This is a genomic window from Nostoc sp. UHCC 0251 (assembly GCF_034932245.1).
Taxonomy (GTDB): Bacteria; Cyanobacteriota; Cyanobacteriia; order Cyanobacteriales; family Nostocaceae; genus Nostoc.
Window position 1 is genome coordinate 1 of record NZ_JAYGHD010000005.1, and the last position, 57,671, is coordinate 57,671.

49 protein-coding genes, 1 other RNA gene and 1 pseudogene (1 of these 51 running past the window's edge) are annotated in these 57,671 nt (G+C 42.8%); 19 read left to right on the plus strand and 32 right to left on the minus strand.

Annotated elements, in window-relative coordinates:
• Positions 1-121: 121 nt before the first annotated feature.
• Positions 122-2,860 (minus strand): DUF3536 domain-containing protein, encoded by a 2,739-nt coding sequence (locus VB740_RS01345; protein WP_323198301.1) that lies wholly within the window; start codon positions 2,858-2,860, stop codon positions 122-124.
• Between the two features lie 526 nt (positions 2,861-3,386).
• Here VB740_RS01345 and cax point away from each other — a divergent pair.
• The 3 genes from cax to VB740_RS01360 all read left to right on the plus strand — a co-directional run bounded on the left by cax (position 3,387) and on the right by VB740_RS01360 (position 6,731).
• Positions 3,387-4,478, plus strand: coding sequence for a calcium/proton exchanger (cax, locus tag VB740_RS01350; protein ID WP_323198302.1), 1,092 nt, complete (start codon positions 3,387-3,389; stop codon positions 4,476-4,478).
• A gap of 215 nt (positions 4,479-4,693) precedes the next feature.
• Positions 4,694-5,833, plus strand: a complete 1,140-nt coding sequence (locus tag VB740_RS01355) for a serine/threonine-protein kinase (RefSeq protein ID WP_323198303.1) — start codon at positions 4,694-4,696, stop codon at positions 5,831-5,833.
• A gap of 67 nt (positions 5,834-5,900) precedes the next feature.
• A complete protein-coding gene (locus VB740_RS01360) occupies positions 5,901-6,731 on the plus strand; it encodes a hypothetical protein (RefSeq protein ID WP_323198304.1) in 831 nt (276 codons plus the stop codon).
• A 100-nt stretch (positions 6,732-6,831) separates the two neighbouring features.
• Here the strand turns inward: VB740_RS01360 and VB740_RS01365 are convergent, their stop codons facing one another.
• Positions 6,832-7,005, minus strand: coding sequence for a hypothetical protein (locus tag VB740_RS01365; protein WP_323198305.1), 174 nt, complete (start codon positions 7,003-7,005; stop codon positions 6,832-6,834).
• A gap of 130 nt (positions 7,006-7,135) precedes the next feature.
• Positions 7,136-8,566 carry an NADP-dependent phosphogluconate dehydrogenase gene (gene gndA / locus VB740_RS01370; RefSeq protein ID WP_323198306.1) on the minus strand — a complete coding sequence of 477 codons (1,431 nt, stop codon included), beginning with the start codon at positions 8,564-8,566 and terminating at the stop codon, positions 7,136-7,138.
• A 317-nt stretch (positions 8,567-8,883) separates the two neighbouring features.
• Between gndA and VB740_RS01375 the strand changes: the two genes are divergently transcribed.
• Complete coding sequence (locus tag VB740_RS01375) at positions 8,884-9,621, plus strand: Ycf66 family protein (protein ID WP_323198307.1); 738 nt, start codon at positions 8,884-8,886, stop codon at positions 9,619-9,621.
• A 318-nt stretch (positions 9,622-9,939) separates the two neighbouring features.
• Here the strand turns inward: VB740_RS01375 and surE are convergent, their stop codons facing one another.
• On the minus strand, positions 9,940-10,620 hold the full coding sequence (gene surE / locus VB740_RS01380; RefSeq protein ID WP_323198308.1) for a 5'/3'-nucleotidase SurE: 681 nt from the start codon (positions 10,618-10,620) through the stop codon (positions 9,940-9,942).
• A 400-nt stretch (positions 10,621-11,020) separates the two neighbouring features.
• Here surE and psb32 point away from each other — a divergent pair, with 400 nt between their 5' ends.
• Positions 11,021-11,758: a photosystem II repair protein Psb32 gene (gene psb32 / locus VB740_RS01385; protein ID WP_323198309.1), complete on the plus strand. Its 738-nt coding sequence runs from the start codon at positions 11,021-11,023 to the stop codon at positions 11,756-11,758.
• Between the two features lie 140 nt (positions 11,759-11,898).
• On the opposite strand, the gene VB740_RS01390 is transcribed toward psb32, so the two are convergent.
• From VB740_RS01390 to VB740_RS01400, 3 genes are all read right to left on the minus strand, one after another.
• Positions 11,899-12,282: a DUF4346 domain-containing protein gene (locus VB740_RS01390; protein ID WP_323198310.1), complete on the minus strand. Its 384-nt coding sequence runs from the start codon at positions 12,280-12,282 to the stop codon at positions 11,899-11,901.
• 90 nt (positions 12,283-12,372) lie between these two features.
• Positions 12,373-13,554, minus strand: a complete 1,182-nt coding sequence (locus VB740_RS01395) for a GNAT family N-acetyltransferase (protein WP_323198311.1) — start codon at positions 13,552-13,554, stop codon at positions 12,373-12,375.
• A gap of 184 nt (positions 13,555-13,738) precedes the next feature.
• Positions 13,739-14,476, minus strand: a complete 738-nt coding sequence (locus tag VB740_RS01400; RefSeq protein WP_323198312.1) for a RibD family protein — start codon at positions 14,474-14,476, stop codon at positions 13,739-13,741.
• Between the two features lie 297 nt (positions 14,477-14,773).
• Between VB740_RS01400 and VB740_RS01405 the strand changes: the two genes are divergently transcribed.
• Positions 14,774-16,909, plus strand: a complete 2,136-nt coding sequence (locus VB740_RS01405; RefSeq protein WP_323198313.1) for an ATP-binding protein — start codon at positions 14,774-14,776, stop codon at positions 16,907-16,909.
• Here the strand turns inward: VB740_RS01405 and VB740_RS01410 are convergent.
• The 7 genes from VB740_RS01410 to groL (VB740_RS01440) all read right to left on the minus strand — a co-directional run bounded on the left by VB740_RS01410 (position 16,898) and on the right by groL (VB740_RS01440) (position 23,616).
• Entirely contained in the window at positions 16,898-17,050 is a 153-nt protein-coding gene (locus tag VB740_RS01410) for a hypothetical protein (RefSeq protein WP_323198314.1), read from the minus strand. The two genes, VB740_RS01405 and VB740_RS01410, sit on opposite strands and share 12 nt — an antisense overlap.
• Positions 17,051-17,053: 3 nt before the next feature.
• The gene (locus VB740_RS01415) at positions 17,054-18,160 is read right to left on the minus strand and encodes a Gfo/Idh/MocA family oxidoreductase (protein WP_323198315.1); all 1,107 of its coding nucleotides are present in this window, start codon (positions 18,158-18,160) and stop codon (positions 17,054-17,056) included.
• A gap of 103 nt (positions 18,161-18,263) precedes the next feature.
• Complete coding sequence (gene rnc, locus VB740_RS01420; RefSeq protein WP_323198316.1) at positions 18,264-18,983, minus strand: ribonuclease III; 720 nt, start codon at positions 18,981-18,983, stop codon at positions 18,264-18,266.
• Positions 18,984-19,104: 121 nt separating this feature from the next.
• Positions 19,105-19,539, minus strand: an RNA gene (gene rnpB / locus VB740_RS01425) — RNase P RNA component class A.
• Positions 19,540-19,587: 48 nt separating this feature from the next.
• Entirely contained in the window at positions 19,588-20,283 is a 696-nt protein-coding gene (locus VB740_RS01430) for a hypothetical protein (RefSeq protein ID WP_323198317.1), read from the minus strand.
• 64 nt (positions 20,284-20,347) lie between these two features.
• Positions 20,348-21,490 carry a magnesium/cobalt transporter CorA gene (corA, locus tag VB740_RS01435; RefSeq protein ID WP_323198318.1) on the minus strand — a complete coding sequence of 381 codons (1,143 nt, stop codon included), beginning with the start codon at positions 21,488-21,490 and terminating at the stop codon, positions 20,348-20,350.
• 443 nt (positions 21,491-21,933) lie between these two features.
• Positions 21,934-23,616 carry a chaperonin GroEL gene (groL, locus tag VB740_RS01440; RefSeq protein ID WP_323198319.1) on the minus strand — a complete coding sequence of 561 codons (1,683 nt, stop codon included), beginning with the start codon at positions 23,614-23,616 and terminating at the stop codon, positions 21,934-21,936.
• A gap of 158 nt (positions 23,617-23,774) precedes the next feature.
• Between groL (VB740_RS01440) and VB740_RS01445 the strand changes: the two genes are divergently transcribed.
• The gene (locus VB740_RS01445) at positions 23,775-24,857 is read left to right on the plus strand and encodes an MraY family glycosyltransferase (protein WP_323198320.1); all 1,083 of its coding nucleotides are present in this window, start codon (positions 23,775-23,777) and stop codon (positions 24,855-24,857) included.
• Between the two features lie 204 nt (positions 24,858-25,061).
• Here VB740_RS01445 and VB740_RS01450 read toward each other — a convergent pair whose 3' ends face one another.
• Both VB740_RS01450 and VB740_RS01455 read right to left on the minus strand, forming a co-directional pair.
• Positions 25,062-27,212, minus strand: coding sequence for a peptidase domain-containing ABC transporter (locus VB740_RS01450; RefSeq protein ID WP_323198321.1), 2,151 nt, complete (start codon positions 27,210-27,212; stop codon positions 25,062-25,064).
• 12 nt (positions 27,213-27,224) lie between these two features.
• Positions 27,225-28,145 (minus strand): GNAT family N-acetyltransferase, encoded by a 921-nt coding sequence (locus VB740_RS01455; protein ID WP_323198322.1) that lies wholly within the window; start codon positions 28,143-28,145, stop codon positions 27,225-27,227.
• Between the two features lie 242 nt (positions 28,146-28,387).
• On the opposite strand from VB740_RS01455, the gene VB740_RS01460 reads away from it, so the two are divergent.
• The gene (locus tag VB740_RS01460; RefSeq protein ID WP_323198323.1) at positions 28,388-29,086 is read left to right on the plus strand and encodes a transposase; all 699 of its coding nucleotides are present in this window, start codon (positions 28,388-28,390) and stop codon (positions 29,084-29,086) included.
• Positions 29,087-29,211: 125 nt separating this feature from the next.
• Here the strand turns inward: VB740_RS01460 and VB740_RS01465 are convergent, their stop codons facing one another.
• The 3 genes from VB740_RS01465 to fabG all read right to left on the minus strand — a co-directional run bounded on the left by VB740_RS01465 (position 29,212) and on the right by fabG (position 30,774).
• Positions 29,212-29,364 (minus strand): hypothetical protein, encoded by a 153-nt coding sequence (locus tag VB740_RS01465; RefSeq protein WP_323198324.1) that lies wholly within the window; start codon positions 29,362-29,364, stop codon positions 29,212-29,214.
• 213 nt (positions 29,365-29,577) lie between these two features.
• Positions 29,578-29,739: a hypothetical protein gene (locus VB740_RS01470; RefSeq protein WP_323198325.1), complete on the minus strand. Its 162-nt coding sequence runs from the start codon at positions 29,737-29,739 to the stop codon at positions 29,578-29,580.
• 288 nt (positions 29,740-30,027) lie between these two features.
• On the minus strand, positions 30,028-30,774 hold the full coding sequence (fabG, locus tag VB740_RS01475) for a 3-oxoacyl-[acyl-carrier-protein] reductase (RefSeq protein WP_323198326.1): 747 nt from the start codon (positions 30,772-30,774) through the stop codon (positions 30,028-30,030).
• Positions 30,775-31,356: 582 nt separating this feature from the next.
• Between fabG and trxA the strand changes: the two genes are divergently transcribed.
• From trxA to VB740_RS01490, 3 genes are all read left to right on the plus strand, one after another.
• Complete coding sequence (trxA, locus tag VB740_RS01480) at positions 31,357-31,674, plus strand: thioredoxin (protein WP_109007859.1); 318 nt, start codon at positions 31,357-31,359, stop codon at positions 31,672-31,674.
• A gap of 216 nt (positions 31,675-31,890) precedes the next feature.
• Complete coding sequence (locus VB740_RS01485) at positions 31,891-32,055, plus strand: hypothetical protein (protein ID WP_323198327.1); 165 nt, start codon at positions 31,891-31,893, stop codon at positions 32,053-32,055.
• 377 nt (positions 32,056-32,432) lie between these two features.
• Positions 32,433-32,669 carry a GUN4 domain-containing protein gene (locus VB740_RS01490; protein ID WP_323198328.1) on the plus strand — a complete coding sequence of 79 codons (237 nt, stop codon included), beginning with the start codon at positions 32,433-32,435 and terminating at the stop codon, positions 32,667-32,669.
• 94 nt (positions 32,670-32,763) lie between these two features.
• Here VB740_RS01490 and VB740_RS01495 read toward each other — a convergent pair whose 3' ends face one another.
• From VB740_RS01495 to groES, 7 genes and pseudogenes are all read right to left on the minus strand, one after another.
• Positions 32,764-34,686, minus strand: coding sequence for an iron uptake porin (locus VB740_RS01495; protein WP_416288984.1), 1,923 nt, complete (start codon positions 34,684-34,686; stop codon positions 32,764-32,766).
• A 523-nt stretch (positions 34,687-35,209) separates the two neighbouring features.
• A complete protein-coding gene (locus VB740_RS01500; protein WP_323198329.1) occupies positions 35,210-35,716 on the minus strand; it encodes a hypothetical protein in 507 nt (168 codons plus the stop codon).
• Between the two features lie 376 nt (positions 35,717-36,092).
• Positions 36,093-36,242 carry a hypothetical protein gene (locus VB740_RS01505; RefSeq protein ID WP_323198330.1) on the minus strand — a complete coding sequence of 50 codons (150 nt, stop codon included), beginning with the start codon at positions 36,240-36,242 and terminating at the stop codon, positions 36,093-36,095.
• Positions 36,243-36,246: 4 nt separating this feature from the next.
• Positions 36,247-37,185, minus strand: a complete 939-nt coding sequence (locus VB740_RS01510) for a ferritin-like domain-containing protein (RefSeq protein ID WP_323198331.1) — start codon at positions 37,183-37,185, stop codon at positions 36,247-36,249.
• A gap of 527 nt (positions 37,186-37,712) precedes the next feature.
• Positions 37,713-38,047 (minus strand): annotated as a pseudogene (locus VB740_RS01515) (hypothetical protein); the annotation flags it as partial.
• Between the two features lie 72 nt (positions 38,048-38,119).
• Positions 38,120-39,754 carry a chaperonin GroEL gene (gene groL / locus VB740_RS01520; RefSeq protein WP_190892556.1) on the minus strand — a complete coding sequence of 545 codons (1,635 nt, stop codon included), beginning with the start codon at positions 39,752-39,754 and terminating at the stop codon, positions 38,120-38,122.
• Between the two features lie 109 nt (positions 39,755-39,863).
• Positions 39,864-40,175, minus strand: a complete 312-nt coding sequence (gene groES, locus VB740_RS01525; protein WP_100898362.1) for a co-chaperone GroES — start codon at positions 40,173-40,175, stop codon at positions 39,864-39,866.
• Between the two features lie 899 nt (positions 40,176-41,074).
• Here groES and VB740_RS01530 point away from each other — a divergent pair.
• The gene (locus VB740_RS01530) at positions 41,075-41,752 is read left to right on the plus strand and encodes a response regulator transcription factor (RefSeq protein ID WP_012407592.1); all 678 of its coding nucleotides are present in this window, start codon (positions 41,075-41,077) and stop codon (positions 41,750-41,752) included.
• A gap of 71 nt (positions 41,753-41,823) precedes the next feature.
• Here the strand turns inward: VB740_RS01530 and VB740_RS01535 are convergent, their stop codons facing one another.
• Positions 41,824-42,132, minus strand: a complete 309-nt coding sequence (locus tag VB740_RS01535) for an NIL domain-containing protein (protein WP_190912514.1) — start codon at positions 42,130-42,132, stop codon at positions 41,824-41,826.
• A 487-nt stretch (positions 42,133-42,619) separates the two neighbouring features.
• On the opposite strand from VB740_RS01535, the gene VB740_RS01540 reads away from it, so the two are divergent.
• Together VB740_RS01540 and VB740_RS01545 are read left to right on the plus strand one after the other, a co-directional pair.
• Positions 42,620-43,573: a pentapeptide repeat-containing protein gene (locus VB740_RS01540; protein WP_323198332.1), complete on the plus strand. Its 954-nt coding sequence runs from the start codon at positions 42,620-42,622 to the stop codon at positions 43,571-43,573.
• Positions 43,574-43,813: 240 nt separating this feature from the next.
• The gene (locus tag VB740_RS01545) at positions 43,814-44,611 is read left to right on the plus strand and encodes an Rpn family recombination-promoting nuclease/putative transposase (RefSeq protein ID WP_323198333.1); all 798 of its coding nucleotides are present in this window, start codon (positions 43,814-43,816) and stop codon (positions 44,609-44,611) included.
• Between the two features lie 141 nt (positions 44,612-44,752).
• Here the strand turns inward: VB740_RS01545 and asnS are convergent, their stop codons facing one another.
• Together asnS and VB740_RS01555 are read right to left on the minus strand one after the other, a co-directional pair.
• On the minus strand, positions 44,753-46,144 hold the full coding sequence (asnS, locus tag VB740_RS01550; RefSeq protein WP_323198334.1) for an asparagine--tRNA ligase: 1,392 nt from the start codon (positions 46,142-46,144) through the stop codon (positions 44,753-44,755).
• Positions 46,145-46,246: 102 nt separating this feature from the next.
• On the minus strand, positions 46,247-46,609 hold the full coding sequence (locus VB740_RS01555) for a hypothetical protein (RefSeq protein ID WP_100898358.1): 363 nt from the start codon (positions 46,607-46,609) through the stop codon (positions 46,247-46,249).
• Between the two features lie 44 nt (positions 46,610-46,653).
• On the opposite strand from VB740_RS01555, the gene VB740_RS01560 reads away from it, so the two are divergent.
• On the plus strand, positions 46,654-46,929 hold the full coding sequence (locus VB740_RS01560) for a DUF6439 family protein (protein WP_041565907.1): 276 nt from the start codon (positions 46,654-46,656) through the stop codon (positions 46,927-46,929).
• 55 nt (positions 46,930-46,984) lie between these two features.
• Here VB740_RS01560 and VB740_RS01565 read toward each other — a convergent pair whose 3' ends face one another.
• Together VB740_RS01565 and rlmD are read right to left on the minus strand one after the other, a co-directional pair.
• Positions 46,985-47,434, minus strand: coding sequence for an anti-sigma regulatory factor (locus VB740_RS01565; protein WP_323198335.1), 450 nt, complete (start codon positions 47,432-47,434; stop codon positions 46,985-46,987).
• 390 nt (positions 47,435-47,824) lie between these two features.
• Entirely contained in the window at positions 47,825-49,231 is a 1,407-nt protein-coding gene (rlmD, locus tag VB740_RS01570; RefSeq protein ID WP_323198336.1) for a 23S rRNA (uracil(1939)-C(5))-methyltransferase RlmD, read from the minus strand.
• A 223-nt stretch (positions 49,232-49,454) separates the two neighbouring features.
• Between rlmD and VB740_RS01575 the strand changes: the two genes are divergently transcribed.
• Positions 49,455-49,940, plus strand: coding sequence for an allophycocyanin subunit alpha-B (locus VB740_RS01575; RefSeq protein WP_323198337.1), 486 nt, complete (start codon positions 49,455-49,457; stop codon positions 49,938-49,940).
• Positions 49,941-50,474: 534 nt separating this feature from the next.
• Here VB740_RS01575 and VB740_RS01580 read toward each other — a convergent pair.
• Entirely contained in the window at positions 50,475-52,346 is a 1,872-nt protein-coding gene (locus VB740_RS01580) for a hypothetical protein (protein ID WP_323198338.1), read from the minus strand.
• Positions 52,347-53,117: 771 nt separating this feature from the next.
• On the opposite strand from VB740_RS01580, the gene purL reads away from it, so the two are divergent.
• The 3 genes from purL to VB740_RS01595 form a co-directional block, all read left to right on the plus strand.
• Positions 53,118-55,487: a phosphoribosylformylglycinamidine synthase subunit PurL gene (gene purL, locus VB740_RS01585; RefSeq protein WP_323198339.1), complete on the plus strand. Its 2,370-nt coding sequence runs from the start codon at positions 53,118-53,120 to the stop codon at positions 55,485-55,487.
• A 190-nt stretch (positions 55,488-55,677) separates the two neighbouring features.
• The gene (gene purF / locus VB740_RS01590) at positions 55,678-57,165 is read left to right on the plus strand and encodes an amidophosphoribosyltransferase (protein ID WP_323198340.1); all 1,488 of its coding nucleotides are present in this window, start codon (positions 55,678-55,680) and stop codon (positions 57,163-57,165) included.
• 142 nt (positions 57,166-57,307) lie between these two features.
• A protein-coding gene (locus VB740_RS01595) for a Uma2 family endonuclease (RefSeq protein ID WP_323198341.1) crosses the window boundary here: on the plus strand, positions 57,308-57,671 show its 5' portion. Its footprint extends 203 nt past the window's final position; the window shows 364 of its 567 coding nt (coding positions 1-364); its start codon is at positions 57,308-57,310; its stop codon lies beyond the right edge, outside the window.

A 57,671-nucleotide genomic window follows, 5' to 3' on the forward strand; every position in this document is an offset into this window, starting at 1 on the left:
CTTGTGCAGGGGAGCAGGGGAGAGTTCAATGTGCCTTGTTCTTTCTCCTCTGCCCTTCTGCCCCTCTGTCCCTCTGCTCCATCAAACGCCTGAAGCTTGTGAGAAATACGGGTATACGGTGCTACATCCCTAACTGATTTGAGATCACGCTAACATCAACGGCTAACTTTTTGCCCAACTTGAGCAACTGAAGACACTGATTATCTGCTTCATTCCCAAGGCTAGTAATACACACCGGCGCTATCTGACTTTGCAGACAACTAAAATAGAGTTCTTGCGATCGCTGTAGAGAAACATCAATATTTAGTTGATCCCCGACATCAATCAATCTCTCCAATAGTTGGATATCTGCATTAAAGCTACCATTAGCATCATGCAACAATTGCCAGAGCGATCGCGCAATTAACTGTTCTAACATCTGCTTACCATCGGGAATATTTAGCCGACAACGCAGATGTTTTGCTTCAGTAGCGATCGCTTCCAATTCTAATATGTGACTCCAACTCTTTTGGGGATCAGCGATATCTTGCTCAAGCGATCGCAATGTCATCAGACAGCGATGCCCTAAAGCAATATCGGCTGCTACCTGCAATTCTTGCGGTACTGCTATTTCATCTCGATGAAACGCCATCAGCACACCATAATTATCGCGGTACGCTTGAGTATACAACTGTCCTAAACGTGTCAGCGTTTCCTGACTAAGCAGCCCCATAATCCGGTGGCGTTCTTCAGCAAATAGATTTTGCAAGTTGAAAGCTTCTTCGCCAAATAGCTGTGTCATCGCCAAGATAGTATGAGCTGCACTAGCTTGTTTTAGTGCGCCGAACAGCTTTTCTTTTAATTGGCTGTAGTCACGCCGCCCAGTAAATTGTTGAATGCAGCAGTGGAAATCCCAGCCTCCCAAATGGAGAACCGCAAATACCAAATGTTCGCTTTCCCAAGTAATCTCTGATACCAGCTTTAAATTTCCCACAGCTAGAGTTAGCGATCCCATGCGTTGCAGTTGGTAATCTAGCTCATTAGCAGCGTAGCAATAAACCTTTTTCTGGTAACGCTGAGACTGTTTATCAGCAGCATCTTTTCTAGGCAAAGAATTGTGCGTCTGTGCTGGTTTCTGATTTGTAAACAGAGAAGTAATGGCGTAATGGGCTGCTACTTGCTTAAAGCCAAGCTGGGCAGTTAACACAAGTTGCCGATAAATTTCGCCACCGTGTTTGAAGTCATCGACATTGCTGGGGGCTAAACCAAGACGTTTGACGAAGCCTTTTTCCAACTGCACACCAGCCACTTCCCCTGCTAATTCCAAAGCACGGCCGGCGTAGCGGAGAATTTGTGTCCCCTCTGGACGGGAAATTTCTTCAAAGAACCAACCGCAACTAGTAAACATCAACAAAGCGTGACGCTGCATTTCCAATAGCCGGAGTGCGTCTACTTGTTCAGCTGCGGTTAGTTTGTGGGTTTGATGACGGGCTAGGAAACGGTTGACATTGGTAGCAGTGCGATCGCGCATCACTTGGATATATTCATCTCGTGCTTGCCAGGGATCGCGAAATAACTGCCTACCATGTTCTTCATACACCTCAGTTAGCTGATCCCGCAGCCAATTTAGGGAATCCCGCAAGGGACGACGCCATTTCTGATGCCAAATGCTGCCTTCCCCACCGCAACCACAGTCATCTTGCCATCTGTCTACACCGTGGGCGCAACTCCAGGCTGTGACTGACTTCAATTCCACTTCCCAACCGGGAGAATTGAGGCTGAGATAGTGAGCGAAGTTCGTCACCGTCCAACCTTGCTGGGGAAACTCTTTGGTAAAAGCGTAGGCTAAAGTTTTCTCAGTTCCCTTCTTGTGATGTCCGAAGGTTTCCCCATCCGTCGCCACAGAGATTAACTGTGTCGGCCGATGATCCCCACGCACAGCCGAGCCTATACGTCCAGCAAAGTGACTGGAATTATAAACGACATCACTAAAACCCATGTCCCGCGATATCGGCCCATCGTAGAAGAAGATATCAATGTAAGGGAGGGAGTCGGGAGTGGGGAGTGGGGAGTGGTTACTATCCCCATTCCCTTCCTTGATCGCACTTAGAGGTGAAGATGAAGTGTCTAGTGTGGGCTTCAAATAACAACGATAGGGACGGGTGGGATCAATCTGACTACCACCGACTTCGTGCCATTCAGGATTGGGATGATCTTCAGTAGGGACAGGACGGCAACGCAGTGCTTGAGACGGTGCAAGGATAATGAAGCGAATACCCTCAGCAACAAGAGCTTCTAGGGTGGCATAATCCACACCTGTTTCTGCTAACCACATTCCTTCGGGATCACGGCCAAAGCGGGAGCGAAAGTCTTCTTTACCCCAGCGAATTTGGGTATATTTGTCGCGTTCATTTGCCAGAGGCATGATGATGTGATTATATACTTGCGCGATCGCATTGCCGTGACCATGCAAGCGATCGCTACTCTTGGCATCCGCCTCTAAAATCCGCTGATAAACCTCCACATCGTAGCGTTCTAGCCACGACATCAGCGTTGGGCCAATATTAAAACTAAAATACTCATAATTGTTGACGATCTTCACCACTTCGCCTCGGTCATTTAAGACTCTGGCAAAGGCATTCGGACGATAGCATTCCCAATGAATCCGCTCATTCCAATCATGGAAAGGTGCAGCGCTCGGTTGGCGTTCAATTGCGTCCAGATAAGGGTTTTCCCTTGGTGGCTGGTAAAAATGACCATGCACCGTCACATAAACACCATTAGCCTTTCTCAGGGGATCGGTTTCATGAGTGCTTTTGGGATCTGAATGTAATGTTAACGTTGAGCCAGAGCTAGCTGGCATTTCAGCAGCAGAAGTCATGTATATTTATCCAAAACAAAAAACTTGTAGTTGCACCGAAAACATTGTGCATAAACCTTTCTCCAATGGTTTGAACACAAAATCCGGTATAAACAACAACTATGGAATCCAACAAAATTTTTGACAGAGAGTTTTTATTGTAGTGGGAAATCTGCGTTATCGCACAGCCCTTTCCCTGAAGGCTCAAAGTAATTAGCCATTGAACAAAGACTCAGTTAGGGGTTTTCTTGTTAGCAGCGCTAATCCAAATTTTAATTGTCTTTTAATATATTAAACCCCATTCTTGTTGTAATAATTTGGCTCCAATTCATACTTTTGCAACAAAAAATTACAGAAACTCATTAAATCGCAATCTTATTTTACATACACGGCAGTGAAGTGAAAACAGTAAAATTTCTGAATTGCTCTACAGGTGGTTGAGAGTATCCTATGGGAGTGATGAGTGAAAGTAATTTTTAATTCAACACTCCAAATTTAAAACTTAGGATTACTCGCTGTGAATGATACCCTCAACCCAGGACAACGAATGTCAACTAAAAACATTATTCTTCTGGTTTTATTACTATTTATCCCAGTTTCCCTAGCAGCCCACTTTCTGGAGTGGGGAGAATTGATAGTTTTCATTACAGCTGGATTGGCAATTCTGCCCTTAGCAGCTTGGATGGGTACAGCCACAGAAGAAATTGCTGTCGTAGTGGGGCCGTCAATGGGGGGCTTGTTAAACGCCACTTTTGGCAATGCTACGGAACTAATCATCGCCTTAGTAGCGCTGAATGCTGGATTAATAAATGTAGTCAAAGCCAGTATCACCGGATCGATTATTAGCAACTTACTACTGGTGATGGGTTTTTCCATGCTTTTGGGAGGACTGCGCTACAAAGAACAGACATTTCAGCCAATTGTGGCGCGGGTGAATGCTGATTCGATGAATTTGGCGGTGATTGCCATGTTGATGCCAACGGCAATGAATTATACCTCTCAAGGAATTAACGAACAAACACTGCAAAATCTTTCTATTGCTGTTGCTGTGGTGTTAATCCTGGTTTATGCCTTAACGCTGCTATTTTCGATGAAAACCCACTCTTATCTTTATGATGTTGGTGTAGCGGAGACAGAAGCAGAGGAAACCCCTCATGCTAAACCAAACATGATGTTGTGGGTTAGCGTGCTGCTAGTATGTACCTTAATGGTGGCAATTGAGTCAGAAATGTTAGTTGATTCTCTGGAAGTGGCCACATCTCAGCTAGGTTTGACGGCGCTGTTTACAGGGGTGATTTTGGTTCCCATCGTCGGTAACGCAGCTGAACACGCCACAGCAGTCACCGTGGCAATGAAAGATAAGATGGATCTTTCCCTTTCGGTAGCTGTGGGATCAAGTATGCAGATTGCCTTATTTGTCGCGCCTGTGTTGGTGATAGCAGGGCGGATATTGGGACAACCAATGGATTTAGATTTCCAACCCTTTGAATTAGTAGCTGTGGTTGCGTCAGTGTTGATTGCAAACAGTATTAGTTCTGATGGTAAATCCAATTGGCTGGAAGGGACTTTATTATTAGCTGCTTATACAGTATTGGGATTCGCCTTCTACTTCCATCCAGTTATAGAAGGTATCGGGTAGTACCGCAGGGCGGAAGTCAGCCCCTTTGGGGAAGTCAAAAGTCAAAAGTTTTGTATATCAAGGCTTTTGCAAGTTTTCAAATGGCAGCTTGATTTCCGCCGTGCTGTATTAGTTAGTAGTGCGTAGGCGTAGATATCGCTCATAGTTTAACGGATTTGCGGAAGTTCCCACCCTGAACGCCAGTAAAATAAAGAGATATAAGAGCGATCGCCTGTATGAGCTACTGCCTTAATCCCCATTGTCCCAAGCCTGAAAATCCTCATGATGTCAAGTTTTGCCGGGCTTGCGGTTCCAAGTTACTCCTCAAAGAACGTTACCGTGCTATCAAACCAATCGGGCAAGGTGGTTTCGGCAAAACCTTCTTAGCCGTGGATGAAGATAAACCCTCAAAACCACGCTGCGTAATTAAGCAATTTTATCCCCAATCTCAAGGTACTAATACGCTTGCCAAAGCCGTAGAGTTATTTAACCAAGAAGCGGTGCAGTTAGATGAATTGGGCAAACATCCCCAAATTCCCGAACTACTGGCATATTTTACCCAAGAAGATCGGCAATATCTTGTACAAGAATTTATCGACGGGCAAAACTTAGCCCAGAAATTAGCACATAGAGGTGCTTTCAATGAAATACAAATCCGGCAACTATTAAATGATTTATTATCAGTATTGCAATTTTGCCATGCTAGACACGTAATTCACCGCGATATTAAGCCAGAAAATATTATTTTACGTGAGAGCGATCGCAAATTAGTATTAGTAGATTTTGGTGCTGCTAAATCTGCCACTGGTGCTGCCTTAAATCAAACTGGTACTAGTATTGGTAGTCCAGAATATGTTGCCCCTGAACAAATGAGAGGTAGGGCTGTCTTTGCGAGCGATCTTTACAGTTTGGGTGCTACTTGTGTTAATTTATTGACCCAGCGATCGCCTTTCGATTCTTATGATACCAACAACGATAGTTGGGTATGGCAGCAATACTTGAAAACTCCTGTTAGTAATCAGTTGAGTCGCATTCTCAACAAGATGCTAGAAAGTATTCCAATTCGGCGTTATCAAACAGTAGATGAAGTTCTCAACGACTTTAATCAACAGTCACAAGTAGCAGCCACGCCAGCGATTTCACCAAAACCCATCGCTCAATCACCACCAAAATCTCCACCTGCTTTTGTATCGCCATCTCCTAGTCAAATTGATCTAGAATTAGAACAAATGAAAACCCAGTTTTTGGGTAGTAACAAACCTCAACCAAATAAAATACAACCACCAAACCCTACATCTCAGCCTTCTAGTAAAAATGAGATAGATAAAGAATTAGAAGAATTAAAAGCCAAATATCTTGGTAATAACAATCCTTGAAATTCATCTACTCAAATAAACGCTATATTTTGCGTTGATAATAATTTTAACTATTAGGAAGTTGGCAGTGTTTATCGAGTTCCGAAATTACACTACTTGTATTCAGTCAAATAATTTAGATTCAATCGAACTGGCCATAACCCGCATTTTTGAGCTTGAAGGTTGCCGTCGCATTTCCCAACCGCCTCAAACCTTATCAAATGATGAATTGCGCCAAACTCCCTGGCTGCTATTACCTGACCTATGGATTGTCGGACTGTTCGTTAGCACTCCGGGATGGACTATAGTGAAAACTGAACCGAATGAACTATTATGCCGTCGGGCTAGGGATGTTTCTCGCCCTCGGCTATCAGAACTAGCTATGCAAATTGGTTGCAATGCTTTTCACTTTGGCGCATACGGTCACGATGGTATTCTTTTGGAAACAGATGCTATGGGTCAGACGTTTATTTCTGGTAGCGTTGACCGTATAGAAGAAGAAGAAAACCAGTTTTATGACGAACAGATTAATGCAAATGGGTACTCACAATTCTTCTTACTAGATGTGCCAGAGGAAATACAGGCAGTTGTCAAAGCACCTTCTCCTGAACAGCAACAGGAGAAAGAAAGAAGGTTGTCAGAATTAGATATGTTGATAGGAACCGAGGAGGAGCCATTTGATGCACAGTCAGAAATCGGAGAATTACTCAAGGGTCATTCTTGGCGAATAGATAAAGCTTTAGAGCCTCTGCTGGGGGGTTCCCCCTCTTATTGGCATATCTGGAAGAATAATTTGTTTTATCTAGCTTACACCCAGCAACAGCAACTTGCTAAGAATGGGGCACGGTTGCTGTATTTCCAACCTGCCGAACATTATCGGCAGCTTGACCCTCTGTACGAAATTGAAGCATGTTATTAAGATTTCTGTGCTTGTTAGTTTGCAAATAGCCAGAAATACTTAGCCACGCCTATAACCTCGATTTAAGGCAAGTACACGCCTCCAAATTTTTTATTTAATGCTAATCTTCAAGAACTTTCTCAACGTGTCTGTTATTAATTAATTGTCCATCAGGTAAACTCAAGCAGCAAAAGCTTTGTTGTCTTTCAGGTAAGTAATTAATAGCGCCATATAAGCTTGGGAGCAAAACCGTTGTGAACAAGTCAGGGATAAAAGCTGATGACTGAAGTTGCATTTGCGGCTATCCGTTAAGTAGCGATTCTTACCTTAAAAAGAAAGTGACTCTGAAACTCAGAGCCACCGTTAAAACTGTATTCTGAAACTTTTTAACTTTTCACAGTATCCTGATGTAGATATGTGAAAATTTACTTCTTAGCTTCAGCAATGGGTACCCATTCAGTGTGGAAACTTCCGGGCTTATCAAGACGCAGGTAAGTATGTGCGCCGAAGTAGTCGCGTTGTGCTTGAGTTAGATTTTGGGGCAGGCGATCGCGGCGATAGCTGTCAAAATAATCCAAGGATGCGCTAAATGCGGGTACTGGAATTCCTACTGTTGCGGCTGTCGCAATCACTTCCCGCCAAGCAGTCTGTCTGTCGAGAATTGTCTGCTTAAATTCGGGAGCTAACAGCAGGTTAGGCAAAGCTGGATTTTCGCTAAAAGCCTTCTTAATCTTATTCAAAAAGCGAGCGCGAATAATACAACCACCTTTCCAAATCCGCGCCATTTCGCCCAGATCCAAATTCCAGTTATATGTTTTTGAAGCTGTGGATAGCAACGCCATCCCTTGAGCATAAGAACAGATTTTTGAGCAATAGAGAGCATCGCGTACTTTGTTGATAAAGTCCTTGGTTTGCCCGTCATACTTGCCACTGGGGCCTGTGAGGGCTTTAGATGCTGCAACCCGTTCTTCTTTAATAGAAGAGATAATCCGGGCATTAACTGCTGCTGTAATTGTGGGAATAGCAACTCCCAATTCCAATGCAGTTTGCACAGTCCAACGTCCAGTTCCCTTTTGACCGGCTGCATCAACAATCAAATCCACCAGGGGTTTATTTGTTTCTGGGTCAATATATGGGAAGATATTCTTCGTAATCTCAATCAAAAATGAATCGAGTTCATCGGTGGTGTTCCATTCAGCAAACACATCATGTAACTGACTGGGGTTTAATCCAGCGACATTTTTCAGCAAGTCGTAGGCTTCAGCAATTAGCTGCATATCGCCGTACTCGATGCCGTTGTGCACCATTTTGACATAGTGACCAGAACCACCAGGGCCAATATAGGTTACACAAGGGCCATCATCGACTTGGGCAGCAATTTTGTTGAAAATTGGCGATAGAAACTCGTAAGAGCTTGTTGTACCTCCAGGCATCAGAGATGGGCCATTTAGCGCCCCTTCTTCACCGCCACTGACACCCATACCAAGATACCGAAGCCCTGCGGGTTCTAATTCCTGAGTGCGTCGTTCCGTATCTTCAAACCAAGAGTTGCCACCGTCGATAATGATATCGCCTTCCTCTAACAAGGGTTTGAGTTGAGCAATCACCGCATCCACTGGCTTACCAGCTTGCACCATTACTAGAATTTTGCGGGGACGTTCCAATAAGGCAACGAATTCTTCTAGAGTAAAGGCGGCTTTGACGTTCCGTCCTGTAGCACGCTGCGCCATAAACGCATCCGTTTTTTCTCGGGAGCGGTTGTAAACTGCAATTGGGAAGCCATTGCGCTCCACGTTTAGAGCGATGTTCTCACCCATAACGGCTAATCCAATCACACCAAAGCTTTGTAGTGTCATAAAAAATTTCTGGCTAACTCTCTTGCAGATCCTTTTACTTTAAGGGTAGTCCGATATTTTCCCTTCTCTCCTAAAGAAGACCTTAAGAGTTGAATAAATGACAAAAATCCACAACTAACACGGATAATTAATTTTAATTTGTATCTAAATCAACAATTGACTGGCAAAATTTGCAAAATTGTTAGTTGAGGGACTGGAGACTGGGGACTAGGGACTAGGAAGGAATTTAATTCACTAAATTACTTTTTCTTCTTAATACCTAATATCCAGTCACCAATCCCCAGTCACCAATCCCTAGTCAAAGGAGTAACCAAATAATGCTGGCGTATGTCCTAGCTTTAGTGGTCGGTCTTGGTAGTTTAGCCATTTACATAGCAGCTTTCTTTTTTCCAGAAATCCACCGCAAGAATGACTTTATCTGGAGTGGTGTAGGATTATTCTACGCCTTAGTCTTATGGGTGTTTGCACCACGTATTACTGGGGGTTTGTTGCTGGGTCATGTGGCTAGTGTGGCTCTTTTGGTCTGGTTTGGCTGGCAAACTCTATCATTACGTCGCCAACTAACCCCGCAGGCACAACAAACTCAAGTACCCAGTCCAGAAACGGTGAAAACTGGCATTCAGGAACAGGTGAATAAGTTGTCCCTTCAGGAACGGCTGGGCCAGTTGCAACAAGGTCTTGGTAGTACCTTCAATGGCATGAAAGGCAAGGTGCAACAGACTGTGAGTAAAAAGACACCCACAATCCCCAAACCTGAAGACATTACCTCTGTACTGGCAGAGAAACCTACTGTTGAGATTATCGACAAAACTACTGCTATACCAGAAAAACCAGCAGAGGAGACAGTTACTGCTGACACCGAAGCAAAAATCGATAATGTACCGGAAGCTATTCCACCACATCCTCCATCTCCTGAATTGGTGGAAGCAGCGCAACCAGATTTTGAAATTGAGGACAAGCAACCGATTCCCGTAGAAGAAATTGCGCCAGATGCGGTACTCGCTCCCTCAGCAGAAGCACCACCTGAAGAAATACCGCCTAATCAAGCTAGTTGAATGCAGTGAAACCCAACGTTAACTTAATATAATGTTGGGTTTCACTCAACTTAGACAACTTTGGATTTGTGACTAAGCCTAGAGGCCCTGAATCTAACAGAATAACTTGACTCACCAAGTTATACCTTTTAACTCAACAGGGAATAATTTACGATCAGATAAACGATCCTCATCTAAGGCGTGAATTAAATACTCTCCTGTTTCTTGCTGCTCATCAGCATCACTTTCATCAATCCAAGACTGAAGCGTATTGACTATCCTATTGCTTTAGTTCAAATTTCAGTTTCTTAGCGTTCAGGGCTACTGTTGTAGAAATCGTCAAACCCTTAACTGAGTGACCGCAATATTGCCGGAAAAACATACATCCACATCACTACCAGGAGTGCGATCGCGTTTGCCATATTCGCCTACATAATAAAAATTATCGCCTTCAATTCGATAATTGACAGGTAAAGGTCTGGTACAGGCTTGACAAAACACCATTTCAGGATCTGGTTCTCCTGGTTGCAGATGGGGCAAGTTCACATTCCAAAAGCTTCCTGGTTCTAAGGGACGCTTGAGTAAGTCCGCTAAAACTTCAGATGTGAATTTGGCGGCCAGATCCCAATCAAAATTCTGCTTGGCTTTGCGGTAGTGGGAAATGGCAATTCCGGGAATACCGTGCATTGCAGCTTCCCGCACAGCAGCCACTGTGCCAGAAATGTAGGCATCGACTCCCAAGTTGCCCCCAGCGTTGATGCCTGAAAGGACAAATTTGACATTTGCGCTAATTTGTGTTATTGCAATTCTCACACAATCAGCGGGAGTACCTGCGATCGCATACTCAGTCTCGGAACGTTGTTTGAGGTTGATGGCACGAGTGGTAGTAACTTGATGTCCACAGCCAGACTGATGATCGGCAGGAGCAGCGATAATAGTATTTTTGCCGTTTACAGCTTTAAGCAGCGCTTGGATACCGGGGGCATCAATGCCGTCGTCGTTAGTTAAAATTATGGTCATGTATATATTATATTGATATAGATTTAGCTAAAATATCCGAAAAATGCAGATATCAACCCATCAACGGGTACAGCAAGAAAAGCTACTTGCAGAGATGAAAAGATATGCTTGATTCTGCCAAAAATTACGATATGATTTCTAGATGGTTTGCAAATTCCGCCCTAAGCATTTGGGTTAATTCCCAAAATGGGCGGTATTTTTTGTCACTAGCAAGGCTGTTAGTGTCAGGTTAATACTTGCAGCCGCCCTCAGAACAAGTTTGTGCAATCAAAAAATCTCGTAAAAAATATATATTTGCTAGCAGTAGCAGAAACTTGATACTGAAGAAAACTGGGAACAAGGTGATTTTGACAGTGGTTCTGTAGTATTTTTGGTGCAAGTCTGTCTTAAGGTTTATACAATGAAACAGCTCCTCAAACAAGTTTTTAACAGTCAAAAGCACCTCATTCGGCTCATATTCCCTTTAATGACGGTTATTTTAGCAGCTTCGCTGTTTGCCGCACCTGCTTTTGCCACAGGTGTGAATCAAATACCCAACCTCACAGGAGGGAATAATACCTGGGTTTTGGATCAAGGTGAAGTTATCAGCCGTCTAAATGAAGGTAAGATTAGCAGCGCTTTCGAGGATTTGGCAAAGCAAACAGATAAGGAAGTTAGAATTGTGACTGTTCGCCGCCTCGACTACGGTGAAACACCAGAGAGCTTTAGCAAAGAACTGTTTGAAAAATGGTTTCCCACAAAAGAAGCCCAAGCTAATCAAGCTTTATTGGTTATTGATACAGTTACTAATGGTACTGCCATTATTACTGGTGATCAAGTCAAGCCTTTACTTACTGACTCCATTGCCGAAAGTGTAGCTACTGAAACAGTCAGTGTGCCGTTACGCAATGGTAACAAATACAATCAGGCATTTCTAGATGCAAGCGATCGCCTTGTTGCTGTCCTCTCCGGCAAACCCGATCCAGGGCCACCCCAAATCACTGAGAATGTACAGGTAAAAGGCACGTTCAAGAAAGCAGAAGAAACCAACCAAGGTAACGCTACTGCTTGGGTAGTAGGATTGTTAATTGCCGCCACCGTTATCCCAATGGCGACTTACTACATCTATCAGATAAATCAGCCATCATCTGATGGGTAATGAAAGAGTTGTTCAATTTTAGATTTTAGATTTTTCCTTCAATCCAAATCGTTCGACTGAGCGTACCCCTGCGGGGAAGCAAGCTACGTGCAGCGTCTCGTAGAGAAGTCGAAGTCCAAAATTAAAAATCTAAAATTGGCTTAATCCTGAACATACTCTTGCTCTGTTACTAAAGCCACCTCAGCCCGACCAAATTCTCGACCTAAATAAGCTGCATGATTTAATTGAGTTACTACACAGGGCTGAGTTTCCTCAAAGATTTTTACACAAAGTTCTTTAGCCGTCCTCCCACTAAAAACCGTCGTGTGAGTTCGTTCTACCTTTCCTCGTGCCGGAATTACCTTTCCCGTTTCTGGATCGACAGCTAAACCGCGATCGTCAATTACATTTGTAAAATGCTTGGCATAAATTAACCCTGCATCTCGATCTAAGTAAATAATGAAATATCCACCGGGATCAAGGTCAATATGACGCTGGGAAAGTTTATCATCAATTGCGGCTAAATTTTCAACTATTAAATCCATAAGCATTATAAAAAGAAATTTTCTTTCTTGAGGGTTTTTACACTCTATATCAAGTGTAATTCGTCGTTCACCCTCTGCCTTGGTATTCTTTTAAGAATCTCGGTTACTAAATGGCAAGTCTGCATTAATTGCCTCAATCTGCTGTTGTTCGAGTTGATTCACTTCCTTAATATAGGGACGGATAATTTGTCCTAAACGATTGTTGTAAAAGCGGTGCAAACTATGATTGGGCATAGCAGGGAAACCGCGTCGTTTTTTGTGACGCCCGCCCGCGCCAGGATCAAAAATTTGGATATTGTTTGCGATCGCCCACTCAATCGGTGCATAATAGCAAGCTTCAAAATGTAAGCAATCTATTTCTTGAAAACTCCCCCAATAGCGTCCATAGAGTTTGTCATCTTTAAATAAACAAAAAGACATTCCTAAAGGATGAGAGTTATCTTCCTCGCTATATGCGGCAACAAACAAGACTCGATGGCGATAATCGGTGTGTAGCTGCTCAAAAAATCTTCGTGTGAGATACTTGCTACCCCACCAGCCAAACTTATCACAGGTGTCGGCATAGAATTGGTGCATCAAGGGAAACAAAGACTGAGGAATTTGATCGCCACTTAGTGGTTGCAATCGTAAACCGGCTTTTTCCACAGCTTTGCGTTCCCGCTTAATATTGCGCCGTTGATTGGCGTTGAAAACTTTCAAGTAGTCATCAAAAGTTTTAAAGCCAGCATTTTCCCAGACATAGCTGTGGTGCAGCCAAGTTGTAAAGCCATGCCGTTCTAGCATCGGACGCCATTGGGGATCAACGTAGAGAAAATGACACCCAGAAATTCGATTTTTGGAGCAAAAAATGTCAATTTCATGCACCATCATCGCGGTGATTTCGTCTTCATCTTCTCCTGGAGCAATTAAGAACCGATAACCTTCAGCTGGGGTAAATGGTGTCATTCCCAGCAATTTTGGATAATATTGGACTCCGATGCGATCGGCTAACTCTGCCCATTGGTGATCGAAAACAAATTCACCAGAACTATGTCCTTTAAGATACAGTGGCGCAGCCGCAATCAGTGTTCTGTCTCGCCACAATGTCAAGTGATTTGGCAACCAACCAGCTTTAGCCGTAGCACTATGGGAGGTTTCGAGATTGTTTAACCACTCCCATTCTAAAAATGGCGTTTTGAGTGGCATTGCCAAAGCATTCCAGGCATTTTGGGGTACTTCAGCAATTTTGTTCGTCCAAACGACAGAATAGCGAGGCTTAAGTTGTTCCACCATCTTAGGGAGTAGGGAGTAGGGAGTGGGGAGCAGGGAGTGGGGGAGCAGGGGGAGCAGGGGGAGATGAGGGGGACAAGGGGACAAGAGGTGAGAACTTGAAATAAGTCTTTCTCCTTGTACCCAAGTCCTCTTGCCCATGCCCAATGCCCCATGCCCAATGCCCAATAACTTTACTTAGCGTAATCTAATCTGCTGGTCGTTGCAGGCGATAGTGCAAAAACACCTCTTGCTCAACTGTATGAACTTCTATGAGTTGTAACTTAGGAGCCAAATCGGGTAAAAATCCTTTCCCTTCAACGGGTGTGGGTGCGGTATTACCACCTAAAATCAGCGGACAGACAGTTAGCCATAATTCATCGATTAAATCTAATTCTATTAAGGAAGCGGCTAATTCACCTCCACCTAAGATCGCCAAGCGTGTTATATGTAGAGTGGCTAGATGCTTTAAAGCTGCGGAAATGTCTATTTCTCGCCTTGGTGTTTCAAAAACCAGAATTTGCTCAAATTCTGGAGGGCATTCCTTTGCTCTGGTTGCCATTGAGGGAAGCGTCCTTAAACGTTCTTTCCACGAAAGCGCTCCCGCTGTTGTCGTGAGTAGCCAGCGTCTAACTGGTTGCTTAAAAAAGTTAATTTCCGGATTGAGGTTCCCAGAGTGTGTAGTCACTATATGAACTGGCTGTGGAGACTTCCCTCCTTGCGCCCGAATTTGCACTAGAGTTGGATCTGATATAGTAAGTGTTGTTCCGTAGGCGCGGAGAGTACCAGCACCGAATAAAACCGCATCACAGGCAGCGATTTGTTTTTCTAAGTGTGCTTTATCAACCCTTGAACCAAACCGAGCAGGCGATCGCCTAAAATCTGCTATTTTTCCATCTGCACTCATTGCTAAAACAACTGTAGTATGAGGACGATGTTGCAACATTAAATTGATTGATTTGATAGGTTAAATACTTTCTTTGCTAGTGTGTAGATTCTCAAAAAATCCATGCCTGCAAGTTACTATTTTACAATTTCACCCCTGTATTTATATGCAACATAAATTGCGTCTATATCAAGCATATATGAAGTTTGGTATCCCACGTTTCTTTTTGAATTATAGCAATTTGTTATTTTTAAACATTGAAAATAAAATTTTGGTAATTTAATAAAATGTCTCATCTAGCTCGTCTAATTACATATCTTTGCTGTTGTGGTTTGCAGATGCAAAGTGAGACACTCGATGACTAATTCCCGCCAATCTTCTTTTCGTCGAATTTTAGTAACGAGAATACTGCTTCTGTTCGTCCCAGTTCTACTTATAGGCGAGATTGTTGCCTTGAATAAGGCACGTTCTAGCATATTGGGAACTGCACGTCAAAATTTAACAGAAAGCGCTATCAGTAAGGGGCAAAGAATTGGTGATGCGATCGCTATCTTAAAAGCCAATTTACTAAGTGTAAGTAAAACAACGGTTATTCCGTTGGATTCGCCTATACAAGAGCAAGAAATTCTCGCGCAGTTAAGGCAACAACTTCCAGCCAGTATTAGTATTGAATGCATCCAATTAACGAATTTGTTAACCCAGAAGATAATTGCTAATAGTTGTGGGGATCAAGCAATTGGAGAATTGACGTTACCTTTGCGTAGCGACGGGATTGATGTCAAAGCAATCTTCCCGCCCAAGACAGGAATGACTGGAAAAAGAAACGCACAAAATCAATTGCAAGTAGTGTTATCTGCACCAGTCTTTGATAGCCAAAGAAATTTAGTTTACAGCTTAAGTATTCAGTCTGCATTGTACCAACAAACCAGAAATCCGCCGGGATCGCTTACAGGCGCTATGGTAGTAATTGCTGAAGATGGCACAATTTTGGCGCACCCATTCACAGACTGGGTAGGAACTAATATTAATCAGCACCCAAATTATTCTCAACTTAAGAGCATAATTAAAAATGCAATTGCAGGACAAAATAATTCGATCAACTTGTCTTTTACACAGGGTAAAGAATTAGTAGCTGGCTATACGGCTATTACAAACCCACTTACCCAACAGCAGCAGCAAAAATGGATCGTCTTAGCTGTTACTAGTGTCGATAATGCGCTTTTTGGTTTAGAGGAAATCAAACTAATCCTCATTGTTTTAACAGTTGGTTTGATTGGTGCAAGTTTGCTAGCATCCTTATATCTAGCTCCTTACTTGGCACGTCCTGTAGAAGAATTGCGTGACTACGCTCTCAATATTCACTCTCACCACGCTGCACAACCAGTTCCGCACAATTTTCAAATCCGGGAATTTAATCAACTGGCCCAAGCACTAGACCAAATGGTAGAAAGGCTTAAAGCTGGGGCAGAAGAACTAGAAATAGCTTGGAAAGAAGCAAAAACCGCTAATCAAGTTAAAAGCCAGTTTTTGGCTACGACTTCCCATGAATTGAGAAACCCATTACATACTATTATTAACTGCATTCGCGTGGTTGAGGATGGCTTATGTGATAGCCGGGAAGAAGAAATGGACTTCCTTAAACGTGCTAATGAAACAACAATTCATTTGCTAAATATTATTAATGATTTACTCGACATTTCTAAAATTGAAGCAGGCAAGCTTTCTGTAGTCACTACACCTCTTGACCTCCGACAAATATTGTTAGAGGTGATTAATTTACAATCAGTAAATGTTCAACAAAAGGGCTTGCAATTGAAATGTGAGTTAGATCCTCAAGCAATACCAATTAAGGCAGACGCAGCAAAACTGAAGCAGGTGTTGATTAATGTTATTGGCAACGCCACTAAGTTCACCGATGCAGGAAGCATCACCATTGCTACAGAAATTCAATCTAGTAATGGTAAATCTCAGGTGGTGGTTACTGTCCAAGATACAGGTATAGGAATTGATCCCACTCAACACCACAAACTCTTTCGCCCCTTTGTAATGGTGAATGGCACAACCACACGCCAGTTTGAAGGTACTGGACTGGGACTAGCAATTTCACGAAACTTAATCGAACTTATGGGAGGCAGCATTATTCTTGAGAGTAGGGGACTTCATCAAGGTACGACGCTGAAAATTACCTTACCTTTGATTGATATCTCGTTATTACCTGTTCCCAAGAAAGAAGAAAATGTAGAGGATCTTAGATTTTCCTCTGGGAATGAGGGGGCAAAAACAAGCCACTACCCTAGCCTACAGAAGTCTGAGAGAAGTCCCTGTTTGGGGATCAACAAATCTGTAAAAGCAGGTGTAGACAAAGAGAAGTACTCGAAGTTCCATGTGTTACTGGAGAACGAGACTTATGAGATTAGTCTTTCGCCGCAGCAAACTCTCTTGGTAAGTCTTCCAAAAGGGGGAGTTTGTGCGGACGTTCTTTTAAAGAGGTAATTTGTCAACTACTTTAAGTAATTTAATCACTTGAGAAGTTACAGTAGCGATCGCTTGATCATATTTTTGGGCTACGAGAGAGAATTTGTCACGCTCAAACTGTTTGAATGCATCGTGAACAATGGTCGGATCATCTGTCATTTGTTACTTTTGCTCCTTATCATTCAGAAAAACAGGTTGGCCGCCTTGCTTAAGAGATGCTGTTAAAGCAGCAAGAATTTCTACTAACTGTGTACCTACCCAACCAGACGAAACCTCTGAGAGAGTATTGTTGATAACAGAGACAACAAAGCAGGAGCAAACTCGCCCCAATGGTTCCCCTGACTCTAATTCCAGCACCACCTGCTTTTGATTAACTGGAATAAATTGATTGCCCTGCTGTTCAAACTCCCCATGTAGTAGGGTGAGAGGCGATGATTGCGACATTTCATCAAAAATTAAACTACCAAGGCTACCCACAATCCCCAGCCGTCTCTGCTTATCAGGATTCAGCCAGCATAAGTGAATATAAACTTGAAAGTTATCTGGGTATGTCAGTGTTAGCCATACTAAATCAGCCAAACCTTGAGATGAGGAGTGGGAAGAGACGCGATTAATCGCGTCTGTACTGAGGAGTGGTGAGTGAGTCAGTTCCCTACTCCCCTCTCCCTGTAGCCATACTGTACCTGTTGCTTGAACTTTTACAGGGATTTGACCCAGCCAAGCGTTAAAGATAGCTATATCGTGAATAGCTAAGTCCCACAGTGCATCAACATCTTGCCGGACAGGCCCTAAATGGGTGCGCGTTGCGTAGCCATACCGTAAATCTCCTAATTTACCCGCCTGTACTACAGCTTTTCCTCGCTCAACTGCTGGGTGAAATAAATAAGTATGGTCAACCATCAGTATCAGATTATGCTGCTCTGCTAAATAGCAAAGTTCCCTACATTCTCCTGGGCTGAGAGTTAGGGGTTTTTCTGCCAAAACATGGTATCCCTTTTGGAGAGAATCTTTAATTAAAGGATAGTGGGTGGTAGCTGGAGTTGCGATCGCCACCCCTGTCAACCCGGACACCTTCTTTAAGTCTTCCCACTGTGTTGTTAATATTACATTTTTATCTAAGTTAAACTGCTGCTTTACCGCCGCTAATCGTTCTGGATGCGGATCTACTACAGCAACTACATCTACTTGGGGATGTGCTAAGAAATTCCGCAACAGATGCACTCCCCAACGCCCAACTCCGATGACAGCAATTTTAATTTGGTTTGTCATTAGTCATTAGTCATTAGTCATTAGTCATTAGTATGCAAGGGACTAGGGATAAATGACCATTGACAACCAACTGAGTTATCAGTTTATCAGCACTATTTTTGGTTTAGGGTATTTCCGGTGGAGGAATTGCTAAAAAGGCTACTTTAGCTGCGGCTTGTTCAGCAGTTTTGATCGAGCGCCCCTTACCTTCTCCTAGCTTGTTTCCGTGCAGCCACACTTCAGCTACGAAACGTTCTTGATTCCGGTGCGGTTGAGTGACTTCCACAACTCGATACTCTGGTAAAACTTTAAATTGTGCCTGAGTCCATTCTTGGAGAGCAGCTTTGTAATTAAGTCTGGCAGGATCGAGGCGAATTTCTGTCGTTAGTTGTTGGAAGTGGGGATCTAGCCAAGAGCGGATCAGTTCTAGATTTTGAGTGCTTAAGTAAAGCGCACCCAGAACTGCTTCAAAGGCATCTGCCAGCCGCGACTCTTGACCAACTTTATCGGCGGTAGCACTACCAGCGACTAGTAAGTATAACTCCAAACCATAAACTCTGGCCAATTGGGCGAGGATGCGATCGCTTACCAATACCGAACGAATTGCCGCAAAATCCCCTACTGGACAATCGGGATAATTTTCCCATAACACAACAGCCGACACCAGGCGCACCACTGCATCGCCAACAAACTCCAGTTGTTCATAATTTGCCGAATCAGAAACAGTGGGATGAGTTAGCGCTAAATCCAGCAGTTCCCACTTTATAGGTGCTTCTAGGGGCAAACCTAATTTTTGGACTAAACTTTCAAGTTGCCGCTGACGGCGTGGATAAGCAAGGGGCATTACATGACAAGGGGAGGGGGCAGGGGGCAGGGAGCAGGGGGGGCAGGGGAAAAATACAAACTTCTAACTCTTGTACAGACGCGATTCATCGCGTCTCTTCTAACTCAGCAATAAAAAAGGGGGGAGAGAGCAGTACATAAGCCGGGTTCTGTTCTCTTGCGAGGGCAGTTATCTATCTGGGACGCTTGTTACCAAACGCCTCTAGCGGCTCTCATTGAGCGGAACTGGTAAAAGACCAACCGTAGTTCCTATCGCCTTGCTCCCAACCGGGGTTTACCGAGCCAGCACCTCTCGATACTGCTGGTGCGCTCTTACCGCACCTTTGCACCCTTACCAAACATTGGGCAGTGGGGAGTGGTGAGTGGGGAGTGGGGTTTTTCTTTCCCTATTCCCTATTCCCTATTCCCTATTCCCTATTTTTGGCGGTATCTTTCTGTGGCACTATCCTCACGATCGCTCGCACTGGACGTTATCCAGCAAGTTTGGTCTTTCGGGAGTCCGGACTTTCCTCAAACCAGTGTCTATGACTGATCTGCAACCGCCTGCGTCTACTCTCTCCTTAGATCCAGTGTAATCTTGGTTGACGTAGTATGTTGACATGGCGTTACTTTTTTTTATTCCAAGGTAGAGCGTAAGTCCAAGGTAATTTCCTGACTGTGAAAGGACAATTGATAATACTAATAGGAGGAAAATCACGACCTGGGGCTAAACCTAAACGCACCTCAGATATCCGTAGCACCAGTTGCAGGGAAAAGTCCAACTCTTTTCTTCTGTTAATAAAGTCGTTGTACAATTTTTTTTGCCCTTTTTTCAGCCCGTTGATATCAATTAGTGGTTTTTTTGCTGAATAGGTTCCAGCTACTTGATCGCGCTCGAATACATCTTCTGCTGTCACCGTTTCAGAAAGGGTTTTCTTGGGGGCAATCAGGCTAGGACTTTGGGGCACAGCTAAGTCGCGGGTTAAGTCTGGTGATTTCCGAATCACGCGGCGCGATTGCTTGCTATGTTCGACTACTAAAGAACTGTTGTCCCAGTCAACGTATACAGCAACATTATCAGATTTATTTTCAATACTAATTCCTAAATCTTTCAAATCGTCAATTGGGTATGAAGATTTGAGTTTAAAGGAAATCCCAATTTTATCGTCGAGATTTTGTTCTTTGAGTTGCTCGTCAACGATTCCTTTTTTAAACTCAAACTTAATTTGATCATCGATGGATTCAACCATGCGGTTAAAAACGTAGAAAACACCGATAATATAAATCGTTAAAACTACTAAATTCTGGTCGCTACTCCTCATAACTTAAAATATTAACTCCCGGTGCTAATGAATGTAGATTTTACTCATCGTCAATCTAAAATTTTTAATTACGCTTGATGGTTACAGAATTTTGCAGCCAGCCTCGTCGCCAAAAAAAGAATAGTAAACCAAGTGCGATCGCTAACATCACTGCCAAGCAAAATGGGTAGCCCCAATACCAATCCAACTCAGGCATATTATATGGCGATTTTTCAGTCTTGAAATTCATACCATATATTCCTGCCACAAAGGTCAGTGGAATAAAAATTGATGAAACCACCGTTAGTACTTTCATGATTTCATTCATTTTGTTGCTCACTGCCGAAAGGTAAACATCCATTAATCCAGATGCTAGCTCTCGATAAGTTTCCACCATATCCATCACTTGCACAGTATGGTCATAACAATCTCGCAGGTAGATTCGTACCTCCTCACCAATCAGTTCACTACCATCTCGAATCAAAGAATTAATGGCATCCCGCTGGGGCCAGATAGCACGACGTAGTTGCAGTAATTCTCGCCTAATTTGATAAATACTTTGTAGTGTTTGTGGGGTAGGTCTGACTATGACCTCCTCTTCTAACTCTTCGATCCTCTCTCCATAAAGCTCCAGCACTGGGAAAAAGCCATCAATAATTGCATCTAAAACAGCGTAAGCTAAATAATCGGCTCCCTGTTTGCGTATGATCCCTTTGTTTTTTTCAATTCGCGATCGCACTGCTTCAAAGCAATCATGCTCTGGTTCTTCTTGCACTGTCAGCAAATAATTTTTCCCTAATATCAAACTCACTTGCTCGCTGTGAAAACCACATATTCTTTCCTTTGGTACTACCATGCGGGCAATGAATAGCAATTGGTCTTCATAATCTTCTGTTTTGGGACGCTCCGGGACATTGACTACATCTTCTAAAACTAAAGGATGTAACTCAAAAACGTTACCCAATCGTTGTAATATATCTTGACTGCCTAAACCTTGTACGTCTACCCAAGAAATCGATTCCATCTCTAGATATGGGATGCATTCTTCTGGAGTTGCTATTTGTTTGCGGATGAAATTGGTTTGATTATAGTCAATCAATAAAATTATCGGTGGTGGAGCATCTGCATCAATAAAAATGGTTCCAGGTATAGCCCCTGGTTGGTGATAGAACTCATCTTCATGTCGCTTTTTTACTATTTTGGAAAGGAGACGCAGTTTTCGTACCATGCAATATTACCTAATAGTTATTAGTTATTATTCATTTGCCATTAGTAAAAATAAGCGACTAGTGACTAATAACCTGTTACACATAATTTTATAAAAATTAATATAAAGACGGTTATTTATAGATTAAGCAATTATTTAGGTTACTATTTTGCTTATTAACATTTTGTTAGTAGTGCTTTGTATTTACAACTAAGTACTGAAAAGTTTCATAATTACAGCTATTTTCAAATAAATAGGTTTGTGTTGTAAGGGCACAGCATTGCTGTGCCCCTACGATACGTATGGTTTAAATAGATGAAAACTGCTGTAAGTTTATTGATGTTCAGTGAGTTACCAGCAATACAGATAACATATTGTTTCTGAATCAGCAATGGCAAGTATAAAAAAACAGTTTGCCTTGGTAAGACAAACTGCTGAAAAATATTTATCTTGGTGAGCAGAAGTTAGAACATGCCCATGCCGCCCATGCCGCCCATGCCGCCCATACCACCCATGCCACCCATACCGCCCATGCCGCCCATATCAGGGGCAGCAGCTGCGGATTTCTTCTCCGGCTTTTCAACAACGATCGCTTCGGTGGTTAAGACCAAACCAGCAATGGAACCAGCGTTTTGCAAAGCTGAACGCACGACTTTGGCAGGGTCGATAATGCCAGCAGCAATCAAGTCTTCAAATTCGCCAGTAGCAGCGTTGTAGCCAATGTTGAAGTCGGTATCTCGAACTCTAGCGACGATCACAGAACCTTCAGCACCAGCGTTTTCTGCTATTTGGCGCAAGGGAGCTTCTAGCGCTCGTCCGACAATATCAGCCCCAATTTTTTCTTCTTCGTTTTCTAAGCTGTTTTTAAGTGCTTCTGCCACCTTGGCTAAGTGAATTAGGGTTGTTCCACCACCAGGAACAATACCTTCTTCCACGGCGGCTTTAGTAGCGTTCAGCGCGTCTTCAATCCTCAGTTTACGGTCTTTGAGTTCGGTTTCGGTTGCCGCACCCACTTTAATCACTGCCACACCGCCAGCGAGCTTGGCGATGCGTTCTTGCAGTTTTTCTTGATCGTATTCAGAATCGGTTTCTTCCAACTGTCTGCGAATTTGACCAATCCGTTTTTGTACCTCTGGCTTAGTGACACTGCCAGCTACAATTGTGGTGCTTTCTTTGTCAATGGTGATTTTGCGAGCAGTTCCCAGCGCTTCTAGAGAAGCGGTATCTAGACTTAAGCCAATTTCTTCAGAAATCAACTGTCCATCGGTGAGAATAGCAATATCTTCTAACAAAGCTTTGCGGCGATCGCCAAATCCAGGGGCTTTAATTGCAGCCACAGCCAGTACACCCCGTGCTTTGTTCACTACCAAAGTTGCCAAAGCATCACCTTCGACATCTTCAGCGATGATCAGCAAGGGCTGACCAGAACGGGCGACTTTTTCCAACACCGGGACTAAATCTTGAATGCTACTGATTTTTTTGTCAGTAACCAGAATCCGGGCGTTTTCAAATTCGACTATTTGCCGCTCGTTGTTGGTGACGAAGTAGGGTGAAATGTAACCCCTGTCAATCTGCATCCCCTCGACTACTTCTAGTTCAGTGGTGAGGGATTTGGATTCTTCAACGGTAATGACACCATCTTTGGTGACTTTTTCCATTGCTTGGGCTAACATTTGGCCAACTTCTTCATCATTACCAGCAGAGACTGTGGCAACTTGAGCGATCGCACTTCCTTCTACTGGCTTGGCTATCTTGGCAATTTCTAGTACCAATGCCTCAATAGTTTTGTCGATCCCGCGCTTCAAACTAACCGGGTTACTACCCGCCGCGACGTTCTTCAAACCTTCCCGAATCAAGGCTTGTGCTAAAACTGTTGCGGTGGTAGTGCCATCCCCAGCGACATCTTTAGTTTTTGAGGCTACTTCCTGGATGAGTCTTGCACCAGTATTTTCCAAAGGATCTTCTAATTCAATTTCCTTGGCAACAGTGATACCATCGTTGACAATTTGAGGTGCGCCAAATTTTTTCTCTAAAAGGACATTGCGACCTTTGGGCCCCAAGGTGATTTTTACGGCATCGGCAAGGGCGTTAACACCCCTTTCTAGAGCTCGCCGCGATTCCTCGTCAAATGCAATAATTTTCGCCATGTTTTATTTCTCTAGCGCTTCCATTAGACAATTTAGCACTCACAGCGCCAGAGTGCTAATCTCCCAAGCGACTCAAGTTACAAATGGAAATAAAAAAAATTGATTAATATACAGGTGATGCTCATATTACATACAGGCAGTAATGCTTGAATTGGGAGATGAATCTAGACAACTCCCTTAAGTCCCTCGGTATTGCCGACCCTAGCGGCACCGGCTGGTTGGCAGTAGTATTTACGTTCCTCTTGGCTTGGCTTGTAACGTGGCGTTTAATTCCGACAGTACGCAAATTCGCCTTGCGGGTAGGTTGGGCTGACCAACCCAACGCCCGGCGGCTTAACCGAGAACCTTTACCCAATGCAGGGGGGCTAGCTATCTACGCGGGTGTGATTGCCGCACTCGTATTGGCTAGCCTTTTACGACCTATCGAACTCCAAAACGTATTGGCTCAGGTGCTCACTATTCTGTTGGGTGGTTCGATATTAGTCCTTGTGGGCTTTATCGATGATCAGTTCGGCTTACCGCCCTCTGTTCGTTTGTGGGCACAGATTGTGACGGCACTGTTGCTGGTAGCTAATGGCATCAGTGTGCAAGTGATGTTTGGCACTCCCATTGACTCTCTCTTGTCCATGTCACTGACAGTAGTATGGGTAGTAGGGATTACCAACGCTATCAACTTAATGGATGGTATGGATGGCTTGGCGGGAGGAATCAGCTTTATTACCGCCATGAGTTTGTTGGGCGTTGCAGCTCAATTTAACAACCGTGCAGCGGCAATCTTGGTACTCGCAGCCTTGGGAGGTGCTGCACTGGGCTTTTTGCGCCATAATTTCCATCCGTCACGAATTATTATGGGTGATGCCGGAGCATACTTTTTTGGCTATGTGCTGGCAGCAACTAGTATTTTAGGTAAGCTACAACAAAACACGGTTTATGCGCTAATTCCCACGGTTTTATTTCTATTATTGCCAGTGCTAGACACCACTCAAGTATTTGTGCGGCGGCTACTAGCAGGAAATAACCCTCTCAGTACTCCTGGAAAAGACCATTTGCACCACCGCTTACTCGCTTGGGGACTTTCCCAGCGCAATGCTGCGTTCACCCTTTGGTCAATTACCTTAGTTTTCAACTTGCTGGCGATGAGAATACAAGGTATGAGTTTGGCTGTGATACTGACTACCGCCAGTAGCATTATTCTTCTTTTGGGCTTTACTATCTGGCAAAGGATACGCCAACAGCCTTAGTTGCTTGTAGGGTGGGCATTGAAATGCTAGCCCTACTATGGTTTATTCTCTGGATAAAAGGGATGTCTACCACGGGCTGTTGGGTGATGTAAACAGATAAGGCAGAATCAGTCGCCTGGTCATAACCACAAAATCACCAACTGGGAAAAATTTTGAGCCTTTGTGAAAGTGCACAGTGGCATAATTTTCCATTTGGTTTGGGCTTTAAGGATTAATAAATTCCAAATGTTTTCCATCTAACGAGCGAAACTCTTCTATAGAACCAGTAAACTGTAATTTACCTGTTTCCAATAGCACTATCCAATCGGCTCGATTGATAACTTTTGGGCGGTGGCTAATTAAAATGGTTGTTTTACCCCGACGATTAGCTAAAAGACCATCTAAAACTTCGGCTTCAGTTAAAGGATCTAGATTAGCTGTAGATTCATCTAAAATTAAAATTGGTGGATTATTGATGATTGCCCTGGCGATCGCTAATCGCTGCTTCTGTCCTCCAGAAACATTTGCCGCCACTGCGCCCAGTATAGTATCATACTTTTGCGGAAATTGGCTAACAAATTCATCTGCTCCTGTTATTTTACAAGCAGTAACAATCTCATCAAAAGTCGCGTTGGGCGCACTTAACCGGAAGTTAGCAATAATTGATCGCCTAAAGAAAAATGCATCTTGAGGTACTAATGCTATCTGTTGGCGCAGACAATCCAGAGGTAAGTCTTGAAGCCTTGTCTCACCAATGCAGATATTTCCCGATTGTAGTGGGTAGAATCCAGGCAGTAATTTAGCTAACGTACTCTTACCGCAGCCCGATCTACCAATTAAAGCCACAACCATTCCACCGGGAATAGTAACAAATAAGTTTTCTAATAACCTCACCCTACCAGGATATTGAAAATTTAGATCGTTACAACTAATATTAGCCTTTTCGGAGATTCTCAAAATCGGTTTTTGCTCGTCACCGAGATTTTCTGGGGTGTAACCGAATAGTTCTGCTAATAATTGGGTAATTGCTTTGACTTGGGTAAAGTCAGCTACAAATCTAACTAATGTGCTAACCAACTGTAAAAAACTTTCTTTTAAACCATAGATAGCAATTAGCTGCCCGATTGTTAACTCGCTCTGAAAGACGAGAGTGCTACCATACCACAATAAAGCTACAGTCCCCAAAGCAGACATTGTATCTGAAAACAGATTATTAGCTATCCGAATTTTAGCTGCACGAAAATTTGAGTTAGCTTCATGCTCTAAACGTTCTTTGATTTCTTGCCACAGTTGAGGGGCTGCGGCTGTACTTTTCAGGGTTAGCGCACCCGTGAAAGCTTCCGATAAAACCCCTGAGTTTTCTCCAGCTACGGAAAATGAATAGTAGGTGGTTTGTTCGATAGCAGGTTGAAAGGCAATTGTAGATAAAGTCATTACCGCACCAATAGCAATGATAATTAATGCCAGCTTCCAGCTATAAACAAAGATAAAGCCAACAGCAACTATACCAGTAAATCCTTTAATTGGTAGTTCTATAATTAGCTGCGATACTAAAAAATTTATTCTTTGAATATCTGATAATCTGCGGATAGCAGTTCCACTTCTGCGGGCTTCGTGATAAGAAAGGGGTAGGTGGAGAATTTGTTGAACAAAATCTATTTTTAAACCAGTTTGCAAACGTTCGGCAAAATAGGCAACTAAATTGGACTGAAACCAGCTTAAAGTGCTGCTAAATAGTGATAAAAGAACCACACCAATAGCTACAAGTGTTAGTTTTTGACTGTCGGATTTAGCTAAAATTTGGTCGGTGAGAAATTGCAACAGCAACGGTGTAGCCAAGGCTAATAAGCCGACTACAAAGTTAATCGGCAACAGTTTAGCGATAACCCCCCGATACAACCAAATTCGCTGCACAAAACTATCAATTGGGCTGGCTGCATTGTTATCGTCTGCCTGAGAAAAAAATAGATCGGGGTTTGGTTCTAGTAACATCATTATCCAACCCTCCCAACCTTTAGTTATTTCTTGGCGGCTGAGATAGCGAATACCTAATGCTGGATCTGAAACTACGTACTTATTGCCTTTTTGTCCGTACAGAACTATGAAGTGGTAGCCCTTCCAATAAATGATGGCTGGCAGGGTAAATTCATTCAATTCGTCAAGAATTTCTGGTGCAGCTTGAATTGTTTTAGTTTTGAAGCCCAACTCCTGAGCGCCCCGCTTTAAACCTAGCATTGTCGTACCGCCTTCTCCTGTGCCGACTAGTTCCCGGATGCGGTTAATGCTGAGATTACGCCCGTAATGTTTGGTAACTATCGCCAAACTAGCAGCAGCACAATCTTCTCCGCTTTGCTGCCTCACCCACTGATATTTCATAGCTCTTACTTGTTATGCTTTCAAAGATTTGGTAGTGAGAAAAGATTTGCGGATTTCATCTAAATAAGGAGCGAGTCGGCGATATATGAAATTTACCATTGGCAGGTTATTAATTTCAGTTCGCCAGGTGGCTTTGGTTGCCTCTGGAGCTTTTTCCACATGAATAAGAATAGATTTTACTAACATCAGAATACTACGGCTCAATGGCTGAAAATCTGGTTCAACAAAAAGTTGAGTGTAGCGAATTGTGTCGGGTGCTGTGCGATGGGTAATCATCCAACCGATTATTCTGTCTTGATATCGCAGCCCTAAACTATTAAGCGGTTCAATCTTACTTTCTTCTGTAAACGGGTTAAATCGTCTAACTAGAGTATCTATTTGCTTTTGGCTTTCTATAGCCTCGCGCTCTTGGGCAGTTAAATCGCGCCAAAAAAAGATAGTATAGCTAGGCGGTAACTTCTTTTCCAGTTTCTCTAAATATTCAATCAAGTGAGGCTGACTCGCCTGTTTTAGCTTGACTCTGGTTGCATAGCAAATCAAAGCAGTAGCGTTTGGTGCAGTCCAGTTAGACTGGTTGAGAATTTTTTCTAGAGTCGGTGAATTGGGGCTTTCTAGATAACTTAAGGAAACTTCGGAACAACCACGGCTTTGAAGTTCTGTTTCCATTCGTCCAAGTAAGGCTTTGCCTAACCCTTGACAACGATAAGATGGTACGACGAACAGTGAGAGAATTTTAGCGTAGATTGTTGAATCATCTGAGGAATTCCAATAGGTTGCTAAAATTAATCCAATTGGTTCTGATTCTAATTCTACTCCTATCGCAACGACAGATTTTTCTGGTGTTAATTCTTGCAGCAATCGGCGGTAGTAGGGATAAGTTAATTCTTCATAGTTAACAGCCGTGTCTTGCTCTAAAATTGTAAGATTATGCATAGCTATATTTAAAGTAAAAATTTTTTTATCTAGTTTTTATTAGAGAATATTTTAAAAGTTTTTTGTGATGTATCAAAGACTTGTAGATCCTCCTAAATCCCCCGATAAATTGGGGGACTTTGATTTCAGTTTCCTCTTTTTTAAGGGGGGTTAGGGGGGATCAATCACTGCCTAAAATCACAGCGTGCCACTTTTAAAACATCCTCTTAACTGAATATTCTGCACCTATGCAATCCAGTTGTATGCCAAGACTTCCCCGTAATCTCCAAGTTGGATTCTCATACCACATTACAACCCGTTGTAACAATCGGGAATTTAACCTAGCGCAGCAAGAATGTCGTGAAATATTTCTTTATGTCATTAAAAAGGCTATAGACAAATATGGGTTTAAACTATATGCGGTATGTATCATGTCTAATCATGTTCATTATTTGATAGAGCCAGCACAACCAGAGCATTTACCTAAAATCATGCATTTTCTGAATTGGTACAGTGCAATGTGCTTTAACCGAATGCTGAATCGGACAGGTCATTTTTGGGAAAAGCGATATTGGTCTCAAGGTTTTCCACCATCTGATATAAACAGAGCGTTAAATACTCTCCGTTATATCCATGCTAATCCGAAAGCCGCAAGCATAAAACAGGGTTTTTTCTACGATTTCTCTAATTACGGTAGCTATGACAGATTGACTGATGATGGTTTGTCACAATGGCATCCTGCTTTTTTAAGCTTGGGGAAAAGTTTGGATGAATGTGCAAAAAAATACCGTGGTTTCTGTCAGCGATATAAACCTAAGATAAAAACAGCCAGAACCTCTACATGGGGTAGCAAGTTACTGGCTGGTAAAAAACTATCGGGACAAGTATTCACCTGGTCAACTGGATATTTGGCAGTGCCAGGTATCGGAACAAAAACCGGATTTGACAAGAGTAGCCCATAAATTTGTGTGCGCTAACCGGGCTATGGTTGCTGCGTGATTACGGGATTAATGTAGAAGTTTTTTGTACAAGTTTTAGTTGACGTTTTTGTGTTGTACAAAAATTTAATTATGTGTTGTGCTAAAATTTAACACAAACCACCACACGACTTACCACCATTACCCTTAGACAATTCCAGACCACCACTGACTACTTCCAATTGCACATCCTGAAGTTCAGGGTACATTTTTTTTGATTTGTTTTGTTGGTTTGTTTTTTGTTTGTTGTTGAGTGTTTCCATTTTTTTTATGCCTTTTTATTTTTTGTTTCTATGTGTGTAACTAAAATCAATCAATTGTGCCAGGTATTGAAACAAAAACCGGATAAACCGGATTTTACAAGAGTGACCCAGAAATTTGTGCGGGCTAACCGGGCTATGGTTGCTGCGTGATTACGGGATTAATGTACAAATTTACAAGTTGTACAAGTTTTAGTTGACGTTTTTGTGTTGTGCTTAAAATTTAATTAAGTTCCGCAAGGGTGCAGTTCCAGAGTTTTTACTTGTATTCTCAAATCCCCCACTGACTACTTCCAATTGCACATCCATAAGTTCAGGGTACATTTTTTTTGATTTGTTTTCTTGGTTTGTTTTTTGTTTGTTGTTGAGTGTTTCCATTTTTTTATTTTATTTTTTGTTGACTTATATGTGTGTAACTAAAATCAATCAATTGACTAGCTACTTGTCTAATCTAATTTAGTTGTAAACATATTACATCAGTATGCTATTAATTAAATAAAGCAATATATAAAGGGCTTAGGTAGGTATAGGCTTAGTTTTTCTTATCATTCCGCCATATCATGCAAGCATTTAATGTATATGAAGAAATATAAATTGTTTATAGGGTGCGTTAGCCTTCGGCGTAACACACCCTACGAAAATTACTAACTCCTAACTCAGCACTATTTAGGCCATTACCATACCGCCATCGACATTAAAAACTTGTCCGGTAACGTAAGCGGCGGCGGGATCGGCGGCGAGGAAGCGCACCATTCCAGCGATTTCTTCAGGTTGACCGAAACGACCGAGGGGAATGTATTTGAGAATATCTTCAGGGTTGTTGAGATCGCTGGTCATATCGGTAGTGATGAATCCGGGGGCGACGGCGTTAAGGGTGATGCCGCGAGTAGCTAGTTCTTTAGCAACGCTTTTGGTGAAGCCGATTACACCTGCTTTGGCGGCGCTGTAGTTTGATTGTCCTGGGTTGCCCATTAGCCCTGCAACGGAGGTAATGTTGATAATTCGCCCCGATCGCTGCTTGAGCATGATTTTACTGACGGCGCGTGTACATAAGAAAACACCAGTTAAATTCAGGTCTATCACAGCTTGCCAATCTTCTGTCTTCAAACGCAAAAGCAGATTGTCGCGGGTAATACCTGCGTTGTTGACTAAGATATCCACACGGCTGAACTTTTCCATGACGGACTTAACTAGTGCGTCTACTTGATCGCTTTTAGAAACGTCTGCTTGGATAGCGATCGCTTGACCTCCCTTACTTATAATTTCTGTAACAACTGCCTCAGCAGCTGCACTGGAACTGGCATAATTGACAACTGCGATCGCTCCCTGTGTAGCTAATTCAATTGCGATCGCTCGACCAATTCCTCGTGATGCACCTGTAACAATTGCGACTTTATCTTGTAATAATGTCATTTAATGTTCCTCAATGTTAGAAATACCGCGCTAATTATCTTATGGTGATTTCGGGAACATCTGAATATTGTCTGGATAATTAAATATCTATAGTTATTTCTCTCTTAATAGATGAATAACTTGAAGCAATATATTGTTGATTTAATTTATAGCTGTGATGCCCAATAGACTATTGTAGACATCGCCCGATTATATACACTAGAAAGTGTTGCAGCTACAAGCGTCGTAGGTATCGCTTTTGGGACTGCCTGTATAGTTATAGCTTTTCCTAATCAAATGAGTTACATCAGAGCAAGTAAGCAGCTTTCTCTTAAGAGGTTGGAGGTGGGGTTTTGTACCTACTCAACTGAGAACCGCTATAGTGATGTGTTTGGTCAGGATAAGTTTAAATACATATTTCATCTAAATGCACAAACAAGAATAATATACGAATTTTATTATAATTATTTAAGATTTTTTGCTGGCGAATCATTCTATATTGACTAATTTAATCCTTTTCCAACAAAAACCCATAAACCTATACCGCTTTTATTTTCTAAGAATTACTATTGAAACAAACAATTGAAAATCGGTGTGTGTCACATGGCAACTAAAAAGCAATTTAACAGCTTTGAAGAGATGCTATCTGCTTCTGATGTACCTGTATTAGTAGATTTTTACGCTGACTGGTGTGGCCCATGCCAAATGATGGTGCCAATTTTAGAGCAAGTTAATGCCCAACTTAAGGATCGCCTACGGATTGTCAAAATTGACACTGAAAAATACACAGATTTGGCTACTCAGTATAAAATTGCCGCTCTACCAACCTTAGTACTATTTAAGCAGGGTCAGCCTGTAGATCGAATAGAGGGAGTGATGCAAGCACCACAGTTAGTGCAATATCTACAAACAAAAGTTTAAGCTAACACTTAAAATTTGGGTTTTAGGTGCCAGAGGCGCGGAATATCGCGTCTTTTTTAGTGGGGGCTATAGCTAGCTGTAGCCCTACGAATCAACATGTAAAATCTTAAGTAAATATTAAGCATATGTACTTATACGTCTAGAGAAAGTAGTTTAGAAATTGAGACGGCTATATTGTATAGATATAACAAAATATCTTGACAAGTAAAGCAATATATGAATTATAAGCAGCAAAAATCTGATAAAGCCTATATTTGGGTGAATATTGATTTTGATAAAGTTAAACATAGAATAGATGCGGTGACTTGCCAGATTGAGAGGGTTATCCAAAAGCACCAACTTTCAAATCAAACTGGTAAATCAGGCGAAAGAAATAATTAAGTTATATATGAGGCGATGTTTACGATAGCCTATTCGGTGTTGCATTTTATTTTTAATGTAGTGTACGCGTCACACCAGTTTTAAACAGCATATCTTGGGCAAAGCAACTATATTTTTGTCAAACATAATATTATTCGATAATCGTCCACCGAATTTATACTTATTTATTAGTTTTATTAGTCATCATTTATTCTCGACACTCCTTTTCAGGAGTGTTATTTTTGGGAGGATATCTGTTTGCTAATATTGAAAACCACCAAATCGTAGATTTGGTGGGGGTCTTAAACCCGGTCATTCATCCGCCAGTCATACAGAATTCATTCTGAATTATGACTCCTGACTCCTGAATTATGTTTGATAAAAAGTTAAATATAACCTTGAAAAACGTCCAACCACGTATTTGGCAAGCCAAAAAAGATTGTAAGCGTTTTGCTTATAAAGTTGGATGGCTACCAAGTCTTGCCAATCATGAATGGGTTAAATATGAAGAATATACTTTCACTTTAGACGCACCTAAAGGACACTTTCCATCTATATCTCGGTTAGTGGGTTTAGATTCTACAAACCTTAGTGGGGTTCAGCATCGAGTAAAGATTTTTTTGTCACGATACTAGTGAGACAGGGCAATATTGTTATGACTGTGAACTTTGTTACCCAATCCCAAAATCCCCCAATTTATTGGGGGATTTTGACCATACTCCCAATCTCTTAAAATGTAAAAGTAGTCCGAAGTACACCTACAGTCGTAGTATCATTGTTGCTGTTACCTTCTGGGTTAAAGAGAACAAATGCACCAGGGGTAATGCTGATATTATCGCTAACTTGAAGGCGGTAATAGGCTTCCAAATGGTAAGGAGTCGCCCGATTGTCGCCTGTGGGCGTAAGTTGAGCAGAACCACCAGTATCACTACGGAAAAGCGGCTGACCAAAAAGAATCCCAGCAGTGTTTCCTGACTTGAATAAATCTCTGAAGTGAACTCCCGCCATCCAACTTGTAAAAGTGGTGGAAGCATCCAAGCTATTTGAAGCAGAATCAACAAATATTGCTGCACCGTAGCCAGATAAGGCTATCTTGGGAGATAATCGCCATGTTACCGTACCACCAACAGAGTTGAGTGTGAGCGGTGTTCCAGTTGCAACCCCTGCTAAAGCACCGATATCACTACTAACTAATCCTGTAGCCAAAATATTGATTTCGTGATAACTGTGGGCATAGTTTAAACCAATATCCAGAGCGGGACTTGGCTTGAAGGTTAACTGTGTGGCAATAATACTACTACCACTAAATAAACCTGCTCCCAAAGGTGTAGTAGAAACTCCTGGTACTGCCTCATTAGCAGATTTTTCGGGTAAATTGGCATTTACGCTGCCGTATAAAGCTCTTAAATCCAAATTTGGCGAAATGTTAAAAATAAATCCTGCCGCCGATGCTAAACCAGTACCCGAAGTTCCACCAGAAACCCGTAGCACAGGATTCAAGCCGGCAAAACGAGATATTGACTCTTGTCCTTCACCATAAAAAGGCGTAATTGCTGGGAAAGCATCTGATGTTTCCGCCGCAGTTCCCGCAAACAAGGTTAATTTATTAGCGACGGGAAAGATATACAGCAATTTGTAAAGCTGAACGCTGTTTGCGCCAACACTCGACAAAGTATTGACATTTAACCCCGGAAATTGCGGCTCAAAACTGGTACGAGCGCTACTAGAACTTAAAAGCGGCGAAGCTAATCCTAAACTTTGTTGTAAGCTACCCTCTCCAGTGGCTCCACCCAAAAAGTTATAGGCTTGCAATCCAGTAATTAATGAATCTTTACCAGTAAAGCTAGTGGTGAGATTTAATCGCACTCTATTGACTAGGATGATGTTCGAGTCGCTGTTATTAGGAGCGCCACCGCTAGCACCAACACCAGCAATAATTACCTCACCATTAAGTTTAGTAGTCGTAGAAAACTGATTTGCTTCTAGTTCTGCTGTGCGAGCTTCTACAGCATCGACTCGACCTCGCAATGTTGCCAATTCCGCCGCAAATTGTTCTTGTAGTTTCTGCAACGTAGCTAAATCTTCTTTCTTGACCAAATCACCAGTTGCAGTCGCAATCAGTTCGTTGATTCGCTCTAAACAAGCATTTAAACCAGCAGCAAATTCATAGCGAGTCATCGCCCGATTACCGCGATAGGTTTGATTGGGATAACCTGCGATACAACCATAGCGCTCGACTAAAGATTGGAGTGCCTGAAAAGCCCAATCAGTAGGCTGTACATCAGATAATTGGGATACGGATGTTACTTGTGCAAGTTTGTATGAGGATGGAGATGAACTTGCAGACTGTGGTGTGATTGGCTGCCAAAAGTTAACAGCAGAATCTACTTCTAAATCTTGATTTTTTTGCTGTTGATTGATTGAGGGTAAATTTTTTTGAGTTTCATTAGCTATCAGCAACTTACTGGAGATATTATTTGCTAAATCGCTTTGATGAGAATCATTTTTTTGATAGCTGCCGTCATCTTGATTAACAGCTACGTTTTTATCTGCAATTTCTAAACTAGGAAGGGCTTGCACAGGTGATAACCCGGCAATTAAACATAAAAATCCCATCCCACTAGCACAAGCTAGTAGATATTTTGCGATCATAACTCCCAACACCGATAAAATAGTGGAAAAATTAATTGCGATTTTAAAATTGATTGATAAGTAAATCTAAAGTAAATTTAGCAAGAGAGTCTTGTTAACTTTAACTTTTTGATATCAGGATTTTTTCTGAATTGACTTACCAGAACATCAGCTTATATCGCAAGTATTAAATTATAGTAAATACTATTTTTGGAAAGAATTAACAATAAATTATATTGATAGTTTCTATAGTTGCTATAGTAAATAATGAATGGTTTGTGAACAGTACTTTTCGTAGGATGCCTAATTCATAAGCTTTCTAAATTTTCTCTGTTCAAATATAAAACCGGAGTCCTATATTGACAAAACAATAATTACATAAGTCTTATTTTGTAATAAAGAATACAGGTATTGATCTGATGATTTCGGCTCAATACCTAGCAAAAGATAATTTGTTCAAAAAAAAATCAAGAGACCGCGATCGCTGATCGATTTGGGTGCTAGTAAGATCAGAAGGAAAACGGTGGAAATAACTTTCAAGAATTTAATCCCACCAATAGGTAACAATGACCGCATCACAATCCTGGTGAACATCTTCACCCCATAGCCCCCCTTCCAATCTAGTTCTCAGTCGGCGCTTAAGCTGCAAACTGTAATCCTCATTTGTGCCATCACTTACTTCTACCGAATCAGCTCGCCACTTTTTGCCCAAATCTAAAAGCTCAGACACTTTTATGTCTTGGTTCTCTGTAAGGATGTACAACGTATCAGCAATGAAATGGATGATGCTGGTTTCAGGCATGGGGCGATAGTTTGCCATTGCCAGGAGGGTATCGACCATACCACCAAAGCTTAAACCGTTTTCATCTGGTGCAAAGATTGGTTTTGTGAATAGAAAGCTTGCCCATAAATTTCTGTGGTTGGAAAGGTCAGTTATCACTTCTTCGCCATCAAACTCGTTGAACCGACGCTGCCAAACCAAGGCAGCAAAGAGTTCTTGAGGAGAATAGGATTTCGCAATCGATTGGATTTTGCCTAAATCAAGTATCACATTAGACTTCTTGCATAAGTCGGGAAAAGGGCAAGGGGGAAGGGGAAAAAGTTCTGTATTGTCCCCTTCCCCTTTAACCTTTACCCTTTTCCCCCTCTTGCAAAAAGCACTTTTGCAAGAGGTCTATTGACGGTAAGTAATATTTTTAACAAAACATTTGTAACTACCCTTGCAGTTTATTTACCCAGTGGCTGCTATTCTTATAGTTACTTCGGTCTGTCATAGCAGATAGATTATCCTCAATAATGTTTCATTTATTAGCGCTCATATACCATTGTGGTAATGTGGGTGCTTTTACTTTATCGCTCATGGCAAAAATCTGGTTTGATTTTTAGGCGATGTCTGGTGTTTAATACACTAAGCTGACACTGAATCTTTAACTTGACCAAAACGGCGATCGCGTCTTTGGTAGCTCAACAAAGCCTGATGAAATTTTGTGATGACTGGTTTTGCCCTCTATTAATTCGCCAACAGTATCCGTTTCGGGGAGAGGTTTGGAGAGGGATTCTAAGAATAAGTTGGACATCGCGTTAATGAGTAGTTTCAAATAAATCTTGCAAATACTCTGGTGTTAGGGTGTTGTTCCAACTCCACAAACGATGCATTGTGTAAGTGAAGGTGAAGAGGAGAGTTGTTTTGTTGGTTAATGACCAAGCATTCCAGTTGAGGGTAGCCATCATCCGGCGGAGGGTACGGATCAGGTTGTTACGCTGATAGTTTTGCGATCGCGTTTTGATTAGCGTGCGTCCAATTCGCATCAACCCAGTATCAGGGAAAGTCCAGACTCCAAACCCCCAGAATTTGGTCATATGGTTGATTTCATCCTGTGCTAATTCCTCTAGAACATCCTGAAGTGCGCCAGTGGTGTGAGCCATCAACCAAATATAAAGACAGGTAGCACCATATTCTGTGGCAATGCGGTGTAAGCCGTGGCGATATAAGTCTTCGTGAGCGTCATCTGTGGGGAGATAGCCTCTAACAGTCCGAAGTTTTGGGGTAATTTTCTCGCCTGTTAATTGGGTGTAGATTTTGATTAATGCTGGTGTGTGCTGACGTTCTTCCTTTTCCCACAAACCAAGTTCCAGCAATTCGCCATCTTTACCGACAGTTCCACCAACAAACCGAGCCATCTGAGGATGCAATTTTTCCAAATACTGCCGACTTGTTTGGGTATAGCCGCGAATGGGGGCTTCTGTATCCATCGCACCTATCAATATAGATAAAAATACCTCTGCATCTAAGCCGATAATTTGATTGCGGTTAATCGTCTGCCAGTCGATGAGTTTCCAGGGACGCGGTTGGGGATTGGCAAACTGTATCGGTAAATCTTGCAGACGATAATGTAGTTTTTCGACTGCAATATATTTGTCTATGAGTGAGCGAATGCGGCGCTGTGTTTGCAAGTAATGAGGACTGGGATAGCTTTGGCCTGCTAAGTCTTCTGTGATTGGGCTGAGGGTGTTAAGCATATTTTATACTTAAATTTTTATCTCTATGCCCAATAGCCTAAGCGATCGCACTTCGTTTTGTCAGTCGGTTGAAGTCGGCAGTTTTATGTGATGGAGTTGCGAGAGTCGGGGAAAAAGTAGTATTGAAATGTAGTAGTCTTATTCAAGTTGATGAATTACTTCTTTTAACTTGGAAGATTGTCTTCTGAATGTTGTTGAGCAATTTCTTTTAAATAGGTTATCAACGGTGCTCAAGGGCCTCCCTCTGGTGGGACAAGAGTATCAAATAGCTCAGAACCCTGCTTCAGTTCTACAATATATGACCACTTTAATAATTGCCTGGGTTTGCCTTTCTTTTTTCTTGTGATAATTTGTTCATAGGCTAGGCTTGCCCAGTACCTAATCCCACTCTCACCAATGAGTATTTGATACTTCTTATTCCCCAGACAAAAAATTTCTTCGACGTACAGCATTTTCAATCAAACTTAAAATAATAAATGCGATTACCAGAATAACAATTCTGACTTTCCACATCCCGTGAAAAGTCAGATCAATTTAAACGCTTCTTTTTGAACGATATCTTGATAAATTACAGACTCTTTCATAATATCTTCCCGTAAAAATTGCCGAACCGCAAACCCGCCAGAATTTCTACACAACCCGCAATATTTTGTCGCTCCTCCCTATCTGGAATTGTAGCGACTTGTTCAGCCACTTGTGCCAGTAAAGTTTGTGGCGAGTCAGTTCGTGTCAAACTTGCTAAAGGTAACAGCGCCGGATTAGCTAAAAATAGTGTTGAATCTTGCTCCCAAAAACGAACAACCTGATATTGGTGAATCGTCGTGTTATCCCGATATTCTTCTTCAGTAAAAGCCATTTTATTACTGACACAAAAAAACAGCCGCCTCCATTCATTCGGAAGCAGCTGTTTTACAAGTTATGGAACTACAAAGTATTAGTAATCGAAGTCGCCGCCACCAGCACCAGCGCCAGCAGGAGCACTATCTTTAGGCTCAGGCTTGTCAACTATAATACATTCGGTTGTCAACACCATACCAGCGATGGAAGCAGCGTTTTGCAGAGCAGAACGAGTCACTTTCGCAGGATCAACAATACCAGCAGCTAACAAATCGACGAATTCGTTTGTCGCAGCGTTGTAGCCAACGTTGAAGTCTTTCTCTTTCACGCGTTCAGCGATCACAGCACCATTCTGACCGGCGTTTTCAGCAATCCGCTTCAGAGGGGCAGGTAAGGCGCGAACGACAATCAAAGCACCAATCAACTCTTCATCTTTAAGATTGCTCTTTGCCCAAACTTCCAATTCAGGAGCAAGGTGAGCCAGAGTTGTACCACCGCCAGGAACAATGCCTTCTTCCACAGCAGCTTTGGTGGCGTTGATAGCGTCTTCTAGGCGCAACTTCTTGTCTTTCATTTCGGTTTCGGTCGCTGCACCCACTTTCACTACAGCGACACCACCAGAGAGTTTAGCAAGACGCTCTTGTAATTTCTCTTTGTCGTAAGAAGATTCGGTTTCATCGATTTGACGACGAATCTGTTCTACACGAGCCTTAACAGCAGCCTCGTTACCTTCGGCAACAATTGTGGTGCTGTCCTTGGTGATGGTGATTCGGCGAGCTTTACCCAGGCTATCCAGCTTGGTGTTATCTAGCTTCAGACCAGCATCTTCGGTGATTAGTTGACCACCAGTTAAAACAGCGATGTCTTCTAGTAGTGCTTTGCGGCGATCGCCAAAGCCAGGAGCCTTAACAGCAGCTACGTTGAGTACACCGCGCAAACGGTTTACAACCAAAGTTGCCAAAGCTTCTTTTTCAATATCTTCGGCGATAATCACCAAAGGACGACCAGCACGAGCTACTTGCTCTAACACTGGTACAAGGTCTTGTACCAAAGCGATTTTCTTATCCGTCAGCAGTATGAAAGGCTCATCAAAAACCGCTTCCATCCGCTCAGGGTCGGTAGCAAAATAAGGAGAGATGTAGCCTTTATCAAAGCGCATCCCTTCAGTGATTTCCAACTCGGTGAACATAGATTTCCCTTCTTCTAGGGAAATTACGCCTTCCTTGCCCACCTTGTCCATTGCTTGGGCAATCATCTGACCAACTTCTTCGTCATTACCAGCCGAGATCGCACCAACTTGGGCAATGGCTTTGGAATCTTCCACTGGACGGGCGTGTTCTTTGATTTTGTCTACCAAAAAGGCAGTAGCTTTGTCAATACCACGCTTCAGGGAAATTGCGTTAGCACCAGCTGCAACGTTCCGCAAGCCTTCTTTGACGATCGCATGAGCTAAAACGGTAGCAGTGGTTGTACCATCGCCCGCAGCATCATTGGTCTTAGAAGCAGCTTGACGAATCAGAGCTACACCAGTGTTTTCAATGTGGTCTTCTAATTCGATTTCTTTGGCGATCGTTACACCATCATTAACAATTTGTGGTGCGCCAAATTTCTTTTCTAGGACTACGTTACGACCTTTGGGGCCAAGGGTAACAGCTACAGCCTCAGCCAGGATGTCAATGCCTCGTTCCAAGGCGCGACGGGCGTTTTCGTTGTAGATAATGCGCTTTGCCATAGGTGTCTAAATTCCGGGAGTAAGTCAATATTTTTGTTGAATTAGGCATTGGGTATTGGGCATTGGGCATCGGGAAAACTCTTTCCTATTCCCCATTCCCCACTCCCCACTAGATAACGACTGCTAAAATATCTTTTTCAGAAAGCAGTACATATTCTTCGGTGCCGAGTTTGATGTCAGTGCCGGCGTACTTCGAGTACAGCACCTTATCGCCGACTTTGATTTCCAATTCTTGACGGTTTCCGTCGTCATTACGCTTGCCAGGGCCAAGTGCCACTACTTCCCCTACTTGGGGCTTTTCCTTAGCGGTATCGGGCAAATACAGACCACCTGCGGTCTTTTCCTCAGAGGCGTTCACTTTTACGAAAACGCGATCGCCTAAAGGTTTAACTGTAGAAACGCTTAGAGATAAAGCTGCCATATTATTTCTTTCCTTTAGAGATTAGCACTCTCAACTCCTGAGTGCTAATCTACCGAAAATTAGCGTCCAATGGCAAGAATTCTTTGAGTACGGGTTCCCGAACTAAAGGCTCAAAGATATACTTAAGTATAAATGCTTAATTATTTATACCTTTCGGGTTTTGTTCCGTAAGTTACGAAGAGAGTAGGGAGCGGAGAGTTAGGAATTGGCGCTGACCAGACAATTGCTAGCTGCTGCTCAAAACGAGCTAGTCTGGAATCCTGGGAATACTTAAAAAGCGACTTAAAGAGTTAAAATTTGATGAGCCGCAACAGAGTCATCCCATTTGCGTCCATAGAACTAAAAGCCAACTGCTTGCGCGTTTGTTGTTCTAGACTCATAATGGTGGTTTACACTGATGGTGTCTGATATCGCCAAGCAAGCCTGGAAGTTATTGAGCGGATCATCCAAGAACTCTTAATAAGCAATAAGGTGTAATCAGGCAATAAGGTGGTAGAAGAATATGCATTTTTAACCCATCCTTTGCCAGAAACTTCCCTAGTTTCTTGTGAACACCTCATAGAGGCTTAATAACCGAAGGATATGGTACAGCAGTAAGCTTTAAGAAAGTGCGGGTTGGTTTTGAGGTAGGGTCATCTTTAAGCCAATACTTACTTGTAAGTCAGAAGGATTATTATTTAATCAGTGTTTTTTCGCCTGCCACTTTCAATGCGATATATAATAGCGCATTATAGATACTACTGCTATACGTATCCTTGCTGGACTTTTGCTATCGAGCTACTAGTCTCTTGAAAGTGCTCGGCATTTTTGAGGTTTCGAGACAGCAAAGGCAAGTTAAGTAGGAAAAAGGACAACATCTCGAAATAACCCACGATAGAGGATAAATATTCAAGACTTTGATGGACCGAAGCGCGACAAGTGCCACTGCTATGAAAGAGCCCAGCATGAAAGATCACAAACGACTTCTATTGATTGATGATGACCCTAACCTCATCTTGCTGGTGAAGGATTACTTAGAATTCCGGGGATACGAAGTCATCACCGCCGAAAATGGACGTGAAGCTCTGGAAATTTTAGAGCAAGATGTTCCAGACATGATTATCTGCGACGTGATGATGCCGGAAATGGACGGATATACTTTTGTAGAACAAGTCCGGCAAAACGAACGCACCAGTTGGATTCCGGTTCTTTTCCTTTCAGCTAAGGGACAAAGTGCAGACCGAGTTAAGGGTCTGAATAAAGGTGCTGATGTTTATATGGTCAAACCTTTTGAACCAGAAGAACTCGTAGCGCAAGTTGAATCCTCGCTGAAACAAACTATCCGTTGGAAAGAACACCAAGCTAAAGGAGGCGAAAACGGTTCCCGCATCCAGGTTCCCTTCGATGTGCAATTAACCCCAACCGAACTGAAAGTAGTCCAGTTTGTCGCTAGGGGTTTAGCTAACCGGGAAATTGCTGAAGAACTAAATGTTAGTCAGCGCACGGTTGAAAGCCATGTGTCCAACATGTTGGGCAAAACCAATCTCCATAACCGCACTGAACTAGCGCGGTGGGCTATTGAAAATCAAATGGCATAACCGATTTTAGATTTTAGATTTTGGGTTTTGGATTGATAATCTAAAATCCAAAATCCGAAATTTAAAATTGATTACCAACCATCTTCTTCAGGGCTGGATTGGTGCAAAACTTCTAAATCTAGTTCATCTAGGTAAGTTAGGGCGCTTTCAATCTGAGAAACAGTACCTCGCAGTTCCAGATCGAAGCAGCTATATTGTGGCACGTTTGCGCTTACCTGAGCATCAGCAATAATGACTATGACCCCATAGTGAGAAACCAGTCGTGAAATGACTGGTTCCTCATACAAGTCTTTAGGAATGCGAACTTGGATGCGAGTTTGGGTGCGTCTATTATCTAAAATATCAGTATTAGATTTTACTTGTTTATTTGGAATTGCCATTCTAGCTTCCTACTCGACTTCTGGGATGGGGGTTTTACTATGCACAATTCTTTTAACACTAGCGTCACTTATCCCACGTAGGCAAGTAAGAAAGTATTTACCTTTGCAAACCATTAAACTAGATGTAGTAAATGTGAAGAATTGCTCATAATTCAGTAGTTATGAGGTTAATTGTTATTCTATAAGGGCTTCGAGCAAATTGAATATAGCGAATCTGTAGGGTTACAACAATTGTTGTAACCCTAATTTATTGTGTATGAGATTTAATACTGAACTGATAACTGCTATATATGTTACTTTGTCAAAGTTTTAGGGAACTGTATTAATAGAACCTTAAGTGAATCTAGTTCAGCCGTAAAAAAATATTTGGAAGTAAGCCAAGGAGTTGAGCAGCAAGAACAGGAGCGGCATAGACAAGAATTACTTAGTAATTAGGTAGTGTTTATGTTTAAAACAAGCTGTTTATGTGATTGTGTTATAAAACAAAATGCTAAAGAAACTACAACGATTGTCGCAACTTATTCCGCGACAATCTATTCCAGTAGAATTAATTCAGGCTAAAGCTTATGAAATATGGGCAACTCGTGAACGCAAAGGAGAAAGCGGTAATCCTGAAGATGATTGGTCTAAAGCAATAGAATTTGTAAATAAACACTGGTGGTCTATCCCCTTATGGAAAATAGACAAGCGATATAGAAAATTAAAAGTCTCTACTACAAATTCAATAAAAAATGCCATATCCTTTAAAGCTTTAAGTCAAGCAGTAAACGCTTCAGTGCTGATTGGTGCGATTACATTTATTGCTGGTGAACAACAACGCCGTGATTTACAAGTTTATCAAGCATGGCAAGTTATTAGTGCAGCAAGTGGACAGGCTGGTAGTGGTGGAAGAGTACGGGCATTAGAGTTTCTCAGCAGTGAACCAAGAAGAATTCCTTGGTTTTGGTTGCGTTGGCAGAGGGAAAATTTATCTGGCTTAGAAGTACCAACGGCTTACTTGGTTCCTTCTCATAAATATCTTGAAGATTTTGAGAAGAAGGGTGGTATTCAACTTTCAGAGGCAGAGTTAAACAATGCTAATCTACAGGAGGCGAACCTACAATATGCCAATCTACAGGGGACATTCCTAATAGAAACAAATCTAAAAGGGGCAATCCTTTTCAAAGCCAATCTAAAAAGGGCAAACTTAAGTTTTGCTAGTCTCCAGGGGGCAGTCCTGGGTTTTGCTAATCTACAAGGGGCAGTCCTGTCGAAAGCCAATCTACAAGGAGCAAAGCTGATAGCAGTTAATCTACAGGGTGCAAACTTAGAAGAAGCGCAATATACAGATCAGAGTACTAGCCCTGAGACTTGTAAATCTAATTTTACAAAACATCCATGTCCTACTATTTTCCCCCCTGATTTTGATCCTAAAGCAGCAGGGATGAAATTGGTCAAGTGATGACCTTTTTGGCCATCATACTTCCTTCTGGAAATTTCATCACCATCCTCGCTATGTTTCTCCATAGTGAATATGCTTCGGAAGCCCGTATTTCAAAACTAATCTCGAAATCAGGATTCTTTGATCTGTCAAATGTAAACTAAAATTCAGTAACAGTAGGTTGGGTTGACAAAAGGAAACCCAACAGCAACAAACTTAATTTTTATCAACAATACCTAATACAGTCACTTTCAGGCTGCCATGTATGACAATATCTGTAAATTCATTGCCGAAAACTTCAAAGATGATTTAGCAACATGGTTACTAGGTTCACCGATTAAATTAACAGAACTTAGCCCTACTGAATTATCAAGCGAACCAATTCGCGCCGATTCATTAATTTTATTGCAATCTGATGATTTAGTTCTGCATACCGAATTTCAAACAGACCCTGATGAAGATATGCCCTTTCGGATGTTAGATTATCGAGTTAGGGTTTATCGCCGCTTTCCTAACAAAGAAATGCGTCAAATAGTAATCTATTTGAGAAAAACCAGTTCAGAATTAGTCAGTGAAAACAGTTTTAGATTAAACAACACTTACCATCAGTTTGAGGTAATACGCCTGTGGGAACAACCAACAGACAGGTTTATGAGTATTCCAGGTCTATTACCCTTTGCCGTGCTAAGTCAGACAAACGATCCTACAATGGTATTAACCCAAGTAGCCAAAGCAGTTGAAGCAATTAGCGATCGCCAGCTACAAAGAAATATAGCTGCTGCAAGTGGCATTTTAGCAGGTCTGGTGTTAGATAAAAATGTAATTAGCAAGATTTTAAGGAGTGAGATTATGCGCGAATCAGTCATTTATCAACAAATCCTAGAAGAAGGCGAAGCCAAAGGGAAAGCAGAAGGGAAAGCAGAAGGGAAAGCGGAAACAACAAGAAAGTTGGCTTTAAATTTGTTGCGAATTGGAATGAGCTTAGAGCAAATTGCTCAAGTTACTGAATTATCTATTGAGCAAATTCAAGTTTTACAACAGGAGATTCAAAATTCTTAATTTTAATAGCTTTAGAAAATACGTGGCTATACAAGTAAAACCCGCGAATGCGGGTTTTAAAGTTTTTATGAGTCTGCACAGACGGACTTGGTTTATTTTGTGTGACGCAATTTATAATCGCCTGGTTTTCAATTTATCAAACTAAAAATCAGCACTTTGGGGTGTACGCGGAAACGGAATCACATCACGAATATTTCCCATACCAGTCATAAATTGCACGAGTCGTTCGAAACCCAACCCGAAACCTGCGTGTGGAACAGTACCGTAACGACGCAAATCAAGATACCACCACAAGTCTTCTGGTTTTAATCCTTGCGCTAACACGCGGCGTTCTAATACTTCTAAACGTTCTTCACGCTGAGAACCGCCGACAATTTCGCCAATTTTGGGTGCGAGAATATCCATTGCGCGGACAGTTTTTTCATCGTCATTCAAGCGCATATAAAATGCTTTGATTTGCGCTGGATAATCTGTAACGATCGCAGGCTTTTTAAATAATTGTTCAGCTAGGTAGCGTTCGTGTTCTGATTGTAAATCTAAACCCCAACTCACAGGATATTCAAATTTAACATCAGCTTTTTCTAAAAGTGCGATCGCTTCTGTATAAGTTAACCGTTCAAACTGATTGTTAATAATATTTTCGGCTGTCGCCAACACAGATTTATCAATGCGTTCATTGAAAAATTCCATATCTTCTGGGCAAGTTTCCAATACATATTTAAAAATATGTTTGAGAAATGCCTCAGCTAAATCCATATCGCCTTCTAAGTCACAAAAAGCCATTTCTGGCTCAACCATCCAAAATTCTGCTAGGTGGCGCGAGGTGTTGGAATTTTCTGCACGGAAGGTAGGGCCAAAGGTGTAGACGTTACTAAACGCCATTGCCATTACTTCCGCTTCCAACTGGCCGCTAACTGTTAAATATGTGGGTTTAGCAAAAAAGTCTTGGCTGTAATCTACTGCTTGGTTTTCTGTGCGGGGAATATTCTTTAAATCTAAACTGGTAACGCTAAATAGTTCACCCGCGCCTTCGCAGTCGCTAGCGGTGATGATGGGTGTGTGTACCCATAAAAAGCCTCTTTCTTGGAAAAATTGGTGAATTGCTGCTGAACAAGCATTTCTGACACGGAAAACTGCACCAAAGGAATTAGTACGCGATCGCAAATGTCCAATGGTTCGCAGAAATTCAAAGGAATGGCGTTTCTTTTGCAGGGGATATGTATCGGGATCAGCTTCACCGTAAACTTTCACTGTCTCGGCTTTCAACTCAATTCGCTGTCCTTTACCCAGAGAAGCCACCAGTACCCCTGTAGCCTCAACAGCAGCACCTGTATTCAGTTTTTTCAATATACCTTCGTAATCGGGCAAATCCTGATTGATGACGACTTGCAAATTAGCTAGTGATGAGCCGTCATTGACTTCAATAAAAGCAAACCCTTTGGATTCACGCTTCGTCCGCACCCAGCCTTGAACTTGGAGGGACTCATCAGGTTGACCACTTCGCAATATTTCTGCAATCCGTCGATTTGCCATATTTTACAACTTGTATTTCGTCAACGTAAAAAGTACATATATTAAAGAATCTTAACTCTTTAACCCAATCCAAAATCCAAAATCTAAAATCCAAAATTGGATTTATCCAGCATAAGACTTTAATATCCAGCCTATGATAACGCCCATTCCACCAAAGCGGACGACTTGCCAGAAAGGTTTTTTGAGGCTACGCCAAGAAAATAACTGGCTTTCTAAGTTTAGTTCTAGCCTTTCCAACTGCTGTTGAATGTGCCGTAACTCTGCTTTGATTTCTGGTGTCTGAGATTTATTGTGCTTTAGTTGATCCCGGCGCTGTTGCCATTGTGCCTGTTGTTGGCGATCGCGTTGCACTTGATCGTAACGTTCTTTTAAGGATAGAAGCGATCGCTCTACTTCCTCTAGTTCTTGTTCAAAATCTGGTTCGGGATTTTCTGCTGACGGCTGTGATTGTTTTGGCGGCTTCATTTACAAGTAGTAAAGTAGAAGTAAATGCAAATGTGCCAATAGTTATGTCCCAATCTACCCAGCTGCCGAAAACCAGTCAACTGAATGAACTTAGTACTCTAGAACTTGCTCAAGCCCTTATGGAAAGACTGAGCATTTCCCCTAACGATTGGCATCGCCTCAAGTCTAACCGCAATTCTCGCGCTAATGAACAAGTGGCAGCAGCTATTGTGTATCTTTTAAAGAATCAGCCACAAGAAGCTCAAGCTAGATTAGAACAGGCAATTGGTTGGTTAGATCGCTCTATTTCTGCGCCTCCTTGTCCAACTCACGGTAAGTAGGGAGTAGGGAGTAGGGAATAAAATCAATCAACTAATAACTTTCCCCACTCCCCTCTTATCGCCGCAGAGATAATCCCCGGCGAGTTTCCATTTGTTTACAAAGCCTTAATTCTGTGCCTTTGCGGTTCCACTCCACCTGATCAAAAATTTGATGGAGAAGACATAAACCACGGCCATTTTCTGACTCATCTGGTGGTAGATAGTCTGTTGGTTCTTCTTCACTAGTAGATGAAGGGGTAAAGCCGCTACCCTGGTCTGATATTACCCACCAATATTGATTGTCTATTAAGGAAAAACGGACTACAACAGTTTTACTTGGATCGAGATTATTACCATGTTTAGCTGCGTTTACTAAGGCTTCTTGAAGTCCTAGCCGCAGTTCTGCTTGTAATTTAGCTGGGATTTCTGCCAACAGTAAATCTAATATTGGACAAAGGTAGAGGGTTGAGGCAAAACTAATAGTGCCCCAATAACGTGCAACTGGACGGAGTGAAATTGTAATCACAAGAGAAACCCCATAGCTTTCAGTTAGCTAGACATCAGTTTGCTATTACAGGCACCCTGATAAAACTTGAGGTGGTCATGCTGCCTTCAAACTTGCGTCTTTAAAACTAAATTTTGAAAATGCTAGGGAGCATTAGCCCTATAGTATGATTTGGGATTGTTTAAATATATAACGGCTGGAATAGTTTTGATAATGAGTTCAGCAACTTAAAAAGATGCTCGTAATTTGACAGAGTATTGGCATACTCTAGTTAATTGCCGATTTGTCATTTACACAATCCAATTCATATTTCTAAGAACCTATGCAACTTGAATTTATTTAAACAAAATGAATTTTTATTTTTGGCTTAATTCAATTTTAGCATCTTTAGTATGCACTAGACTAAAAATTTCAAATTTCAGTTTTTGTAAAGGAATTACTATCCTTGTGCAAATGTGATAGTTCAAGAAAGGCGGCAGCTTCAATATGAGCCGTTTGAGGAAAAAAATCAGCAGGTTGTACCCGTGTGATAGTATATTGCCCATCTTGACAAAGTAATTTCAGGTCGCGGGCGAGGGTGGCTACTTTACAGCTGACGTAAACAATCCGAGATGGTTTCAACTGCCGTAAAGTGTCTATCACTGCGCGATCGCACCCCTTACGTGGTGGATCGAGTATTACTACTTCTGGTATTGTGCCCATTTTTGGAAGTAATTTCTCTACTGCCCCAATTTGGAATGTCACATTATCAATTCCGTTGCGGTGGGCATTCAAAATAGCTTGTTCCACTGCTGCTGGTTGCACTTCTAATCCTGTAGCAATACGTACTTTTTTGGCGAGGGGTAAAGTTAAAGTCCCAATACCACAATAGGCATCAACTAGCAACTCATGCCCTTGAAGATTGAGTTCTGATTGAATTACCTGCAATAGTGCCTCTGCTGTTTCTGTATACACTTGAAAAAATGTATCTGGGCGCACTTGAAATTCCAATCCAGCAAAATTCTCACGCAGGTGTGGGACTCCGGCGATGCAACGGGTTTCTGATCCAAAGATAGCATTTGTGCGATCGCTATTGCGGTTGAGCGACACTCCCACTAATTGGGGATAACGCTTTAACCATTCCTGCGCTTGGGTTTCAATTCCTGATAAATTCCAGTCTTTCACCACCAAAGTCAGCAACATTTCTCCAGTGTGTCGGCCAATGCGTAAACCAAGATGGCGAATTTTTCCTTGATGGCGCTGTTCGTTATAAATTTGCCAACCCCGTTGTTGGATATCCTGCTTAACTTCGGCAAGTAAGGGATTTAATCGTGAATCTTGGACTGGACATTGATTTAAATTAATTAATTGGTGACTACCTTTTTGGTAGTAACCAGCTTGTACCTGTCCTGTTGCTGATATACCTAGAGGATATGTAGATTTATTACGGTAGCCTAAAGCAGAAGAGGCGGCGAGTACCGGATCTACCGGTGGTTGGACAAAACCGCCAATACGTTCCAAAGCTTGGATAACTTGGTTTTGCTTGGCTATTAGCTGGTAGTCATAATTAACATGTTGCCACTGGCAACCACCGCACTTATCCGCCACAATACAATTGGGTCGGATACGCCCAGGAGATGGTTCTAATAGCTCCTGGAGCTTACCGTGGGCGTATTTTGGTTTAACATGAACCAAGCGGACAATGGCGCGATCGCCTGGTACAGTATCTGGGACAAACACTACACGCTCATCAGCGCGTCCCACTCCATCGCCTGTATCACTCAGATTAGCGATCGTCACTTCAATTAATTCACCCTGTTGCCAAATTATTTTAGTCATTAGTCATTAGTCATTAGTCATTAGTTATTAGGGCATGGGGCATGGGGTATTGCACATTAGTTATTAATTCTTCTTCTCCTGCTTCCCCTGCCTCCCCTGCCTCCCCTGCTCCCTCATCTCGCCCAAACAGATAAATTCAAGACATAAGTAACTCCTATCCCTTCACTTGTGTACCTCCAACTCGCTAAACTAACAGATAATATTTCAGGTGATTTCAATAATCATGACTGTAATTAGCCAAGTTATTCTCAAAGCCGACGACGAACTGCGTTATCCCAGCAGTGGCGAACTTAAAAATATCAAAGACTTTTTGGAAACCGGCGTACAACGGACGCGGATTGCGGCTACCTTAGCCGAAAACGAAAAAAAGATAGTTCAGGAAGCAACCAAACAACTTTGGCAGAAGCGTCCTGACTTTATCTCCCCCGGAGGTAATGCTTACGGAGAACGTCAACGCTCTCTATGTATCCGTGATTTTGGCTGGTACTTACGTCTAATTACTTATGGTGTGCTTGCCGGCGACAAAGAGCCAATTGAAAAAATTGGTTTGATTGGTGTACGGGAAATGTACAATTCATTGGGCGTTCCTGTGCCTGGAATGGTAGAAGCGATAAATTCCCTCAAAACAGCCTCCCTTAGCTTACTGAGTGCAGAAGACGCTGCCGAAGCATCACCCTATTTTGATTACATCATTCAAGCGATGTCTTAATTCAAAGTGTGTGCTGGTTCTAGGAGTATACTTCTGGTCTACTAAAGTGAGTGCAATAAGCGCTCGATAGGCATAAGATACCCAATTTGATCATACCTTCCCCACATTTGGTAGTGGCTATGGCTAAATCTCTGTCAAGTTACTAACCAGTTGTGGGGAAATTTTATTGGGTATATTTATGGGGTATTTGTCAAAGGATGAAGGCATACGCATATAAAAAACCGACAGTCCTTAGATTAAGGCTGTCGGCTATTAAGTGTGTTCCCTATTAATGACTCGGCTAGAGTTCAGTTGTCATTAATTATGCCTAGCTAGCGATCGCAGAGTGACGATCCTAATCATAGATACGTGTGATTCTCGTCACTTGATTGTTACATCTAAACTGCATACACCCGAATAATCTCTGAGTTTCAGTAAATCTATGGAAGTTGAGAGCTAACAATACATAGGTGGTAGATTCTTTTTCAGCTTAAGAGCAAACAACACCAATTAGAGACTCAGGGGTTAAAACACGAGATAGAGGAATTAACAAATCTATGCCCCGTTTGCCAAAGTGCTGTAGCAGAAAGAGCCATCTGCAAAGATAAATTTCTCAAAGCCAGCTGTAGATAAGCTAATGGGGTTTTCATTATTATTGAAAGTGATGTTGGCAGTTTTAAGGGTATTGCTAGAAATAACACCAGATACGAGCAGTTGGGAGCGATTGAAAGCTCTAAGATCGAGGGTGTCAAAACCATCCCCGCCATCAACAGTCGCTTCCCCAAACCCTTTGAAGTAGTCATCTCCAGTGCCCAGAGCAATCTTGATGCCGCCACCGATAGAAACTTTTTGTTGAACTCCATCTAGGATACTGGTGGCAATAATTTCGTCATTGCCATTGCCAGTCTGAATGATTCCTTTTCCATAAATGCCATAGGCAGTACTACCAATTGTTGCTGTAGCCTGTCCGGTAAGTTTGTCAGAACCATTGTCGCTATCAATAACTCCATCATTGAAGATGCCATAGGCGATGGAGTTGATTCCAGAACTGTTGCCATAGCCCGTAATCGTGTCGCTGCCCCACCCTGTAGTGATAATGCCGTCTTTAGTGTTCTGGATGCCGGTTCCAGTACCGTCGATTCCAGTACCACCGTTGCCACCAATACCTGTGCCGATAATAGTATCTTTTCCGTCTCCGGTATCCAGCTTGCTACTGTTAGCGATGCCTATGCCATCCCCGCCGTTGCCGTCGAAGTAGCGGGTACTGCCGCCCCTGCCGCCAGTGCCTGTACCGATGATCGTGTCTTCTCCGTACCCTGCATTTAGACTGCCACTGTTAACGATGCCTGTCCCAATACCGCCGCTACCAATAGTTTCGGGAAGTTCAGGACCGCCACCGATACCACCAGTACCGATACCGATGATCATGTCGTTTGCGTCCCCTGTATTAAGACTGCTGCTATTAGCGATGCCGATTCCAGTGCCGCCATTCTCGCCTGAGTATCGACTATCGCCGCCTTTGCCGCCAGTACCAGTGCCGATGATCGTATCTTCTCCGTCCCCTGTATTCAGACTGCCACCGTTAATGATTCCTGTTCCAGAACCACTGTAGCCACCAAAGTCTTTGACGCGGCTGGGGCTGTTACCACCAGCACCAGTCCCAGTAATTGTGTCTTTTCCGTCCCCTGTATTCAGACTGCCACTGTTAGCGATGCCTGTCCCAGAACCACCGTTGCCGCCTACGGGACCGCCGCCGCCGTTGCCGCCAGTACCAGTGCCAGTGATCGTGTCTTCTCCGTCTCCTGCCTTCAGACTGCCGTTATTGGCTATACCTACGCCATTACCGCCGTTACCACCCTGGTAGCTGGTGCCGCCGTTACCACCAGTACCAGTGCCAGTAATCATGTCTTTCCCGTTTCCTCCATTCAGACTGCCGCTATTAGCGATGCCTGTCCCATTACCACCCATATCGCCGTCGTTGCCGTCCCTGCCGTTGTTGCCGCCAGTGCCGCCAGTGCCTGTGCCGGCGATCGTATTATCTCCGTCCCCTGTATTCAGACTGCCACCGTTAATGATTCCTGTTCCAGTACCACCGTTGCCGGGATTAGAATTGATGTTCTCGTAGCCGTAGTCACCGCCGTTGCCGCCAGTACCTATGCCAGTAATCGTGTCTTTTCCGTTCCCTGCATTCAGACTGCCGCTATTAGCTATGCCCGTACCAGCACCACCGTTTTCGCCGCTGCGGCTGCCTTTAAAGTCTTTGCCAGTACCGTTACCAGTAATCGTGTCTTTGCCTGAAAGTGTACGGATGTAACCTCCAGTTAAAACATCAATGCCAATTGCTGGTGATCCATTTAACTCTTCCCCCATTAAAGTGTCGGAATCGGGGGTACCGATGAAATTCGGTGGAATAGTAAGTCTAGGCATAAGCCAAATCTTCTCAATTAGGTTTATTATGAGCGGTTTGCTCATTTGCATGAGCAGTCTATCAAAAAATTCCCGGAATTCTTTTACCAAAAGCCATTCAGTAATTGAGTCTACTGTTGCAGAACTCACTTAAGCTCAACACATTAAACACCACATTCTGCAAGTGCGTAGGTGTAGCCCGTCACAGGCATCGCATCCTATAAATTTTTTCTGGGTTCAACTAGTGCTTAATTTGACAGGATGATAACCATTTCCATAATCTGGAAATAATCGATGCAGGATTCAAAAAAATTTTATTACTACCAGTATAATTACCAACAGTTAAGTGTTTCATACAATCTATCTCCAGGTAGATAATGAATAGTCTTTCGATATCTAAGCACGTATTTTCTGACAAAAATACTGTAATTTTTTATACTTTTTTACTTTCAGTAAAAAAGTCAATGTGCTTTACAAAACGGAGGAAGTGAATAAATAATCACCAAAATTAAGCAGGATAAGTAGATCGGCGTAAATAATTATTGTTGAGATAAGGCGGGGGCAGGGGGAGAAAGAGGCAAGGGTAGATTAAAAGCTACTACCTTCAATGCTGATTGCCGAAGATGAAGAAGTATTGCAAGCTACTTAGTTTCTAAACAGAAATGGCAGCAGGTCTAGCGTCACCTTGGAGGATCAAGCAGTAACTTATCTGCCATGAACCATCCTAGAACTACACCTATAAGGCAAGTAAATCGATAGAATAATGCTCTGTACAATTGGTGCATTATTTCCATGACCGCCACATCTCCTGCTCCCTTTTCCCCTCAAGAAATTGCTGCTGAAGGTATAAAACCAGAAGAATACACAGAAATTGTCCGTCGGTTAGGGCGTCATCCCAACAAAGCTGAACTTGGAATGTTTGGGGTAATGTGGTCAGAACATTGCTGTTACAAAAATTCCCGACCTCTACTCAAACAATTTCCCACTGAGGGATCTCGCATCCTCGTAGGGCCTGGCGAAAATGCTGGTGTTGTAGACTTGGGTGACGGACTGCAACTAGCTTTTAAGATTGAATCCCACAACCACCCCTCAGCGGTTGAACCCTTTCAGGGAGCCGCAACGGGAGTAGGAGGCATTCTCAGAGATATCTTTACAATGGGTGCGCGTCCCATTGCCCTATTAAACTCACTACGCTTTGGTTCCTTAGAAGATGCCAAAACCCAACGGCTGTTTAGCGGTGTAGTAGCAGGAATTGCCCATTATGGTAATTGTGTGGGAGTACCCACAGTTGGCGGCGAAGTCTACTTTGACTCTGCTTACTCTGGTAATCCTCTGGTGAATGTTATGGCACTAGGTTTGATGGAAACACCAGAAATCGTCAAATCTGGAGCATCTGGCTTAGGCAACCCCGTGCTGTATGTTGGTTCCACCACTGGGCGCGACGGCATGGGAGGGGCTAGTTTTGCCAGCGCAGAATTGAGCGATCAGTCAATAGACGATCGCCCTGCTGTGCAAGTGGGCGACCCCTTTTTGGAAAAGTCTTTAATTGAAGCTTGTTTAGAGGCCTTTAAGACAGGTGCAGTTGTCGCCGCCCAAGATATGGGAGCAGCCGGTATCACCTGTTCTACTTCAGAGATGGCGGCAAAAGGTGGTGTGGGAATTGAACTAGATTTAGATAAGATTCCCGCAAGAGAAACGGGGATGGTTCCCTACGAATATTTGCTTTCGGAATCTCAAGAACGAATGCTATTCGTTGCCCACAAGGGGCGTGAGCAGGAATTAATCGACATTTTCCATCGTTGGGGACTTCAAGCCGTTGTTGCTGGTACTGTCATCGCTGAACCCATCGTGCGGATTCTCTTTCAAGGTGCAGTAGCAGCAGAAATTCCCGCCGAGGCTTTGGCTGAGAATACCCCACTATATGAACGGGAATTATTAGCAGAACCGCCAGAATATGCCCGTCAAGCTTGGGAATGGACTCCTGATTCTTTACCTGCTTGCACAACTGCTGGAATAGAACTCCAAGGAGGCGTGCAAAGTTGGAATGATATTTTGCTAACTTTGCTCGATACACCCACGATCGCATCTAAAAGTTGGGTATATCGTCAGTATGACCATCAAGTACAGAACAATACTGTGATACTGCCAGGTGGTGCAGATGCGGCTGTGGTGCGCTTGCGCCCGCTTGAAGAAATCCCCAATCTAAAATCCCAAATCCAAAATTCAAAATTAGGGGTGGCGGCAACGGTAGATTGCAATCCTCGTTATGTTTATCTTGACCCCTACGAAGGAGCTAAGGCAGTGGTGGCAGAAGCTGCACGCAATCTTAGCTGTGTGGGTGCAGAACCTCTGGCGGTGACAGATAACCTGAATTTTGGCTCTCCAGAAAAACCGATTGGTTACTGGCAATTGGCAGAAGCTTGTCGCGGTTTGGCAGAAGGTTGTCGAGAATTGGCAACTCCCGTCACAGGCGGTAATGTCTCTTTGTACAATGAGACTCTTGATTCTCAAGGCATCCCACAACCAATTTATCCCACCCCAGTAGTGGGTATGGTGGGCTTGATTCCCGATATCACCAAAATTTGTGGTCAAGGTTGGCAAGCATCCGGCGATGTGATTTATCTTCTCGGATTACCTCTGACATCCAAAATCAGTTTGGGAGCATCCGAGTATTTAGCCACTATCCACAATACTGTTGCCGGAAAACCGCCACGGATAGATTTTGACTTGGAACGTCGCGTTCAGAAAGTTTGCCGTGAAGGAATTCGTAATGGTTGGGTACGTTCAGCCCATGATTGTGCTGAGGGAGGAGTGGCGATCGCAATAGCAGAATGTTGTATTGCTGGCAACCTTGGTGCTGAAATCAATTTAGAAATCCCACCAACCCAGCCAATATCTCGCTTTGATGAGTTGTTGTTTGCCGAAGGTGGTGCCAGGATTTTAGTTTCTGTAGCATCAGCACAACAAGAAATTTGGGAATCATACTTACAGGAACATCTGGGTCAAGAATGGCAAAGAGTGGGTACGGTTTGTGATTATGAGATCGGTTTGGGGGTTTTCACTACTGATAACCAAGCCTTAATCAAAGTTAGGATCGAAGATATAAACGATCGCTATTCCCATGCGATCGCTAGGCGTCTTGCCGTCCATACCACTACCTAAGCCCAGAGTGATGAGTCCTGGGTATTTAGCCTTCACTCAGAACTCAGCACTAATCACTCAGAACTATTAGCGTCCCTGATCATAATTAGGGTACTGTTTTAATAGATGGTTAAAGATTTATTAAGAAAGCTGCAACTATCTATAGACATAATCCCAGTGACTTGACCCCCCCACCAGGAGCAAAGCTAGCATGATTTCGATTCATTCTGTCACTTCGGATGAATACCCCGACCCAATCAATAGTCATGAAAATCAGCCTGACAAGCCAGAAGAAGCTTGTGGTGTTTTTGGTATCTACGCACCAGGAGAAAATGTTGCTAAACTGACCTACTTTGGATTGTATGCCCTCCAGCATCGGGGTCAAGAATCAGCTGGTATTGCCACCTTTGAGGGTACACAAGTACACCTCCATAAAGATATGGGCTTGGTATCTCAAGTCTTTAATGAATCTGTCTTGGATCATTTGCCTGGTAGCCTTGCTGTTGGCCACACTCGTTATTCCACCACAGGTTCTAGCCGCAAAGTTAATGCCCAACCCGCAGTGCTGGAAACCCGTTTAGGTTCATTAGCTCTTGCACATAATGGCAATTTAGTCAATACAGCGCAATTACGTCAAGAGTTGCTTGAGAAAAAATACAACTTAGTCACGACAACAGACTCAGAAATGATCGCTTTTGCGATCGCAGAAGCCATCAATGCTGGTGCAGATTGGCTAGAAGGTTCCATTCAAGCATTCCATCGTTGCCAAGGAGCCTTTAGTTTAGTTATTGGCACTCCTGACGGCGTTATGGGTGTCCGGGACACCAATGGCATTCGCCCTCTAGTAATTGGTACTTTGGCTGGTAATCCAATCCGTTACGTTTTGGCTTCGGAGACTTGTGGTTTAGACATCATTGGAGCCGAATACCTGCGAGACGTAGAACCAGGCGAATTAGTTTGGATTACTGAAGAAGGTTTGGCTTCCTATCATTGGAGTCAACAGCCCCAGCGGAAATTGTGTATCTTTGAGATGATTTACTTTGCTCGCCCTGATAGCATTATGCACAACGAGAGTTTGTACAGCTATCGGATGCGCTTAGGACATCAACTAGCTAAAGAATCCTTTGTAGATGCCGATATTGTCTTTGGTGTTCCTGATTCAGGTATCCCAGCTGCGATCGGATTTTCCCAAGCTTCTGGTGTAGCTTATGGCGAAGGACTAATTAAAAATCGCTATGTTGGACGAACCTTTATTCAGCCAACACAAACCATGCGCGAGTCAGGTATTCGCATGAAGCTCAACCCGCTCAAAGATGTGCTGGCGGGTAAACGAGTAATTATTGTTGATGACTCGATTGTGCGGGGTACTACCAGCCGTAAATTGGTAAAAACCTTGCGTGAAGCTGGCGCGGTGGAAGTACACATGCGAATCTCCTCCCCACCAGTAACTCATCCCTGCTTCTATGGCATCGACACTGATTCTCAAGATCAGTTGATTGCTGCTACCAAGTCAGTAGCGGAAATTGCCAAACAACTGGAAGTAGACAGCCTCGCCTATCTCAGTTGGGAAGGAATGCTAGAAGCGACACGAGAAGACACTAATAATTTCTGCTCTGCCTGCTTTACTGGAGATTATCCCGTAACGATTCCTGAGCAAGTGAAGCGTTCTAAGCTGAGTTTAGAAAAGGTAGTGGTGTAGGGAGTAGGGAGTAGGGAATGGGGAGTGGGAGTAAGAGAGAAGAGTTTTCCCCTCTGCCCCCCGCCCCTCTGCCTCTTCTACATGCCCCATACCCCATACCCAATCCGTCTAGAATAGGTAAATCCCCTAACAAAGATGGTCTATGAACCAGCCGATATCTGAGAGAGTGCGCTGGACTACCGCCGATTTAGAGTTGTTTCCAGATAACGGGAACCGCTATGAAATTATTGACGGAGAATTGTTTGTGACCAGAGCGCCTCACTGGAACCATCAAAAAACTTGTGTCAGAATTAGCACTTCTTTGGATAATTGGTCACAGAGTACTAATTTAGGAGAAGTTGTAACTGCTCCAGGCATAATTTTTGGCGAGAATGATAATGTGATTCCTGATGTTGTCTGGGCTAGTAATGAGAGATTACCCCTGCTTTTGGACGAGGCGGGGCATTTGACTGGTGCGCCAGAACTGGTAGTAGAGGTTCTATCTGCTGGTATTGAGAATGAAAAGC

What these genes read in the sequence shown, in the direction of transcription:
- VB740_RS01510 (WP_323198331.1), bottom strand. Translation starts at nt 37,185, where the DNA reads ATGCTTAACACCCTCAGCCCAATCACAGAAGACTTAGCAGGCCAAAGC.
- VB740_RS01405 (WP_323198313.1), top strand. Translation starts at nt 14,774, where the DNA reads ATGACTAATTCCCGCCAATCTTCTTTTCGTCGAATTTTAGTAACGAGA.
- VB740_RS01555 (WP_100898358.1), bottom strand. Translation starts at nt 46,609, where the DNA reads ATGAAGCCGCCAAAACAATCACAGCCGTCAGCAGAAAATCCCGAACCA.
- trxA (WP_109007859.1), top strand. Translation starts at nt 31,357, where the DNA reads ATGGCAACTAAAAAGCAATTTAACAGCTTTGAAGAGATGCTATCTGCT.
- VB740_RS01580 (WP_323198338.1), bottom strand. Translation starts at nt 52,346, where the DNA reads ATGCCTAGACTTACTATTCCACCGAATTTCATCGGTACCCCCGATTCC.
- purF (WP_323198340.1), top strand. Translation starts at nt 55,678, where the DNA reads ATGATTTCGATTCATTCTGTCACTTCGGATGAATACCCCGACCCAATC.
- surE (WP_323198308.1), bottom strand. Translation starts at nt 10,620, where the DNA reads ATGACCATAATTTTAACTAACGACGACGGCATTGATGCCCCCGGTATC.
- VB740_RS01470 (WP_323198325.1), bottom strand. Translation starts at nt 29,739, where the DNA reads ATGGAAACACTCAACAACAAACAAAAAACAAACCAAGAAAACAAATCA.
- VB740_RS01485 (WP_323198327.1), top strand. Translation starts at nt 31,891, where the DNA reads ATGAATTATAAGCAGCAAAAATCTGATAAAGCCTATATTTGGGTGAAT.
- VB740_RS01455 (WP_323198322.1), bottom strand. Translation starts at nt 28,145, where the DNA reads ATGCATAATCTTACAATTTTAGAGCAAGACACGGCTGTTAACTATGAA.
- fabG (WP_323198326.1), bottom strand. Translation starts at nt 30,774, where the DNA reads ATGACATTATTACAAGATAAAGTCGCAATTGTTACAGGTGCATCACGA.
- VB740_RS01450 (WP_323198321.1), bottom strand. Translation starts at nt 27,212, where the DNA reads ATGAAATATCAGTGGGTGAGGCAGCAAAGCGGAGAAGATTGTGCTGCT.
- cax (WP_323198302.1), top strand. Translation starts at nt 3,387, where the DNA reads ATGTCAACTAAAAACATTATTCTTCTGGTTTTATTACTATTTATCCCA.
- gndA (WP_323198306.1), bottom strand. Translation starts at nt 8,566, where the DNA reads ATGACACTACAAAGCTTTGGTGTGATTGGATTAGCCGTTATGGGTGAG.
- VB740_RS01460 (WP_323198323.1), top strand. Translation starts at nt 28,388, where the DNA reads ATGCCAAGACTTCCCCGTAATCTCCAAGTTGGATTCTCATACCACATT.
- VB740_RS01445 (WP_323198320.1), top strand. Translation starts at nt 23,775, where the DNA reads ATGAATCTAGACAACTCCCTTAAGTCCCTCGGTATTGCCGACCCTAGC.
- VB740_RS01375 (WP_323198307.1), top strand. Translation starts at nt 8,884, where the DNA reads ATGCTGGCGTATGTCCTAGCTTTAGTGGTCGGTCTTGGTAGTTTAGCC.
- VB740_RS01465 (WP_323198324.1), bottom strand. Translation starts at nt 29,364, where the DNA reads ATGGAAACACTCAACAACAAACAAAAAACAAACCAACAAAACAAATCA.
- VB740_RS01530 (WP_012407592.1), top strand. Translation starts at nt 41,075, where the DNA reads ATGGACCGAAGCGCGACAAGTGCCACTGCTATGAAAGAGCCCAGCATG.
- VB740_RS01560 (WP_041565907.1), top strand. Translation starts at nt 46,654, where the DNA reads ATGTCCCAATCTACCCAGCTGCCGAAAACCAGTCAACTGAATGAACTT.
- groL (WP_323198319.1), bottom strand. Translation starts at nt 23,616, where the DNA reads ATGGCGAAAATTATTGCATTTGACGAGGAATCGCGGCGAGCTCTAGAA.
- VB740_RS01575 (WP_323198337.1), top strand. Translation starts at nt 49,455, where the DNA reads ATGACTGTAATTAGCCAAGTTATTCTCAAAGCCGACGACGAACTGCGT.
- VB740_RS01400 (WP_323198312.1), bottom strand. Translation starts at nt 14,476, where the DNA reads ATGTTGCAACATCGTCCTCATACTACAGTTGTTTTAGCAATGAGTGCA.
- VB740_RS01415 (WP_323198315.1), bottom strand. Translation starts at nt 18,160, where the DNA reads ATGACAAACCAAATTAAAATTGCTGTCATCGGAGTTGGGCGTTGGGGA.
- VB740_RS01410 (WP_323198314.1), bottom strand. Translation starts at nt 17,050, where the DNA reads ATGACAGATGATCCGACCATTGTTCACGATGCATTCAAACAGTTTGAG.
- purL (WP_323198339.1), top strand. Translation starts at nt 53,118, where the DNA reads ATGACCGCCACATCTCCTGCTCCCTTTTCCCCTCAAGAAATTGCTGCT.
- VB740_RS01545 (WP_323198333.1), top strand. Translation starts at nt 43,814, where the DNA reads ATGTATGACAATATCTGTAAATTCATTGCCGAAAACTTCAAAGATGAT.
- VB740_RS01505 (WP_323198330.1), bottom strand. Translation starts at nt 36,242, where the DNA reads ATGTCCAACTTATTCTTAGAATCCCTCTCCAAACCTCTCCCCGAAACG.
- groL (WP_190892556.1), bottom strand. Translation starts at nt 39,754, where the DNA reads ATGGCAAAGCGCATTATCTACAACGAAAACGCCCGTCGCGCCTTGGAA.
- asnS (WP_323198334.1), bottom strand. Translation starts at nt 46,144, where the DNA reads ATGGCAAATCGACGGATTGCAGAAATATTGCGAAGTGGTCAACCTGAT.
- VB740_RS01535 (WP_190912514.1), bottom strand. Translation starts at nt 42,132, where the DNA reads ATGGCAATTCCAAATAAACAAGTAAAATCTAATACTGATATTTTAGAT.
- VB740_RS01390 (WP_323198310.1), bottom strand. Translation starts at nt 12,282, where the DNA reads ATGGATTTAATAGTTGAAAATTTAGCCGCAATTGATGATAAACTTTCC.
- rlmD (WP_323198336.1), bottom strand. Translation starts at nt 49,231, where the DNA reads ATGACTAAAATAATTTGGCAACAGGGTGAATTAATTGAAGTGACGATC.
- rnc (WP_323198316.1), bottom strand. Translation starts at nt 18,983, where the DNA reads ATGCCCCTTGCTTATCCACGCCGTCAGCGGCAACTTGAAAGTTTAGTC.
- corA (WP_323198318.1), bottom strand. Translation starts at nt 21,490, where the DNA reads ATGGTACGAAAACTGCGTCTCCTTTCCAAAATAGTAAAAAAGCGACAT.
- VB740_RS01345 (WP_323198301.1), bottom strand. Translation starts at nt 2,860, where the DNA reads ATGACTTCTGCTGCTGAAATGCCAGCTAGCTCTGGCTCAACGTTAACA.
- groES (WP_100898362.1), bottom strand. Translation starts at nt 40,175, where the DNA reads ATGGCAGCTTTATCTCTAAGCGTTTCTACAGTTAAACCTTTAGGCGAT.
- VB740_RS01540 (WP_323198332.1), top strand. Translation starts at nt 42,620, where the DNA reads ATGCTAAAGAAACTACAACGATTGTCGCAACTTATTCCGCGACAATCT.
- VB740_RS01355 (WP_323198303.1), top strand. Translation starts at nt 4,694, where the DNA reads ATGAGCTACTGCCTTAATCCCCATTGTCCCAAGCCTGAAAATCCTCAT.
- VB740_RS01365 (WP_323198305.1), bottom strand. Translation starts at nt 7,005, where the DNA reads ATGCAACTTCAGTCATCAGCTTTTATCCCTGACTTGTTCACAACGGTT.
- psb32 (WP_323198309.1), top strand. Translation starts at nt 11,021, where the DNA reads ATGAAACAGCTCCTCAAACAAGTTTTTAACAGTCAAAAGCACCTCATT.
- VB740_RS01495 (WP_416288984.1), bottom strand. Translation starts at nt 34,686, where the DNA reads ATGATCGCAAAATATCTACTAGCTTGTGCTAGTGGGATGGGATTTTTA.
- VB740_RS01430 (WP_323198317.1), bottom strand. Translation starts at nt 20,283, where the DNA reads ATGAGGAGTAGCGACCAGAATTTAGTAGTTTTAACGATTTATATTATC.
- VB740_RS01395 (WP_323198311.1), bottom strand. Translation starts at nt 13,554, where the DNA reads ATGGTGGAACAACTTAAGCCTCGCTATTCTGTCGTTTGGACGAACAAA.